This is a genomic window from Bradyrhizobium sp. DN3 (genome assembly GCF_041357655.1).
GTDB lineage: Bacteria > Pseudomonadota > Alphaproteobacteria > Rhizobiales > Xanthobacteraceae > Bradyrhizobium.
The window spans coordinates 85,001-140,901 of sequence record NZ_JAULLN010000022.1 but is presented as its reverse complement, the minus strand read 5'-3'; the positions used below and the strand labels follow the sequence as shown (position 1 = coordinate 140,901).

Here is a 55,901-nt window from a genome sequence, read left to right as displayed (position 1 = left end):
GGTATCCTCGCTCGCATCCTGCACCAGCTTGCGGTCCCGGTCGTCGCCCGCTGACCGCCGCAGCCATACCTCACAACCGGCGGGCGCACCGACGAGTTTGAGCGGATGCTCTTTTTCCAATCGAAAATCGATGAAAAAGGAACGATCAAAAATAGTCAGACGAACCGTCTTCGCCTTCACAGGCGTTTTCAGCGGCAGCGTGAAATGCAGAGTGAGGTGATCGTCCTTGTAATCGAAGAAGTAATCGACCGGCTCTGCAAACGGGAGCCTCTCGTTTACCCTCAAGAAGGTGAAGTAGGCGTTATCCTTCAGTGACTCGACTTGGGTCTGCGCCAACGGCGCCAGCTCTTCGCGAGTATAGGCGGCCTTAGACTTCCCCCGAAGCCCCTGCACAGCATTGGCCGAGAATGCGTCGTCAAAAGTCCAGGCGTGGCGGACGCCAGTGACGCTGCCGTCGGCGGCGTAAAGGATCTCGCTCGTCACGGCGACCCAGACATGCGGATGCGCACTCGCCGGCCCCGCGGCGAGCGACAGGGTGGCAACGAGCAGCCATCCCAACAGCCCGCGCATGCTCATCAGGCCGCCTTGGCGTCGTCGAGCAGGCCGCGGCGGCGCAGCAGCGCGTCCGGCTCGGGCGGGCGGCCGCGGAAGGCCTCATAGGCGGCTTCCGGATCGACCGATCCGCCCGAGGCGTAGATGTCGTCGTGCAGGCGCTTGGCCACCGCGGGATCGAAGATGTCGCCGGCCTCCTCGAACGCGCCGAAGGCATCGGCGTCCATCACCTCCGACCACATGTAGCTGTAGTAGCCGGCGGCATAATGATCGCCGGTGAAGATGTGGCCGAATTGCGTGGGACGGTGACGTAGCGAGATTTCCTCGGGCATGCCGATCTTCTCCAGCTCTTGTCTCTCGAAGGCGCGCACGTCGTGCGCGGCGGAAGCCGGCTGGGTGTGGAATTCGAGATCGATCAGCGCCGAGGAGACGAACTCGACCGTGGCAAAGCCCTGGTTGAATTTTCGCGCGGCAAGGAAGCGTTGCAGGAGGTCGTCCGGCAACGGCTCGCCGGTCTGGTGGTGGCGGGCGAACTTTTGCAGCACCTCGGGCCGCTCCTGCCAGTGCTCGTAGAGCTGGGACGGCAGCTCGACGAAGTCGGTGAACACTGAGGTACCCGACAGCGAGGGATAGGTGACGTTGGAGAGCATGCCGTGCAGGCCGTGGCCGAACTCGTGGAACAGGGTGCGGGCGTCGTCGGGCGACAGCAGTGAAGGCTCGCCGCCGGCTCCCTTGGCAAAATTGCAGATATTGAGAACCAGCGGCGCGACGTCGCCGTCGAGCTTTTGCTGGTCGCGCAGCGAGGTCATCCACGCGCCGGAGCGCTTCGAGGGCCGGGCGAAGTAGTCGCCATAGAACAGCGCCTTGTGCTTGCCGTCCCTGCCCTTCACCTCCCAGACCCGGACGTCCGGGTGCCAGACCGGAACATCCTTACGCTCCTCGAAGGTGATGCCGAACAGGCGCGTGGCGCAGTCGAAGGCGGCGGCGATCATGTGGTCGAGCGAAAGATAGGGCTTGATCGCGGCGTCGTCGAAATTGGCGCGCTGAAGGCGCAGCTTCTCGGCGTAGAAACGCCAGTCCCAGGGGGCGAGCTTGAAATTGCCGCCCTCTTCCGCGATCAGCGCCTGCATGTCGTCGCGGTCAGCGAGCGCGCGCGTCCTCGCCGGCTTCCAGACCCGCTCCAAAAGGCCCCGCACCGCTTCCGGCGTCTTGGCCATGGAATCTTCGAGCCGGTAGGCGGCGAAGGTCGGGTAGCCCAGGAGCTTGGCGCTCTCTTCGCGCAGCTTCAGGATCTCGACGATGGTTGCGTTGTTGTCGTTGGCGTTGCCGTTGTCGCCCCGCGCAGTGAAGGCCTTGTAGACCTTCTCGCGCAGGTCGCGCCGCGCCGAGCTCTTCAGGAACTGTTCGACCGACGAGCGCGACAGCGTGACGATGGCTTTGCCTTCCATGCCGCGCTCTTCTGCCGCAGCCTTGGCACCGGCGACAAAGCTCTCCGGCAGGCCCTGGCGGTCGGCCTCGCCGAGCTCCAGGACCCAGTCCTGCTCGTCGCCAAGCAGGTGATGGCTGAAGCTGGTGCCGAGCTGGGCGAGCCTCTCGTTGATCTCCGCCATCCGCGTCTTGGCCTCGTCGGAGAGGCCGGCGCCGGAACGGTGGAAGCGGGTGTAGGTGCGCTCCAACAGGCGCAGCTGCTCGGGCGTGAGACCGAGATTGGCGCGGTTCTCGTGCAGCTGGGCGATGCGGCCAAACAGCACGGCGTTCATCATGATCGGATTCCAGTGCCGTGCCATCCGCAAGGAGACCTCCTTGTCGATCTCCAGGATGGCCGGGTTGGAATGCGCCGAGACGAGATCGTAGAAGACCGCCGCGACCTTGCTCAAGAGCTTGCCCGAGCGCTCCAGCGCCGTGATGGTGTTGGCGAAGTCGGGCGCGGCTGGATCGTTGGTGATCGCCGCGATCTCGGCGGAGTGATCGGCGAAGGCCTGCTCGTAGGCCGGGAGGAAGTGCTCCGGCTTGATCTCGTCGAAAGGCGGGGTCGCGAACGGCGTCACCCAGGCCCTCAGCAGCGGGTTGGTCTCGGCGTCCGTAGTTTGGCGCAGTTCTGACATCACAAGTCCCGATTTTTGAGCCAATTTGTTGCAGCCAGCTATAGCACGCGATGGGGCTTTTTTGGGCCGTTTGCCCTTGCTCCCGGCCGCCTTTTCGGGGAGATTGCGGCCCTCGAAGACACGGGATCCCTGAGCTCATGAACGCGCCTGCCTCCTCTTCCCGCCAGATCGCCTGGCCGAGCGTCATCACCGTCATCAGCGCCGCCATCCTGATTGGCGCGGAGGTGTTCGGCGCGGCGTTTGCCGGCGGCTGGGCGCTCGCGATCCTGTTCGGGCTCGGCGACCAGGGCGCGCACATCCTTCAGGCCGTGCTGTTCACACTCGGCGTGCTGGTGATGACCGCGTTCATCCGCGGAGCTCAGCGCGTCGAGCCGTTCACGAAGCGCCGCTGACGCTTCGTCGCGCGCGAGACACGCGCGCTGCGCAGAAAACTTAACGCGCGTTCATCTTCCGCGTCGCTCGCGCAACGCTGCGCAAGCAGGTGTTAGGCAATTCTGTTCTCAGCCTAAAAAAATTCTTGCGAAGCAGAGTCAAAACGCTTATGTGCGGATTTGCCCAATTTCGCACGTGCCTGTGGTCGTGTGTCAGTCGGTAGGTATCCGGACAAGAGGCCGGACAGCCGCCAAGGGGTGAAGAAGCCGAGGGGCTCTTCGGAAGTGCGGAAGTCAAAGGACCGAAGGTCGCAAGACCTGAAGGTCCAAAGATGAAGCAGACCCGGAGCGTCCAGCATCTCTCTCAAGAGATGCCATGTCGAAGGTGACTTCACTTTTTGCAACCGTGACTGGCAGCCGGAGGCGAACCGGCGCACCCCGCTCTCAACGGGGGACGCGACTTAAAGCAACGACGGATCGGGCTTTTTTGGTCTCTACCGGCAGTCCAACGCCGGCGCGGGCTACTGAAAAGGCTTGTCCTTCATTGCCAGGTGTGCGGGCGGGAAAATTCCCAACCAATCCACGGCAGCACAATTCGGTCCAGGGGTCTTGCCCTGTCGCGTCTCCATCGTGCGGCAGCGGCGTAGCACCCTCGTCCGAGAACCACTTTGAACGAGCTCCGTCGCTGGGGCCGCTTTGGAGAGTGCTATGACCGAACGTATCCAGGAATTCCTGCGCAATCGCCGCAAGGATGGCCTCGACACCGAGCCGTGCCTCGTCGTCGACCTCGAGGTCGTGCGCGACAATTACCAGAGCTTCGCCAAGGCGCTGCCCGACAGCCGCGTGTTCTACGCCGTCAAGGCGAACCCGGCGCCGGAAGTGCTGGCCCTGCTCGCCTCCATGGGCTCCTGCTTCGATACCGCGACGGTCGCCGAGATCGAGATGGCGCTGGCCGCGGGTGCGACGCCCGACCGCATCTCCTTCGGCAACACGATCAAGAAGGAGCGCGACATCGCGCGCGCCTTCGCGCTCGGCATCCGGCTGTTCGCCGTGGACTGCGCCGCCGAGGTCGAGAAGGTCGCCCGTGCCGCCCCCGGCGCGAAGGTGTTCTGCCGCATCCTCTATGACTGCGCCGGCGCCGAATGGCCGCTGTCGCGCAAGTTCGGCTGCGATCCGGAAATGGCGGTCGAGGTGCTCGACCTCGCCAAGCGCCTCCGCTTGGAGCCGTACGGCATCTCCTTCCATGTCGGCTCGCAGCAGCGCAAGGTGAAGGCATGGGACCGTGCGCTGGCGATGGCCTCGCAGGTGTTCCGCGACTGCGCCGAGCGCGGCATCAACCTGTCCATGGTCAACATGGGCGGCGGCTTCCCGACCAAGTACCTGAAGGACGTGCCACCGGTCGTGACCTACGGCCGGTCGATCTTCCGCGCGCTGCGCAAGCACTTCGGCAACCAGATCCCGGAGACCATCATCGAGCCGGGCCGCGGCATGGTGGGCAACGCCGGCATCATCGAATCCGAGGTCGTGCTCATCTCGAAGAAGAGCGACGAGGACGAGGTGCGCTGGGTGTACCTGGACATCGGCAAGTTCGGCGGCCTCGCCGAGACCATGGACGAGTCGATCCGGTACGCCATCCGCACCCGTCACGACAGCGCGGACATGACGCCGTGCGTGCTCGCGGGGCCGACCTGCGACAGCGCCGACGTGCTGTACGAGAAGACCCCATATCCGCTTCCCGTGACGCTTGAGATCGGCGACAAGGTGCTGATCGAAGGCACCGGAGCCTATACGTCGACCTACTCGTCGGTGGCGTTCAACGGCATCCCGCCGCTGAAGACCTACCACATCTGATCCGCCTCTCTTTCGAGGCCTGACGAACCCGGGAGCCGGCCCTGCCGGCTCCTCCCTCACATTTCGATTTCTGACGACGTCTTGGACCGGCGTGCTCGCTCACGTCGGTTCAAGCGGGGACTGACGCGCCATGACTGCTCCTCGGAAGCCACAGATCGCCCTCACCTCGAAAGCCGCTCCGTTTGCGATCCGCAGCGAGCGTGCTGGCGACGTCGCGATGCGTGAAGCGCTGCTAGATGCCTGCTTTGGCGAGAACCGCCATGGCCGCACCTGCCAGCGCCTGCGCGACGGACGCGCGCCTGCCGCAGGCCTTGCCCTGTCGGCCGTGCGCGAGGGACAACTCGTGGGAACCGTGCGGCTGTGGCACGTCAGCGCCGGAGGCAGGCCCGCTCTGGTCCTCGGACCGCTGGCGGTCGACCCTGCCTGCCGCGAGCTCGGGATCGGCGCCGCGCTGATGCATCAAGCGCTGGCCGCCGCCCGGGCGCGCGGGCATGCTGCGGTGATCCTGCTCGGCGATGCCCCCTACTACGCGCGCTTCGGCTTCTCGGCCGACAAGACCGGCGCGCTGTCGCTGCCCGGCCCGTTCGAGCGCGACCGGCTGCTGGCGATCGAGTTCGCGGAAGGCGCGCTCGATGGCGCCGAAGGGATGATCGTTCCGACCGGAGCGGCCCTGCCCAAACGGAGGGCGGTTCGCGCTCTCCAGGCGCACGCGGCCTAAGGGATTGCCATGATGGCAACGACCGAAGCCGCATCCAGCGGCCGTCCCCGGCTGCGCCTGACTTGATGCCTGTTCCTTTGGGGTTGCGCGGGCCCGAGAAACGCCCTTTAACCCCGCGAAACATCCCCCTTCAGTCGAGGTCCGAGAGCATGTCCCGTCGCCTGATTTCCACCGGCTCCCCGTTCGAGAAGACCGCCGGCTACAGCCGCGCCGTGATCGATGGCGAATTCGCCTTCGTCGCAGGAACCACCGGCTATGACTACACGACCATGACAATGCCGGTCGATGTCACGAGCCAGTCACGCAACTGCTTCAAGACCATCGAAGCTGCCCTGAAGGAGGGCGGATTCGAGATGGCCGATATCGTCCGCGTGACCTATTACCTCACCGACATCAAAGATGCAGACGCGCATTTCGCCGTCTGCGGCGAAGTCCTCGGAGACATCCGCCCGGCTGCAACGCTGATCGCCGTCTCAGCGCTCTACAAGCCCGAGATGAAGGTCGAGATCGAAGTCACCGCCAAGCGGCGTAGCGCCTGATCCACCCCTCACCCATTGTCTGCCAGCACGTTCCGGAGAAACCATCCCATGAGTCCCGCCTCGCAGATCTACGCGAAGATCACCGGTCCCATCGTCATGGTCGGCTTCGGCTCCATCGGCAAAGGCACGTTGCCGCTGATCGAGCGGCATCTCGATTACGACAAGTCGCGCGTCACCGTGATCGATCCCAAGGATGAGGGCCGCAAGGCGCATTGCGAGAAGCACAATGTCCGCTTCATCCAGAAGGGCGTGACCAAGGACAATTATCGGGAGTTGCTGACCCCGCTGCTCACCGAAGGCGGCGGCCAGGGCTTTTGCGTCAATCTCTCAGTCGACACCGGCTCCACCGACATCATGGAGCTCTGCAACGAACTTGGCGCGCTCTACATCGACACGGTCAACGAGCCCTGGCTCGGCTTCTATTTCGACGCTTCGAAGGGCCCGGAAGCGCGCTCCAACTACGCCCTTCGCGAAGTGACGCTGGCCGCCAAGAAAGCGCGGCCTAAGGGCTCGACGACGGCCGTCTCCTGCTGTGGCGCCAATCCCGGCATGGTCTCCTTTTTCGTCAAGCAGGCGCTGCTCAATGTCGCCGCGGATCTGAAGCTCAATGCCCCCAAGCCGAAGACCAAAGCCGAATGGGCGGACCTGATGCGGCAAGCCGGCGTCAAGGGCATCCACATCGCCGAACGCGACACCCAGCGCTCCAGGAAGCCGAAGGAGCCTGACGTCTTCGTCAACACCTGGTCGGTGGAAGGCTTCCTGTCGGAAGGCGTGCAGCCCTCAGAACTCGGTTGGGGCACCCACGAAAAGTGGATGCCCGAGAATGCCCGCACCCACGAAACCGGCTGCGGCGCCGCCATCTATCTGATGCAGCCCGGCGCCAACACGCGCGTGCGCACCTGGTGCCCGACCCGCGGCGCGCAGTACGGCTTCCTCGTCACCCATAACGAGTCGATCTCGATCTCCGACTACTTCACGGTGCGCGACGCATCGGGCACGGCGATCTATCGGCCGACCTGTCACTATGCCTACCATCCGGCCGACGATGCCGTGCTATCGCTGCATGAAATGTTCGGCCGCGCGGCGAAGATGCAGGAAAAGCACCACATCCTCGATGAGAACGAAATCGTCGATGGCATCGACGAGCTCGGCGTGCTGCTGTTCGGCCACGACAACAATGCCTACTGGTACGGCTCGCAGCTCTCCATCGAAGAGACCCGCAAGCTCGCGCCCTACCAGAACGCCACCGGCCTGCAAGTGACCTCCGCCGTGCTCGGCGGCATGGTGTGGGCGCTGGAGAACCCGAACGAAGGCATCGTCGAAGCCGACGAGATGGATTTCGATCGTCTCTTGGAAATCCAGCTGCCCTATCTCGGCCCGGTGAGGGGTTTCTACACCGACTGGACGCCGCTGACGGATCGCCCGGGACTGTTCCCGGAAGATATCGATACGAGCGATCCCTGGCAGTTCCGGAATATTCTGGTGCGGTGAGGGCGGCTGTTTCCGGTCGTCATTCCAGGGGCGCGCTACTTGGCGCGAGCCCGAAATCCAGCTCCGCACACTGCTGTCATGCCCCGCGCAGGCGGGGCATCCAGTACGCCGCGGCTTCTCGGCTCGATCACTACAGGCTCTGGAATACTGGATTGCCCGCTTTCGTGGGTGATGACACCGAGTGCGTGGCTGGGAGCGCGGCCGCCAGCTACTTCTTCTCAATCGGCGGCGCGACCTTCTCGGCTGGAGCGGGCGGCAGCGTGGGCTTGGTCGCCGCGCCCTGCGTCTGAGGATCGGGCCGTGCGGGCTCGGGGGCCGGCGTGGTCGGGCGATCACCGCCGGGCTTGGACTCGGCGGGCGTCTTGCTCTGATCGTCGGACGGGGTGCCCTGGAGCGGTGGCGTTGCCTGCGCCATCTGCAGCCGGCTCTCGGCGCGAATCTGCGCCAGCGACAGGCCCGACACCACGACGCCTGCTGCGAACAGCGAGCAGGCGATCATCAGGTCGAGCTTCAGTCTGCGCTTGTCATTGCCTGTCATGTCGATCACCGCATTTGTCCGTGGGATCAACGAAATGGCCGCGCGCGGGTTCCGAGCCGGCAAGGTGGGAACCGCACACCGGCGCGCCAGAACGCCGCGCTCAATCCGTGGTGCTGACTTCCCAGGTGGCGTGGCGCACGCCTGGAAGATGCTGGAGATCCGTCGCCACCGCATTAAGCTCGTTCGGATCGACCGCGGTCGCAACCAGCTTTGCGACGATCTCCAGGATGTCGTCGCCGATCTCGGCCACATCGATATCAGCGACCGAATATTTCGCGGCTTCCAACCTCTCGACGAGGCGGTCGCGCATGTCAGGCAGAGCGTCGGCCGCGACCGCCAGCTTGAAGTAGTAGGTCGCCTCCAGTGCACGCTCATTCAGCGGAATGCGGTTGATGGCATTGACCAGCGGGCGCAGCAGCGTGTTGCCGGCGATGACGAACACGGTCAGCACCGCGGCTTGCGCGACCATGTCGGCGCCGGCACAGGAGCCGACCGCGGCGGAGGCCCACAGCGTCGCGGCCGTATTGAGCCCGCGCACGTCCATGCCCTGCTTCATGATGACACCGGCGCCGAGGAAGCCGATGCCGGATACGACATAGGAGATCACTCGCACCGCGCCGTCTGCGCCATCCAGATGCATGGCGAGATCGACGAAGGCGGCGGCGCCGACCGCGACCAGCACGTTGGTGCGCAGGCCCGCCGTGCGCTGGCGATACTGTCGCTCGGCGCCGATCAGCGTCCCCAGCACAAAGGCCGTAAACAGGCTGATCAGCGTGTCCGCAAAGTCGGCAATCTGGAATGTCGTCAGAAACCGCATGGCCCCCTATACGGCGGGAACCATGACAGATTAAAGCTCCAACAGGCCGCCGTCCCCATTTTCATCCGCGAACGCCAGCAGCGTGCCCTTGGCGTTCCAGGCAAGTCCGGCGACCGGCGGGGTGCCGTTGCGGCGGACCAGGATTTCCGCGCCGTCCTCCAGCCGCACCATCAGCACGGTGCCGTCGCTGTAGCCGGCGGCGAGGATGTCGTTCTTGGGGTGGCAGGCCACCACCGCCACGCGCGCTTGCAACGGCGCGAGCATCGCGGGCTCCTTGCCCATCGGACCGTCCTTGCCGGCGAACGGCCACAGGATCACAGTGTCGGCGCCCGAGGTCGCCAGCGCCTTGCCGCCCGCGCTCCAGGACATCGAGCGGACGCGGCCGGGATAGCCGGTCATGCGCATGTGCCTGTTGTCGGCGAGCCGCCAGCCGTGCAGCGCCGCCTCGTGCATCGCAGTGACCAGGAACTTGTTGTCCGGGCTGAAGGTGACGCCGAGATGCGAGCCGGCCCAGGGCAGGAATTCGGCCGTAGCAGCCATGTTGGGAAACCACAGCGTCGCGCCGTTGTAATGCGCGATCGCGAGCCGCAGGCCTTTCGGCGCGAACGCAAGCCCGCCGACGGTCGAGGGCACCTCGATCGACTTCTCCTCGTTCTTGCCGCTCTTGACGGTCGCCGTCTTGCCGGCCGACCAGGCGAAGGCGCCATCTGGATGCAGCGCCACCGCGTCGATCCAGCGCCGCTTCGGATCAGTGGCGAGCAGTGTCACCTCGCCCTTGGCGTCGAGCGACACGACCTTGCCGTCGTCGCCGCCCATGACGAGGCGCTTGCCGTCGGAGGCGGTCGAGAGGATGCCGCCGCTATGCACGGCGACCTTGCTGATCTCGCCCTTGGCATCGACCAGCGCGACATTCTCCTCGCCGCCGACGAAGGCGGCCCGATCGGCGAGGAAATGCACTGACGTCACGGCCATGCCGAGCGCGACCGGCTTGACGCGGTCGGTGACGGAAACGATCGAGGCGGAGTCGGGAGCCGGCGTAAACTCTTTCATCACGAGACGATGCAGCTCTCGAAGCCTTTACGGATGGCTTCTTCCGGCAGTTCGCGGCCGATGAAGATGAGGCGGCTCTCGCGCGACTCGCCCTCCTTCCACTTCCGCTGGTGGTTGCCCTCCAGCATCATGTGGACGCCCTGGAAGACGTAGCGGTCGTCATCGTCGTGGAAGGCGAGGATGCCCTTGGAGCGCAGGATCTTGCCGCCCTCGATCTGCACCAGGTTCTGAAGCCAGGGCATGAACACGTTGGGATCGAGCGGCTTGTCGGTCTTCAGCGCTAGCGATTGCATGTCCTCGTCGTGATAGTGCTTCAGGCCATGGCCGTGATCATGGTGATGGTGATGGTCGTGGCCATGGTGATCATGGTCATGGTCATGATCGTCGGCCTCCAGGAAATCGGGCTCGATGTCGAGGATGCGGTCGAGGTCGAACGCGCCGCGATCGAGCACGTCGGCCAGCGCCACCGAGCAGCGCTCGGTGCGATGCAGCTTCGCATAGGGGTTGATGCCGCGGATGCGGGCCTCGACCTCGGCGAGTTCGCCCTTGTTGACCAGATCGGTCTTGTTCAGCACGATCACGTCGGCAAAGGCGATCTGGTTCTTGGCCTCGGGCGCGTCCTTGAGCCGGTCGGACAACCACTTGGCATCGGCAACCGTGACCACCGCATCGAGGCGGGCGTTCTTCTGCACGTCCTCGTCGACGAAGAAGGTCTGGGCGACCGGCGCCGGATCGGCAAGGCCGGTGGTCTCGACGATGATGGCGTCGAACTTGCCCTTGCGCTTCATCAAGCCGTCCATGATGCGCACGAGGTCGCCGCGCACGGTGCAGCAGATGCAGCCGTTGTTCATCTCGAACACTTCCTCATCGGCGCCGATGATGAGGTCGTTGTCGATGCCGATCTCGCCGAATTCGTTGACGATGACGGCGTATTTCTTGCCGTGGTTTTCCGACAGGATGCGGTTCAAAAGCGTGGTCTTGCCGGCGCCGAGATAGCCGGTCAGTACGGTCACGGGAATTTTTGGGGCAGTCGCTTCAGACATAACAACTCCGGACTTTAAGGCTTTTCGCGCGACGCGAGGCGGGGTGGCCCCTGCCCTAGTGGTCAAGCGCGCTGGTCAGGGCCTTTATATTGTGCCTGACCATGTCAATGTAAGTGGGTGCAGGCCCCTTTTCGCCGGTCAAACCGTCGGAAATCAAGGTCCCGCCGACCTTTGCCCCGGTCTCGGCCGCGATCCGCCGGATCAGCCGGTCGTCGCTGATATTTTCCAGGAACACGGCCGGGATTTTTTGGACCTTGATCTGGCCGATGATCGCGGCGATGTCGCGCGCGCTGGGTTCGGTCTCCGTGGAGACACCCAAGGGGGCGATGAACTGGATACCATATTCGGCGGAAAAATAGCCGAAGGCTTCGTGGGTGGAGATCACCTTGCGCCGCTCCACGGGGATTTTGGCTACGGCCTCGCGGACCTCACGGTCGAGGGTTTCGAGCTTTTCCAAATAGGCTTTGGCCTGGGCGCGGAAGACATCTGCGTCATCCGGGGCGGCCGCGGCGAGCGCATCAGCGATGTCGGTGACATAGACCTTGGCGTTGGGGATGGACTGCCAGGCGTGGGGATCGGCGGCCGAACCTAATTTCAGAGGCGTGATACCGGCGCTCGCAGTCACGACCGTCGCCTTGCTGCCCGAGGACTGCACGAGCCGCGGCAGCCACCCTTCCAGGCCGAGCCCGTTGACGATGACGAGATTTGCATCCGCGATCCGCTTCGCATCGCTCGGTGCGGGCGTGTAGATATGGACATCGCTGTCGGCGCCGACCAGCGTGGTCAGATTGATCCGCTCACCCCCGACATTGTGGACGAAATCGGCGAGGATCGAGAAGCTCGCGACCACGTTGAGCCGCTCGGCGGCGTGCAGCGGCGAGGCGATCAGCAACAGCGCACAAAGCAGGATGAGCCGCATCGTCACGCTTCCAGATGCCGGCCGGGAAACAATTGCCGGACGATACCGCCGACGCGGCCGAACAGGACAGAGACCACGTAGAGCACCGTCGCTACGAGAATGATCGCGGGGCCCGACGGCACGCGGGTCTGGAACGAGAGCACGAGGCCGGCATAGCCCGAGGCGGCGGCAGCGACGACCGCGATGCAGATCATGGCCGTGAGATCGCGCGACCAGAACCGCGCAATGCCGGCCGGCAGGATCATGAGGCCGACCGCAAGCAGCGTGCCGAGTGCCTGAAAGCCGTTGACGAGGTTGATCACGACGAGCGCGAGGAAGGCGAGATGCGCAGGTCCCCCGGCGCGGCTGACGGTGCGCAGGAACAAGGGATCGACGCTCTCGATCACCAGCGGGCGGAAGATCACGGCGAGCACGAGCAGCGTCACCGTGGCGTTGAAGGCCACCACCAGCAGCGTCTGGTCGTCCATCGCGAGGATGTTGCCGAACAGCACATGCAGCAGGTCGATATTAGTACCCTTGATCGAAACGATGGTGACGCCGAGCGCGAGCGAGGCCAGATAGAAGGTGGCCAGCGAGGCATCTTCCTTCAGCCCGGTCGAGCGTGCGACCACACCGGCGAGGATCGCGACCGCAAAACCGGCGATCAGGCCGCCGGCGGTCATCGCGAATAGGTTGAGCCCGGAGAGCAGGAAGCCGACAGCCGCGCCCGGCAGGATCGCATGCGCCATGGCATCGCCGACGAGGCTCATCCGCCGCAGCATCAGGAACACGCCGATCGGCGCACCGGCCAGCGACAGCGCGATCACGGCGGCGAGCGCCCGCCGCATGAACTCGAATTCGGTGAACGGACCGATCAGCGCGTCATAGGCCATTTGCGATCACGCCGCCTGCGAACGCCCGTCGTCGGCCGCGCAGGCCGCCGCACTGTCGTCGAAGGCCTCGCACATCCGCATCGCGACCATCAAATTTTCCGGCGTCAGCACCTCGGCCGTCGGCCCCCAGGCCACGGGGCCGCGCGCCAGCACCAGCGTCTCGCTGAAATGGGTACGCACCATCTCCATGTCATGCAACGCGGCCAGCACGGTGCGGCCCTCGGTGTGCCACTCCTTCACCAGCGCGAGCAGATCGGCCGTGGTCTTGCTGTCGATGGCGTTGAAGGGCTCGTCGAGCACGATCAAGCTCGCGTCCTGGAGCAGCACCCGCGCGAACAGCACGCGCTGCATCTGGCCGCCGGAGAGCGTGCCGATCGGGCGGTTCTCGAAACCGTTAAGGCCAACGGCGGCGATCGCGCGCAGGATTTTTTGCCGCGCGGCCTTGCCGATGCCGCCGAACAGGCCCGTCCCGCGCCACAGCCCGGTGCCGACGAAATCGAACACCGAGATCGGAAAGCTGCGGTCAATCTCCGCGCTTTGCGGCAGGTACGCGATGTCCCTGCTGTCGCGTCCGCCGAGATGGATGCTGCCGTCGAGCGGCTTGAGGATGCCGACGATGCCACGGAGCAACGTCGACTTGCCGGCGCCGTTCGGGCCGATCACGGCGACCAGCGCACCGGGTGCGACCTCGCCATTGAGATGGTGCACGGCCGGATGCCGGTCATAGCCGAGCGTGACGTTGTGGAAGGCTAGCTGTGCCATGGTCACCTCATCGCCAGGAAGACCATGCCCCAGAGCGCGGCGCAGACGGTGAGCGCGGCCGCGAGGCGCCCCGCCATGGTCATGCGCAGGATCGACCACGGCGCCGCCTGGGCCGGATGCGGCGAAGCCGCATCATGGACATGGGCATGGGTGTGATCGTGCCCGTGCGAATGGGCGTGGTCGTGGGAATGGTCGTGATGATGGGCGTGGGAGGCGGCGGGAACCATGCCAAGACGTTATATTATAACATTGCGCCTGTCCACGCCGGGCTCAGGGCCGGCCGATCAGCATGGCGATGGCGGCCGCTACGAACGGGAACGGCACCGACACCGCGCAACGGAACCAGACGAACCGGGCCGGCATGAATGGGATCTCCCACAGGATCACCCGCTGGAAGGCGAACAGGGCCCAGGCGACGACATAGGCAACCACCTGGGGCACCCCGCCGCCGGACTTCAGCGCCACCGTGCCGATGGAGAAGCCGATCACAGGTCCGCCCGGCGTGGCGGCACCGGCGACCACGGCAGACGCGACCCCAAGCCAGCCGCTGTCCGGCCCGAGCCAGCCGGTGATCACCTCCTGCGGGATGATGGCGGCGATGTAGCCGGAGCCGATCACCCCCAGTGCAATCCGCGGCACGATGTTGATGAAGTCCATCGAGCCTTCGCGCAGCGAAGCCTTGAACACGGCAGGACCGCGGCGGAAGGCGATCAGGCCGACGCCGAACACCGAGCCCCACAACAGGATGTCGATCAGGAGCGCGGCGCTCACGTCTCGTCGCCCTTCGGGATCGGCTTCGGATAGAGCCGGACATAGACGAAGCGCCCGAGCGCGCCGGCGAGCACCGGCAGCGGCAGCGAGATCACGATCCGCCACAGCGTGAAATCGGTGCCCATGATCGGGATTTCCCAGGCCACCGCCCGGCCGTAGCCGATCAGGGTCCAGCTCACGACCATGGCGATGGTGGCGCCGAAATCGGCGCCGACCGCGAGCAGCGCGCTCGCCACCGGATAGGCGGTGAAGGGACCGCCGGGCAGGATCGCGCCGAAGGCGGTGCCGATCAGAAGCCCCATCAGGCCGGATTTCGGCCCGAGCGAGCGCGAGACTTTTTCGTGCGGCAGGATCTCGGAGATGAACGCACCAAGCAGGCAACCGGCGAGCACGCGCGGCAGGATGCCGCCGAACAGCGAGAGGTCGTGGGTGAGAATGTCGAGAACACCATCGGTGCCGTCACGCCGCCAGACCAGACCCGCGCTCACCGCTACCAGAGCCGCGATGATGATGGTCGACCAGCCGATCGGCTTGCGCGCACGCCCCGGCCGCGGCTCGGAGTCCGCGTCCTCGGCAGACGCCGGGTCTTTCAGGGAAGGTTCTGACAACGGGCTCGGGTCGGATCGAGGGGATGCCCGTCCTGCTTAAGGGGGCCGCCCATGCGATGCAAACGGAACGATCACAGGCCGATACGCGCACCGCGCAGGGCAATTCCGCACAGCAAAAAGGCGGCCGCGCACGCGACCGCCCTCTCTGTCATTCCGGGCGGCGCGTCAGCGCCGAACCCGGAATCCATCGGGCCTCAGCCCGAGTGGACAAATGGATTCTCAGATGCGCAATTGCGCATCATAGCTCGCGCTTGGCGCGCCCCGGAATGACTCCAAATGCCTACGCCTTCTCGAACAGAGACTCGACGTATTCCCAGTTCACGAGGTTCTCGACGAACGCCTTGAGATAGTCCGGACGGCGGTTGCGATAGTCGATGTAGTAGGAGTGCTCCCAGACGTCGCAGCCGAGGATCGGGGTGGCGCCGTGCACCAGCGGATTCTCGCCGTTCGGGGTCTTGGAGATCTCGAGCTTGCCGTTCTTGACCTGGAGCCAGCACCAGCCGGAGCCGAACTGGCCAACGCCGGCCGCCTGGAAGTCGGTCTTGAATTTATCGAAGCCGCCGAGGTCCTCGTTGATCTTCTTCTCGAGCTTGCCGGGCAGCTTGGTGCCGCCGCCATTGGGCTTCATCCAGCTCCAGAAGTGGATGTGGTTGTAGTGCTGGCCGGCATTGTTGAACACCGCGGGGTTCTTGCCGAACGAGCCCTTGACGATCTCTTCAAGGGATTTGCCTTCCCATTCGGTCCCCTTGAGCGCGTTGTTGCCGTTGGTGACGTAGGCCTGATGATGCTTGTCGTGATGATATTCCAGCGTCTCCTTCGACATATACTGGCCGAGGGCGTCATAGGCGTAAGGGAGTGGGGGCAGCGTAAAGGTCATGGCTTCTTGTCCGCAACTGGTGGGGAACGAGTTCTAACGGTCACCCCTTATAGAAGGTTCCTGCGTCGTTAAATACCGCCAATTTGCGAAAATGCGTGATGCCAACGCTTGGCACGATTGCATAAAATCGTCGCAGCACGCGGACATTCGCGCGGCCTTGGTGGCGTGATGCAAAATATCATTGCCTTTGAGGTGCTTATCGAAGAACGAATGCACCACGGACCGACGTTGCGAAAGACAGAGCCATGAGCATCGAGATCGACATTTTGAACGGCGACGCCTCGTGGCCGATCGCAGAGCCGCTGCACCAGGCAGTCTGGGGCCCGCACATGGTTGCAGACAAGCCCTGGGCTCACGTCAAATGGGATAACGCTCATCTTCGCGTGCTGCTCGACACGCCCGAGGATGGCCTCGTCTGCCATGTCGGTGTCTACTTCCGGACCGTCACCTGGAACGGGCAGAAGGTCCATGTCGGCGGCATCGGAGGCGTCTGTACCCGCGAGGACCGGCGCGGTCGCGGCTATGCAACCATGGCGATCGACGCGGCGGTGCACACCATGCGCGCCAACGATGCGGTGCGCTTCGCGCTGTTGTTCTGCGAGCCGCACAATTTCGCGTTCTACGAGGCGCGCCGATGGCAGCCCTTCAAGGGCGAGGTCTATTGCCAGCAGCCGGAGGGACGAATCCGTTTCGACTACATGGCACCCTACGTCTTCGACATCGTCCGCGCGCCGACGCTGGGCACCATCGACCTATGCGGCCTGCCGTGGTGAGCCCTGCGTGAGCGGAGGGCTGCGCCGGCCGCTTCACGCCTTATAATATGTCGATCATCATTTAATATTCCGCCCGGTGAACATGACGATCGACGCCCCTGCAGACGCCGTCCCGCCGCTTGCGCCGGTCGCCTCCCCCATCGCCAGCCTGCTGACGGCGCCGATCCTGCCGACATTGCTGCGGCTCGCGATCCCAAACATGATCGCGATGGTCGGCAGCACGCTGGTTGCGATCGCCGAGACTTCCTATATCGGCCGGCTCGGCACCATCCCGCTCGCCGCGATCGCGCTGGTCTTTCCGTTCGCGATGCTGACGCAGATGATGAGCGCGGGCGCGATGGGCGGCGGCGTCTCCTCCGCGATCAGCCGCGCGCTCGGGGCGGGGAATCGCGACCGCGCCGCGACGCTGGCGCTGCATGCCGCCATCATCGGCCTCTGCGGCGGCCTGTTCTTCACGGTGATGATGCTCGTGTTCGGCCGCTCGTTCTTCGCGCTGCTCGGCGGCCGCGAGCGCGTGCTCGAGGAGGCCAGCGGCTATTCGCAGGTGCTGTTCTCCGGCGCGGTCGCGATCTGGCTCGTCAACACGCTGGCTTCGGTGATCCGCGGCACCGGCGACATGCGGCTGCCTTCGACGACGTTGATCGGGGCGAGCCTGCTCCAGGTCGCACTCGGCGGCACGCTGGGACTCGGCCTGTTCGGCGTGAAACAATTCGGCATGCCCGGCGTCGCGAGCGGCCAGCTGATCGCGTTCAGCTGCGCCGCGGTTTTCCTGCTCTGGTATCTCTTGTCCGGCCGCAGCCGGCTGCCGCTCGACTTCCACGCCTTCCATTTCGAGCGCGCGATGTTCCTGGACATCCTCAAAGTGGGCGCGGTGGCCTGCCTGTCGCCGCTCCAGACCGTGCTCACCATTCTGATCTTCACGAAAATCCTGGCGAGCTTCGGCACCGAGATGCTGGCCGGCTACGGCATCGGCTCGCGGCTGGAATTCTTGCTGATCCCGATCACCTTCGCCTTCGGTATCGCATCGGTGCCGATGGTCGGCATGGCGATCGGCGCGGGACATCTGAAGCGCGCGCGGCGCGTGGCCTGGACCGCGGCCGCCGCCTCCGGACTCACGGTCGGCCTGATCGGCCTTGGGATCGCGCTCGATCCGTCGCTGTGGGTCGCGCTGTTCACGCGGGATCCCGGCGTCACCGCCGCCGCCCACAGCTATTTCCACTGGGCAGGTCCGGCCTTCGTGTTCTTCGGCATGGGCGTGTCGTTGTACTTCTCCTCACAAGGCGCGGCGCGCGTCGGCGGGCCAGTGCTTGCCTCCACAGTGCGGCTCCTGATCGTCGCGATCGGCGGCGTCGGCCTCATGACGATGCAGGCGCCGGCCTGGACGTTGTTCGCTCTGGTCGGCGGCGCCATGGTCATGTTCGGGCTCTCGACCGCCGTCTCGGTCGCCTTCGTGCAGTGGGGCAAATGAGCGCAGGCGAATAAGCGCAGACAGTAAGCGCAGGAATGTGATTCCATCCAGCGTTGCACTATTTTGCCGGACTGCTATGGAGGCGCCGTCATTTTCCGGGGCTCTCTCCATGTTCAGCAGATTCGCGATTCCCTTCGTCGTCCTGGCTGCGCTGCTCGGCGCAACGAGCGCCCAGGCGCAGAGCGCCGACGGGACCTGGCTCACCCAGGCGGGTGATGCGCGCGTGAAGATCAGCAAATGCGGCGGCGGCATCTGCGGCCACATCGTCTGGCTGCGCGAACCCACGGATACCGCGACCGGCCAGCCCGCGACCGACAACAAGAATCCCAATCCCGCGCTCGCCAGGCGTCCGATGATCGGCCTGCCATTGTTCAGCGGCATGCAGCCGTCAGCTCCGAACAAATGGTCGGGCCAGATCTACAATGCCGACGACGGCAGCACCTATGCGAGCAGTATCAGCGTGACGGGCGCGGATTCGCTGCGCGTCGAAGGCTGCGTCGGCGCCCTCTGCGGCGGCGAGACCTGGACGCGCGCGGGACGCTGAGGTCAGTCTCGTGTACCGGGCGCAGCGCAGCACGTCGTGATGCGCTGCCGAGCCGGGCCCGGGGCCCATTGCGGCGCTCTGGGTTCCGGCTCTGCGCAGCGTCACTGCGTGCCGCAGCGCGTCCAGGACACGGGAGCCCTTACCCCACCATTGCCTTCAACGCCGTCGCAGCCGAGGCATAGCCGCCCCGCGCGCCGTCGATGAAATGGACGTGGTCACTGCGCAGCGCCGAGGGCGTGAAGCAGGTCATCATCGCAGCGTCCTGCTGATAGAGGCCGTAGCGCACGATGCCCTCGCGCGCGGCTGCAGCGAGACGATCGCTCAGCGCGCGCTCGAGCTCGCCGGTACAGTCGAGAATCATGCGCAAGCCGTCGTCATATTTCCTGAAGTCCGAGTTCTCGACCACCTGACGCTTGTAGACGTTTGGCACGAAGCCGCCGACCTTGATGTCGAAGCGCATGATCAGATAGGCGAACAACGTGTAGGCCAAGACGGCGGCCCGGCGGGCAAGCAGCGGGCCGCCGCGCCTGGTGCGGGCTTCATAGTCCAGCCCCTGCGGCGGCCATTTCAGCGGCGGTCCCTGCGCCGGCACCGGGCGGCCGCCATCCGGACTGCGCTCGACGAGATGGATGATATCCTCGATCACCTTGCGGAAAGCCAGCGGGTCAGCGCTACGCGCCGGCATCACCAGCACCGACAGGATCAATCCGCGTGACGCCGGCATCACCTCGAAGCGGCAGGACAGGCCGGAGAGATCGGGCTGCGTGCCGTCGGGCGCCTCGGTCACCGCGAACTCGCCGCGCTTCATCGCGGCGTCGGCCCAGGCGAGGCCGCCGCCGGAGAACATCGCATAGGACAGGTTCGCCGACGGACCGAAGCGTGCGACGCGTACGTCGAGGCCATGCGCTCGGATGGCACTGACCGGCACCAGGGCGACACGCATCTTCAGATCGAGATCCTCCCGCACCCAGGTCGCGGTTGCCGCCAGCGCGTCGCGGGTAAGCTCGAGATCGTGAGGCGCAACCGCAAAGCTGGCGCCGTCACCGCCGAACACGAAGGGGAATTCGCGCCCCTCCAACGCGTTCGTCACCGCCGCGATCACGGCGGCACCGGCCATGTTCACCGCCTTGTAGCGCTGCGCCGCGATGGCCTTGGTCGAATCGACGATGTCGGCAACGCCGATGCTCCAGTCGTCCGGCAGCGGCGCATACAGCACCGGATCCATCAGGCTGGTGAAGCCCCGGAAGACCGGAATGCCGCTATAGAAGGATTCGCCTGATGTCATCGGGTGATGCCGGATGGTTGGGATGGCGCCTGCGGAACAGATACGTGGCAGGATCGATCCGGGTTCGCCGGCCGGTCTCCGCGAGGTCCCGATCATTGGCCGAAATGGAGCCGGACAACAAGCTCGCACCGCGATGCAATGCCGCAGTTTGTCATTGATCGGCATCAATCAGCACACCGCAAAAGGCGTTTACTCTTGATTTATCGAAAATGAATGCCCGGGATCATCGAAGTGTCCGACTTCGGCAACAAGGATTCGACCTCACCCGTACGCTGGCGCACGGGTCTCGACGCAATCAGCGCGGTGAAGATGCCGGAACGGCTGACCGCCGCCGTCGATGCCTGGGCTGAAGCCCATCAGCTGACCCGCTCGGATGCAATCTGCAAACTCGTCGAATTGGGGCTGAAGATCTCGCCTGCCGAACCGATCTCGGCGCACGAGATCACATCGGATGCCATGCAGATCGAGGACATCGCCGTGCACGAGATCGACGCGCTGCTCGATCCCGCATTGCCGGCAGACGAACGCGAGCGCCGCATCCGCCGCCTCACCGAGGGACCGCCGGAGTTCTCACATGAACGAATTGACTTGCCGAAGCATCAGAGGTGAGTGGCTAGTGCAGCTTCTCGTCCTGACGCTTGCGCACCGCTGATGCGGGGACATCGTGACAGCCGACCAGCCGCACGAATTGCTGCGGATACATTTCGTGGCCGTGGTCACCGGAGTTCTGATGCGACATCGGCTGGCAATGGACATCGTCCGGCCTCGAGCAAGACTGCTCTGCTGACGCCCGGCCCAGATTCGAAGCGGTCATGGACTGCTCCCTGTCGATTAGGGCAGATCGATTGACGTAACCCAACCGATTGCGGGGCATCTTACGACCAAATCCGGTGAATTCAAATTGAGCCGGATCAACGCTATTGCGGCGGCAGAGTTCCGCTACGCCGTATTCCCTGCGTCGATCGTGAAGACGGTGCCGGTGACGTTGCGGCCGCCGTCGCCGAGCAGATATTCCACCATGCGCGCGACGTCCTCTGTCTCCGGCAGGCGGCGCAACGCGCTGCGGCCGGCGATGCGCTTACGTCCCTCGTCGGAGAGATTGTGCGTCAGCTCGGTGTCGATGAATCCCGGCGCGATCGCATTCACGGTGATGCCGAGCTTGCCGACCTCGCGCGCCAGCGAGCGGGTGAAGCCGGTGGCGGCCGCCTTGGTGGCGCCGTAGACGGAGAGTCCATTATAGCCGGTGGTCGCGATGATCGAGGAGATGTTGATGATGCGGCCGGCGCCATCGGCCATCATCTGCCGCGCGACGTATTTGGTGAGAATGATCGGCGACAGCACGTTGAGCTGCACCAGCGCCGCGATCTCGGAATTGTGCATGGTGGCGAGCAGGCCCTCGGTGCCGAGGCCGGCATTGTTGACGAGGCCGTAGATCGGGCCGAATTCGTCGCGGACAAGCTTTGCGAACGCCGGGATCGCATCGATCACGGCGAGATCGCAGGCGCGGAAATGCAGGCGTCCCTCAGACGCGGCGATCGCGGCCTTGAGCTCCTCGCTCTCGCGCCGTGCGGCCGCAATCACGTTGAAGCCGGCGCCGGCGAGGCGCCTTGCGATCGCAAGGCCAATGCCGCGGCTGCCGCCGGTGACGAGAACATTATGCATCGGTGCGCGCCAGTTTGCCGGCCGGAGTGACGTCGAGCGCCTCGACGAAGCGGATCACCGCCGGCACCTTGTGCGAAGCGAGCTGGGCGCGGCACTGATCCAGGATCTGGTCACGGATCTCCTTCGTGCGCGCGGGATCGGTACCGTCGGCGAGGATCACGTCGGCGACGACGATGCCGCCAGTGATCGGGCTGCGGCGGGATTTGGCCCGCGACATCCGCACGTCGGGATGGCGGTTGATCACCGCCTCGATCTCCTCGGGGTGAACCTTCAGTCCGCCGATATTGATGATGCCGCCGCGGCGGCCGACGAAATAATAGCGATCGCCACGCAGCTCGACGATGTCGCCGCTATCGACAAAGCCGTCCGCATCGGTGAGCGCAGCAGCGTTGCGGCCAATGTAAGCGTGCGCGGTGCGCGTCGAGCGGATGCGCAGCGAGCCGTCGACCACCTTCATCTCGACACCATTGCGGTTACCGAGATAGTCGGCCGGAAAACCCTCAAGCCCGTCATTGACAGCGAAGCCTACGCCGGCCTCGGTCGAGGCATAGGCATGACCGACGGAGGCATTGGGGAATGCCGCTTTCAAGCCGTCCAGCACCGCCTGATCGGCGATCTCGCCGGAGAGACGTACATAACCCGGCGCGAACTGTGCCGCCGAGCCGCTCATCAGGAGCTTGCGCCAGTGCGAGGGCGTGCCGGAGATATGCGAGACGCCGCGCGCATTCAGCCGCGCGACGTGATCGGCCAACGCCTCATGCGGGTCCGACAGCACCATCGAGCCGCCGGAGAGGATGGCGCGGAGGAAGATTTGCAGCCCGCCATACCGGCGGATGTCGTAGAACGTCGCCCACACCGGCGCAGGTCCGCGCGCGGGGCCTTCGGCGACGATTGCGCCGGTGAGTGCTTCCAGCGTGTGCCCGGCGATCTTGGGCACGCCCGACGTACCTGAGGTCAGCATCAGCCATTCCGTGGCACGTTCGGTCTTCGCCGACGCGGCCGCTTCGAGCGGCAAGTCTGCGGTGACAATGAGCGCGACGCCGGTGTTGGCCCAGCGATCCGGCTCGTCAGTAACGACGGCATCGATCCCGGCATCCGCGATCAACGCATCGAGATGCGCCGGGTTGAGATCGGGCGGGCACAGCAGCATGCGACGCGCGATGCCGTCGAGCTCGATCATGGCAAGGCCCGACCGGAGCTGGTCGGACAGCCTGAGCAGCACACAGCGGTCGGACAATTCGCGCAGGCGGCCGCCGAGGACCGTCTGCGACAGGATGTCCGTCAGCGACACGCTCGTCTCTGCATCCGACAGCGTGCGGCCTTTCAGCTCCACGCCGAGATGGTCTCGAAGCGCGAAGATCTCACGCGGGGACATTTTCGTAGGCCCGCACGAAATCGCCCACGGTGGCGGGGAACGCTGCGTCCTCGGAAATGGTGAAGGGGTCGACGCCGGTCTCGTCCTCGAGGCGCGCGACCAGGATCGCGAAGGCGAGCGAGTCGAAGCCCGTCTCGTGCAGGGACAGATCGTCCGAGAGTGCAGGAAGCGTGACGTGCTGTTCCTTGGCGATCTGCTGGATCGCTTCAATGACCTTAGACCTTACCGACATGGCTGGCTCGCTTGTTGTTATCGATCGTTCGCGTTGCGGCGGCTCTTGCTGACCGCCTCCCCATGGCCGCCTGTTTACCCGACAGAAGTAAATGGCTTCTTGGACAATTCAGATAAAATTGGACCTATCTGCGGATTTTCGCAGCGTTACAGCCTGATCGTGCCGTCGTTAATTTGGGCATAGGCCTCGGTATCCATCACGACATAGGCGCCGGATTTCGGGTCAAGCATGAACAGCGGATCCGCTATCGCGTTCGGATCGAAGCCTTCGCGCGCTAGGTCGCCCTTCTTCTGCTTGAAGGTCTCGGTCGCATCGATCTCGCAAGAGATGCGGATGAAGACGGGACGGGCATAGGCCGGCAGCCGCTGTGCCAGATGCGCAAGCAGTGCGGCGATATCAAAGCCTTCATTGACGACGAGCGCGCTCATGCCGGCGCGGCCGTCGGTGCCGGGGATGCTGACGCCGTAGGTGATGGCATCGATCACGCCGGTGAAATCCCGCACGGCATCGCTCACTTCCGACGTCGCGACGTTCTCGCCCTTCCAGCGGAAGGTGTCGCCGATGCGGTCGACGAAATGGAAGAAGCCCTTGTCGTCGACCCGCATCAGGTCGCCGGTGCGAAACCAGGCATCGTCCCTGGCAAAGACGTCGCGCAGGATCTTCTTCTCGGTCTCGCCCGCGTCGGTATAGCCCTCGAAACGGCCGCCGCCCTGGTCCGCGGTGCCGATGCGGCCGATCGCTTCCCCGGCCTCGCCACGGACGCAGGCGATGCAAAAGCCTTCTTCGTTGCGCAGCGGCGCGCCGCTGTCGGGATCGAGCTTGACGAGGCTTGCGGGAAAGCGATGCGCGAGCAGCGGTGGGATGCGGCCGATCGCGCCCGGCTGGCCCTCGACGTTGAACAGCGAGAAATTACCCTCGGTTGCAGCATAGAACTCGAGGATGCCCGGAATCGAAAAGCGCGCCTGAAAGTCTTCCCAGATGTCGCCACGCAGGCCGTTGCCGCAGACGAGCCGCAGACGATGCCGGTTCTCATATTCCGACGGCGGTGCCTTGAGCAGATAACGGCAGAGTTCGCCGATATACTGGAACAGCGTGCAATCATGCCGGACGATGTCGGACCAGAAATGCGAGGCCGAAAACTTCTCCGCAATCACCACCGAGCCGCCGGCAGCCAGCATGCTGCAGGGCGCGACGATGCCGCCGACCGAATGGAACAGCGGCAGGCAATCGTAGAGCCGGTCCTGCGGCGTCGCGCCGGTGAGGCCGGCGAACCAAAAGCCCCAATTGAGGATGCGGCGGTGGCTGATGCTGGCGGCCTTCGGCAAGCCCGTGGTGCCCGAGGTATAGATCAGCAGCGCGCGGTCATCGATGGTGACGTTGCCATGTTCGTCCGGCGAGAGCGCTCCATCGTCGAGCGCGGCCAGCGCCACGTCGATCGCACGTTCGCCGCGGGCATCGCCATGGGCCCAGACCTTTGCGTCCGTCTTCAGATACGGCGCTGCGCTGTCCCACATCTCCATCAGCTCATGCGCAACGATGACATGCGACGGCTTTGCGACGTCGACGCAATGTGCGAGCGATTGCCCAATGAGCTTGGTGTTGATCAGCGCAGCCACGCCGCCGATACGGCTGATGCCGAGCCAGGCCGCGACATAGTCGATGCCATTCGTCATGATCAGAGCAACGGCGTCGCCCTTGGCAACGCCAGCCGACCGAGCCCAGCGCGCATAGCGGTTGATCCTCTTCGACAGACCTTCGTAATCGAGAGTGGCATCGTCGGTCACGAGCGCTGCGCGATCGGGCTGGCGCTGCGCCCAATCGTCGACGACGTCCGCAAACAGACGTCCCGGCAGCGTCTCGATCCGCGCGGTGAGCTCGATCGCCTTCAGCCAGATTTTGGAAGCCGAGGGGGCGCGCGCGGCTTTCGGTTGCTCGAGGACACCGGTGGTCATGCCGTTCATTCTTTCGGGACGTGTCTGCCGATCCGGCAGCTTAGACCTGCGAGCCTGCCCAGATGTTAAGAGACAGGCTAAAACCCGGTTAGTGCGGGATTAACGCTAGCGATCCTTTACCAAGCGGGCGAGTTCGGCGGCATGCTGCCGGCGGAGACGATCACTGGCGCAAGGTGGAGTTGTCGGGGATCAGGAAGGGGTAGCGGCAAGCCTCAGGCGAGACCGAGCGGCAATCCGCCCGGCGCTAACCATTTCGCCTGTAACGCGGGCGCGAGGCCGGGACGTTGACGGGATAGTACGGATTGAGGTCGCAGGTCGCGGCGCGGCCCGACGCCGTGGCGCGGCACTGCGGTGCCGAGAGGAAGGAGCAGTCGTACCAGTCCCCGCCACCGCCGTTCGAGCCGGAATAGACGTGCATGCAGATGGGATAGCGGGGATCGAAGGTCTGCGCATGCGAAGGCGCGGCCAGCAGCAAGGCACCCAAAGTCACGATCAGGCCGAATGAGTGGCGCATGAAAACTGTCCTCGGAAGTCGCATCGCGGAAGCGCTAGTATACCTTCTTGTGGCGCCGGCGTGGCGGCGGCGGTTGATCGAAAGCGTAGTAGGGATTGACGTCGCAGCTGGCCGAGCGGCCCGAAGCCGTGGCGCGGCATTGCGGCAGCGAAGTGAAGGAGCAGTCGTAATAATCGCCGCCGCCACCGGCGAAGCCGCCGGGCGTATAGACATGCATGCACACCGGGTAGCGCGGATCGTAGGTCTGGGCGCTGGCATCTGCCGCCACCAAAAGCGTGGCAATGGCGGTAAGGGTCAGGATCGGCAGGCGCATCGGGCAGTCCTCGAATCGTGGCAACGGCACGCGTTATTCCATTTCGATATGGCACAACAGCGCGGAAGAAGCGATTGTTCCTGTTCATACCTCTCCCGCTTGTGACACGCACCGAAACGGATGAGGCACGGCGCTGCAACCACGCAAAAGCGGAAAAGAACTCCGCTTCCGGCCTGCATAGGACGCATATCTCACGGCAGCATTCCTTCGACAAAGGTCGCAAGCATCCGGAGCAGGAATCCGTTCGCAGGCTGCAGCGATCGGACTAGTCTTTCGATTACAACGCTGGCCCCGGACCAACGACGATCCAGGGCAATCAACAAACATACGGGCTGAAGGAAACGCACATTCGCGCTCGGGCTCTCGAGCGCGGCTCCGCTATGCGCGGGGGAAGATGCGCCGGCCGGTCTGCAGGCTCAGGGCATGCAAGAGAGCTTTTCGTCTCCCTTCATCCGCTATCCGATCGGCACCTCGCTGCTGATGGCGGGCATCCTGTTCGTAGGCCTCGTGGCCTATCCTCTGCTGCCGGTTGCACCGCTGCCCCAGGTCGACTTTCCGACCATCCAGGTTTCCGCGTCACTTCCGGGCGGCAGTCCCGAAACCATGGCCGCCTCGGTGGCACAGCCGCTCGAACGCCAGCTCGCGCAGATCCCCGGCATCACGCAGATGACCTCGACGAGTTCGCTGGGCTCGGCGTCGATCACCATCCAGTTCGATCTCAACCGCCTGATCGACGCCGCCGCCAATGACGTGCAGGCCGCGATCAACGCGGCGAGCGGACAATTGCCGAAGAATCTGCCTTCGCCGCCGACCTATCGCAAGGTCAACCCGGCAGACTCGCCGATCATGATCCTGTCGGCGACCTCCGACACGCTGCCGCTGACCACGGTCAGCGACCGCACCGACGCCCAGCTCGCCCAGCAGATCAGCCAGATCCCCGGCGTGGCGCAGGTGTTCGTCGGTGGGCAGCAAAAACCCTCGGTGCGCATCCAGATCGATCCGGCCAAGCTCGTCGCCAAGGGATTGTCGCTGGAGGACGTTCGCAGCCAGATCGCGACTGCCACCGCGGACAGCCCGAAGGGCAACATCGACGGCACGCGCCGTTCCTATACCATCTACGCCAACGACCAGCTGCTCGAGGCCTCGCACTGGAAGGACGTGATCGTCGCCTACCGCAACGGCGCGCCTTTACGGATCCGCGACATCGGCGAGGCCGTGTCCGGGCCGGAGGACATGAAGACCGCGGCCTGGGCCGACGGCAAGCGCGGCGTGTTCCTGGTCATCTTCAAGCAACCCGGCGCCAACGTCATCGAGACCGTCGACCGCATCAAGGAGAAACTGCCGCGGCTGATCGCGGCGATCCCGCCCGCGATCAAGATCAAGATCATCAGCGACCGCACCATCACCATTCGCGCTGCGGTCGACGACGTGCAGATCACGCTCATGATCACCATCGCGCTCGTGGTGATGGTGATCTTCATTTTCCTGCGCAGCTTCTGGGCCACGATCATCCCGAGCATCACGGTTCCGCTGGCTCTGCTCGGCGCCTGCTCGCTGATGTGGGTATTCGGCTATTCGCTGGACAATCTCTCGCTGATGGCGCTGACCATTGCGGTCGGCTTCGTGGTCGACGATGCGATCGTGATGCTGGAGAACATCACGCGCTATGTCGAGCGGGGCGAGAGCCCACTCGCCGCGGCGTACAAGGGCGCCGCCGAGATCGGCTTCACCATCGTTTCCATCAGCGTCTCGCTGGTCGCCGTGCTGATCCCGCTGCTGCTGATGGGCGGCATCATCGGCCGGCTGTTCCGCGAATTCGCGGTGACGCTATCGATGGCGATCTTCGTCTCGCTCGTGGTGTCGCTGACCCTGACGCCGATGATGGCCTCGCGCTTCCTGCGCGCCGACCATGAGGCGCGGCGCGGCCGCTTCTACCAGTGGAGCGAGCGGATGTTCGAGCGCCTGCTCGGCGCCTACGAGCGCGGGCTGGACCTCGCGCTGCGGCACAGCTTCGTCACGCTTCTCATCTTCTTCGGCACCGTCGCGCTCTCGGCACTGCTGTTCATCGTGATCCCGAAGGGCTTCTTCCCGCAGCAGGATAACGGCTTCCTCACCGCGGTGTCCGAGATGCCCCAGGACATCTCCTTCACCGAGATGAAGCGCCGGCAGGAGGAGCTCAATGCCATCGTGCAGGCCGACCCTGCCGTCGACTCCATTGCGATGTTCATCGGCGGCGGCGGCACGGCGCTGAATTCGGGGCGCATGTATATCACGCTGAAGCCGATCGGTGAGCGCGATGCCAGCGCACAGCAAATTATCGCGAGGTTGCGGCCAAAACTCGCCGAGGTCGAGGGCGCACGCCTCTATATGCAGGCCTCGCAGGACGTGCGGCTCGGAGGGCGCGCCACCCGCACCCAGTTCGAGTTCACGCTCCAGGACGCCAATCTCGCCGAGCTGAACGAATGGGCGCCAAAGATCCTGGCCGGCATGAGAGGCCTGCCGCAACTGCGCGACGTCGCCACCGACCAGCAGACGGAGGGCACGACGCTGCAGCTTAGGATCAATCGCGACACCGCCGCACGCTACGGCATCCAGCCGCAATTGATCGACGACACGCTCTACGACGCCTTCGGCCAGCGCCAGGTCGCGCAGTATTTCACCCAGACCAACAGCTATCACGTCGTGCTCGAGATCACACCGGCGCTGCAGGGGCAGCTCGAGACGCTCGAGAAGCTCTACATCAAATCGCCGCTCACCGGCGAGCAGGTGCCGCTCTCGGTGATCTGCAACTGGACCAACGTGCCGGTGCGGCCGCTCGCGATCGCGCATCAGGGCCAGTTTCCGGCGGTCACGATCAGCTTCAACCTTGCCGAAGGCGTGGCCCTGGGACAGGCGACCGATGCCGTGCTGCGCGCGGTCAGCACGATGGGCGCGCCGCCGACGCTATCGACGAGCTTCCAGGGCACCGCGCAGGCGTTCCAGCAATCGCTCGGCACCGTGCCGATGCTGATCCTCGCCGCGCTCGTCGTCGTGTATCTCGTGCTGGGCGTGCTCTACGAAAGCTACATCCACCCGCTGACCATCCTGTCCACGCTGCCGTCGGCCGGCGTCGGCGCGATCGCGATCCTGATGATGTTCGGCTTCGACTTCAGCCTCATCGCCCTGATCGGGGTCATTCTGCTGATCGGCATCGTCAAGAAGAACGGCATCATGATGGTGGACTTTGCCATCGTCGCCGAGCGCGAGCAGCATTTGACGCCGGAGCAGTCGATCCGCCAGGCAGCGCTGCTGCGCTTCCGCCCGATCATGATGACGACGATGGCGGCCCTGCTCGGCGGCGTGCCGCTGATGCTCGGCCACGGCACCGGCGCCGAGATCCGCCAGCCGCTCGGCTATGCCATGGTCGGCGGCCTTCTGGTGAGCCAGGCCCTGACGCTGTTCACGACCCCCATCGTCTATCTCTACCTCGACCGATTCTCCAACCTGCTTTCGCGCTGGATGGAGGGGAAGCCGGAGGCGGAGGCAGCTAGTGACAAGCACAAGGATGCGGCGGAGTGAGCCGAACCACGACCTCCGTCATTGCGAGCGCAGCGAAGCAATCCAGGACTGCCTCCGCGTGGACAGTCTGGATTGCTTCGTCGCCAGCGCAAAATTGCTTCGCAATTTTGTCGCAGGCTCCTCGCAATGACGACGTCGCCTATCAGCCCAGTCCCTGCAACACCAGCCGGTTCAGCCTCGCCGCAAAGGCCGCCGGATCTTCCGGCAATTCGCCGTCCAGGATCTGCGCCTGTTCGAGCAGCAGCAGGCTGAGATCGTCGACGTCGCTGGAGCCGGCCTGCGCCTTGGTGATCGCGCTCACCAGCGGATGGCGCAGATTGATCTCGAGGATCGGCTTGGTCTTCATGCCCCGGTTCTGCTGCGCCAGGATGCGCTCCAGCTCGCGGCTCGGCCCCTGGCTGTCGGCAACCAGGCAGGAGGCCGAGCTGGTGAGGCGCGTCGAGACCTTGACGTCGCTGACGCGCTCGCCGAGCGCGGCCTTGATCACCGCGATGGTGGCGGCTTCATCCGCCTCCGGCTCATCCTTCTTCGCCTCGTCCTTGTCGTCGACGCGCGGGATCAGGTCGAGGTTGAGATCGCCCTGGCTTAGCGATTTCAGCGGCTTGCCGTCGAATTCCGAGGGCATCGAGGTCCAGAAAGCGTCGACGGGATCGGACAGCAGCAGCACCTCGATGCCGCGCGCGGTCGCCGCCTCGAGCCGCGGATTGGACTTCAGCCGCTCGATGCTGTCGCCGACGAGATAATAGATCTCGGTCTGGTTCGGCTTGAAATCGGCGATAACCTGCCTCAGCGACCGCTTTTCACCCGAGGTCGTGGTGAAGCGCGACAGCGCCAGCAGCTTTTCGCGACGCTCGAAATCCTCGTAGATGCCTTCCTTCAGCACCGCGCCGAAGGCGTCCCAGATCTTGGCAAAATTCTCCGCGTCCTTCTCGGCGAGGCTTTCGAGCTCGGACACGACGCGGGTCGCCACGGCTTTACGGATCTGCGCGAGCTGCGGATTGTTCTGGAGCATCTCGCGGGAGATGTTGAGCGGGAGATCCTCGCTGTCGACGACGCCACGGATGAAGCGGAGGTAGCCCGGCAGCAGATCGGCATCATCGGTGATGAAGACCCGGCGGACATAGAGCTTGACCCGGCCCTTACGGTTCGGCTCGAACAGGTCGAACGGTTTCGTCGAGGGTGCGAACAGCAGCACGGCGTAGGAATAGCGGCCCTCGGCGCGGTAGTGCAGCGTCATCGCGGGATCGTCGAAGGCGGAGGCGATCTGCTGATAGGCCTTCTTGTAGTCGTCTGCCGTCAGCTCGGATTTCGAGCGTTGCCACAACGCGCTTGCCGAATTGATCTGGCGCGGCTCGCCCTCGCCAGGCACGAGCTCGATGGGAAACAGGATGTTGTCGGAATAGGCACCGACGATGCGCTCGATCTCATAGGTCTCGAGATATTTCTTGGCGTCGTCCTTCAGGTGCAGGACGATCTCGGTGCCGCGGGCCACGCGCGCCGTGTCCTCGTCGCTGGCGCGGGCGATCTCGAATCCGGAGCCGCCGGAGGACGTCCAGGTCCAGACGTCACTCTCACCGGCGCGGCGGCTGACCACGTCGATCTTCTCGGCGACCATGAAGGCGGAATAGAAGCCGACGCCGAACTGGCCGATCAGCCCGAGGCCGTCCTTGGCTTCCTTCAGCTTGGACACGAACGCCTTGGTGCCGGAGCGGGCGATGGTGCCGAGATGATCGATCAGCTCCTGCCGCTCCATGCCGATGCCGTTGTCGGCGATCGTAAGCGTTCCGGCCGACTTGTTCGGGATGATGCGGATCCTGAGCGCGTCGCCCTCGCCGAGCAGGTCCGGACTGGCGATCGCCTCGTAGCGCAGCTTGTCGCAGGCATCGGAGGCATTGGAGATGAGCTCGCGGAGGAAGATGTCGGTTTCCGAATAAACGGAGTGCACCATGAGGTGCAGCAGTTCGGAAACTTCGGCCTGGAAAGGCTGCGTGTGCACAGCCGTATCTGACGTCGTCATGCGCTTACCCGGTCAAATCAAAGGGGAGGAACCCGGATATAGCGCGATGAAACGGCGGATCAAGAGGATGTGAAGGCTCTGCCGCAAGTCGCGACAGAGCAGCCTTGGTCGGACCAATGGCGCGGATCAGGTCACACAGCGGCCGGGCTGGAGCAGCTTGGCGATCTCGGTCAGGGAGCTGACCATCGGCTCACAGGCGATCGTCGGCTTGCTGCGGCCCTGCTTCTGGTTCTTCTGGTTCTGGAGCAGCACCGGCGGCTTGGCATTGCCGGTTTCGATCACCGCGGGGACCCGCAACAGCACCGACGTGTCTGCAAGATCGTTGAGTCGCATCGACACGGTGCGGGTGGCGACCGGTGCCGGCTTGATCTCGCCGAGCCGGTCGGCCTTGCCGGCACGATTGACGTTGTGGCTCGGGGCGAAGTTTGAGCTTTGGCTGGAGATGTCGGCGACGGCCTGCCAGCGATCGGCCAAATCATGGCCGGAGGCCAGTTGCACGGCACCCAGCGTGGCGGCAATCGCGACGGCGCCCAAAAATACCTTTTGAATCTGTGACATGGCTATGGATCCCTCGCCCCATGGCGATCGCGGGAACAACGCGGGCGGAGGATCGGGGGTTCTTGGCCGTTACGATCACTTAACCGTGTGCGAAAAATGCCGGAGGCCCGCAAAATATTTCGCAAGGCCTGGAACGACTTTTGCGGACGGGAGTCGTCTCAGCAGCCGGCTATTCCCCCCTGCCCCATAAGCCGGCGACGTAGGGCGCGACTGTGGTGATGCCAGTCGCGCCTTACTTTTATCTGGGGCTCACTTCGTCTTCGTCTTCGCCGTCCCCGCCAGCCAGTCCCGCCCCTCGCCATAGAGCTTCTCGACCTCGGGTCCGATGAGGCCCGGCATGTCGCGCTTGACCTTGTAGCCGATCAGCTCCTGCATGTAGGCGAGATGGCGATAGCCCTCGGGGAGCGCGGCGAGTGCTTTCTGGTCGAGCTGAAGCGGCGCGGCGGGATCGACCGGGTCGATCCGGTCCTTCTCGTAGATCGGCTGGCGGCGAACGATGCCCCACCGGCCCTGCCGCTTCTCCAGGAAATCGTAGAAGCGGCCGGTACAGACGACGTCGCAGAGCACGTCGTGCACCAAAGCCCGCTGCGAGATCGTCATCTTGGTCTGTGCGATGGCCCGCTCACCGCTGAGGTCGATGCTGGTGCCGCCGAGGAAATGCAGGATGCGCACCCCCTTGGCGAAGCCCTCCTGGCTGACGCGCATGAAATCCCGCGCCGGCCCCTGAAACCAGGTGGCGGACATCCAGCCTTCTTCATGCCAGACCGTCGCAAAGCGCTCCCAGTCCCCGGCGTCGCGCCACACCGCCCAGTTCTCGACGAGGTCGCGGATGGCGAGGCGATCGAGGAGTTGTGGGTCCAACATGCGAAATCTCCTGGCGGATTGGAGCGGCGATAGATGTCATCGGCTCGAAATATCAACGAGGCAATTTAGCCGCCGTCAAGCAGCTCCGGGCTTCCCAGCCCCTCGAATTACCCACACCTGCGCGAACGCGATACGAGCAGCGAGCCTTGCAATCAACCAGACCGCGACTAGTATCCGCATCGATGCAGATGAAATTCCCCTTGCTGGCCGCCCTCCTCGGATTGCTGGGGGCCTTCTCCGCGCATGCGCAGGCTGAACCGCAGAGCGATAGCGTCAATGCCTGGAAGACGAGGCTGACGGCGCACATTGCCAGCAACAGGTTTTTTCCGGCTGAAGCATGGGGACAAACCGGAAAAGCCAAAGTCGCAATCATCATCGATCGGTCCGGCAGGTTGATCTCACGGACGCTGGCTGAGAGCGCCGGCTCGCGGCCACTCGACGAAGCTGCGCTGGCGATCATCGCCCGCGCTCAACCCTTTCCGGCGCCGCCTTCGGAGCTGACAGAAAGCTCGTTCTCGTTCACGGTGCCGATCGTCTTCGAGGGTCGTCAATTCCAGGTACCGCCGTTCGGGGTCGTGCTGAGCAGGCCGGGTCCGGCCGCCACGGAGTCCGATCCCATGGCTGCGTGGCGCAAGACGGTCACCGAACATGTCTGGCGCCATAGGGCGTTTCCGCCGGGGGCGATGGGTCAGAAAGGCGATGCCGGCGTCACATTCGTAGTCGATCGTTCGGGCAAATTGATCTCAAACGCTTTGGTGGAAAGCACAGGTTTTGCGCCGCTGGATGCCGCGGCGCTCGCCATGGTCGAGCGATCCATTCCATTCCCGAAACCGCCCGCGGAGGCGAAGGACGACCTGCAGAGAGTAACTGTCCTCATGACTTTTGATGGGACGCAGCCAAGCCTAGCGCCGTCGCCGGAACGAGAAAAATTGCTCCAATCCTGGATTGAGGACCAGGCCAAGCTGAATGCGAAATCCCCTGGGCCAGACGATAGCAAGCTAAATTCCATGCTTCGCAGCATCTGCCGCGGCTGCTGAGCAAAACAACTCTCCGCCACATACGAAAACGGCGCGCCTTGCGGCGCGCCGTCTTCTTTTTGAGGTCAACCTCCTTACGCCGCCGGCGCCTTCCTTACGCCGCCGGCGCCTTCGGCGTGCGGTTGCGCGAGTTGCGCTGGAAGAACAGCGCCTGACTTGCGACCGCCGACACCATCGCGGGCTGGAACGGCTTTGAGATCAGGAACGCCGGCTCGGGGCGCTCGCCGGTGAGGAAGCGCTCGGGATACGCGGTGATGAACACCACCGGGACCTCGAAGGTGCGGAGCAGCTCGTTGACGGCGTCCAGGCCCGACGAGCCGTCGGCGAGCTGGATGTCGGCGAGGATCAGGCCAGGCCGCCTGTTCTTGGCCAGCGCCACCGCATCGGCATGGGTGCGCGCGACGCCGACGACGTTGTGGCCGAGATTCTTCACCAGGCTCTCGAGGTCCATGGCAATGAAAGTCTCGTCCTCGATGATCAGCACGTCGGTGGCGATCTCGGCCGCCATCTCGCGTCCGGCAGCGTCCGCGAGCCGCCGCGTCTCGCCCACGTCGGTGCCGAGGATGAAGGCGACTTCCTCTTCCGAAAAGCCCTCGAGCGAGAGCAGCAGGAAGGCCTGCCGCGGCAGAGGCGTGATGTTCGACAACCGCCGCTCCGGCGGCATCGGCAAGGTCGTCACCTCGGCATCGTCGTTGACGGAGACGGAATTCCAGATCTGGGTGAACAGCCGGAACAGGCCGGCGCGCGGCCCATGGCTCTCGTCGAGCACCGATGGATCGCCAAGCATGGCCTCCAACATGGCTGCGACATAGGCGTCACCGGAGGCCTGGCTGCCCGTCAGGGCGCGTGCGTACCGGCGCAACAACGGCAAGTGTTCAGCAACAAGCTGTGAACGGGACATCCCCACTCCATTCATCGTCGGGCCAGACTTGAGGTTACCCTGAGGTCAGCGTTACGCGGGGGGCCCGGGTTCCCCTGCTGCGCTGATTACGCCTCAGCCTGAGAAAAGTTCCGTATTGGGCGGAACTTTTTCTCGCAACTCGCATTGAGCCTATCCAGGGAACGGCTCCCGGTTGAGAAAAATTCTCGATTTTACAGTCACTTAACTCGGGGAAACGTGGAACAGGTCATGAAAGATCTCAAGTCTCAAGCCAGCAAAAGCACGACCCCCGGCAAGGGAGGGCTCACTCCGGAGATCCAATCCCGGATCGGCCATCAGCTGCGCGCCATGTACGACGACGTGGTGCGGCAAGGGGTTCCGGATCGGTTCGCTGAACTGATCAAGAAGCTTGATGCACCGGGAGCGGCCCACCAAGTGGAAAATGAGGGTGGATCCAACGACAACAACAATGGGAGGGATTAATGCCTCTCACGGACTCCCTGCGTAACGACATCCTGGCGGCGGTGCCGAGCTTACGCGCATTCGCCATCTCGCTCAGCGGCAATGCGGACCGCGCCGACGATTTGGTGCAGGAGACGCTGCTCCGCGCGCTGGCCAACATCGACTCGTTCCAGCCCGGCTCCAACCTGCCGGCGTGGCTATTCACGATCCTGCGCAACCTGTTCCGCTCCGACTACCGCAAGCGGCGGCGGGAGGTCGAGGACGCCGAAGGCAACTACGCCAAGACGCTGAAGACGCAACCGTCGCAAAACGCGCATCTCGAATTCGAGGAGTTTCGTACGGCGCTCGACAAGCTTCCACAGGACCAGCGTGAAGCGCTGATCCTGGTCGGCGCCTCCGGCTTCTCCTACGAGGACGCGGCCTCGATCTGCGGCTGCGCGGTCGGCACGATCAAGAGCCGCGTCAACCGCGCCCGCTCGAAACTCGCCGCGCTGCTCTATGTCGAGGGCGCCGAGGACTTTGGGCCCGACGAGACCGTACGGGCCGTGATCGGCGGCAGCGGCGGCTGACGGCAGGCATCATCAGGATCGAGACGGCATGAAGGCGGCCGCTTCCGCGGCCGCCTTCGCGTGCGTGCGAAAACGTGAGGGCGCCAAGCTTGCAGCGCCGATCACTCGTCCACGAAGGTCACGGTGTCCGCGACATTGGCCCGCGAGGTGCGGTAGCTGTTGACCTTGTGCGCGTGGTCGGCATAGCCGAACGAGATGCCGCAGACGACGCGGCGATCGTCGGGCAGGTTGAAGTGACGACGGATCAAGCCGGAATGGCGCGCGAGCGCCGCCTGCGGAATGGTGCCGAGCCCGAGCGCCTGTGCGGTCAGCATGAAATTGGAGACATAGGCGCCGCAATCGATCGCACCATAGATGCCGAGCGGCTCGTTGGTGTGAATGATCGCGACATGCGGCGCGCCGAAGAAATTGTAGTTCTCCAGCGCCTGCTTGGCATAGGCCGCCTTGTCGCCGCGGACGATGCCGAGCGTGTTGTAGAGCTGAAAGCCGCTCTCGCGCCGGCGTTCGAGATAGACCCCGACATATTCTCGCGGCGGGATGAAATCGTAGTCGTCGCCGAGACCGCCCGAGGCTTCCTTGTAGATCGCCTGGCGAAAGCGCTCCTTGGCCGCGCCGCTGGCGATGATGACCTGCCAGGGCTGGCTGTTGCACCAGGACGCCGTGCGCTGCGCGGTGGTCAGCACATGCTCGATGATGGCACGGTCAACTTCCTTCGGGAGAAAGGCGCGGACGGAGTAGCGCTCGTTGAGGAGCTCTTCGAGCACGCCGATGCGGTCTTGTGTCTGGCTCACTTTTGCATCCATGTTTGGCTCGCGCTCTTCGTAGAGTGGGCAAAGGCGCATAGCGCCGGCCCACCGACAGACTTATCCCGGAGCATCTGCATATGGTGGGCACGCTTCGCTTTGCCCACCCTACAAGATACAGCGAGAGGTGAGATCAACGTCCCTTGGTCGGGATTTTGTTGTACGGCACGTCCTTGTCGACGCGGATGTCGCCCGGCAGACCCAGCACCCGCTCTGCTATGATATTGCGCAAAATCTCGTCAGTGCCGCCGGCGATGCGCATCGAAGGCGAGGACAGTAGCATCTGCTGGAATTGGCCCTGCACCGTCTCCTCGTCGCTGCCTGTGAGAACGCCGGCTGCGCCCTGCAGGTCCATGGCATAAGTGGCGATGTCCTGGAGCATCATGCCCGAGACCAGCTTGCCGATCGAATTCTCCGGGCCCGGCCGCTCGCCCTTCGACAGCGCCGAGATCGCGCGGTAGCTGGTGTATTTCAGCCCGCTCGACTTCACCGCCCAGCTCGCAAGCTTTGAGCGCACGGCCGGATCATCGATCGCAAGCCCATCCTCCAGCATCAGATTCGAGCAGAACTCGAACATTTCTGGCACGCCGGTTGCGAGCCGCGCGCCGATCGACATGCGCTCGTTCATCAGCGTGGTCAGCGACACGCTCCAGCCCTCGCCGACGGCGCCGAGGCGCTGGCTGTCGGGGATCACGACGTCGGTGAAATAGACCTCGTTGAACTCCTGCATGCCGTTGGCCTGCTTGATCGGACGCACCTCGACGCCCGGGCTCTTCATGTCCAGGAAGAACATGGTGAGGCCCTTGTGCTTGGGCACGTTTGGATCTGTGCGCGCGATCAGAAGCCCGTAGTCTGAATAATGCGCGCCCGAGGTCCAGATCTTCTGGCCGTTGACGATCCAGTTGTCGCCTTTCTTCTCCGCGCGGGTGCGCAGACCCGCGACGTCGGAGCCGGCCGACGGTTCGGAGAACAGCTGGCACCAGATCTCCTCGCCCGAGGCGAGCTTCGGCAGATACCGGCGCTTGGCATCCTCGCTGCCGAAAGCCATCACGGTCGGGCCGCACATGCCCTCGCCGATCTGGAACGGCTGCGTCAGCTTGCCGTAGACGCTCTCCTCCTGCTGCCAGATCACGCGCTCGATCGGCGTCGCGCCGCGGCCGCCATATTCCTTCGGCCAGTGCAGGCAGGCCCAGCCCGCTTCGAACTTCTTCTTCTGCCAGGCCTTGCCGACATCGACGATGTCCTGCTTGGCAAGCCGGATGCGGCCGAGCGAGGATTTTGACAGCTCGGCATGCAGCTCCTTCGGCGCGTTAGCCTCGACCCATTTGCGCGCGGTCTCGCGGAATGCGGCTTCTTGCGGGGTGTCGTCGAAATTCATGGCGGACCTCTAACCTCTTCCCTTCGTCGGGATCTTGTTGAACGGCACGTCCTTGTCGACACGGATATCGCCGGGCAGGCCCAGCACCCGCTCGGCGATGATGTTGCGCATGATCTCGTCGGTGCCGCCTTCGACGCGCGTACCCGGTGCGCGCAGCAGCATCGCCTGGAAGCGGCCAGCCATTTCGGCGTCTTCGGGGCCGCTGACGACGCCAGCCGCGCCTTGCAGATCCAGCGCGTAGGTCGCGACGTCCTGGATCATGGAGCCCGCCACCAGCTTGCCGATGGAATTTTCCGGCCCCGGCCGCTCGCCCTTCGACAGCGCCGAGATCGCGCGCATGCTGGTGTAGCGCAGGCCGCTCGCCTTCACCGCCCAGTTCGCGAGCTTCGCGCGCACCGCGCGATCCTCGATCGCAGGTCCATCGTCGAGCATCAGGCTGGAGCAATACTCGAACAGCTCCGGAAAACCGGTCGAGACGCCGGCGCCGATCGACATGCGCTCGTTCATCAGCGTGGTCAGCGAGACGTTCCAGCCGTCACCGACCTCGCCGAGGCGCTGATGGTCGGGGATACGGACATTGGTGAAATAGACCTCGTTGAAATCGGAGGCGCCGCTCGCCTGCTTGATCGGCCTGACCTCGACGCCCGGGCTCTTCATGTCCAGGAAGAACATGGTGAGGCCCTTGTGCTTGGGCACGGTCGGATCTGTGCGGGTCAAGAGGATGCCGTAGTCCGAATAATGCGCGCCCGAGGTCCAGATCTTCTGGCCGTTGATGACCCAGTCGTCACCGTCCTTCCCGGCCCGCGTGCGCAGGCCCGCGACGTCCGAGCCACCGGCCGGCTCCGAAAAAAGCTGGCACCACACCTTCTCGCCGGAGGCAAGCGGCGGCAGATAGGCCCGCTTATGCTCCTCGCGCGCGAATGCCATCATGGTCGGCCCGCACATGCCGTGGCCGATGATGAACATGTGGGAGAGCTTTCCGAACGGGCCCTCCTCCTGCTGCCAGATCACCCGCTCGATCGGCGAGGCGCCGCGGCCGCCATATTCCTTCGGCCAGTGCAGGCAGGCCCAGCCGGCATCGGCCTTCTTCTTCTGCCAGGCCTTTGCGACCTCGAGAATGTTCGCGTTCTTGAGCTGCGTGCGGCCGAGCGAGGATTTGCGCAGCTCGTCCTCGTATTGCTTGGGTGCGTTGGCACCGATCCAGGCGCGGGCGGTTGCGCGGAATTCGGCTTCCTGCGGGGTGTCGTCGAAGTTCATAACGTTGCCCCTCGCTTACGCCGCGTTCTTCTTCCGCATGCGGTCGATCAACTGGTCTTCCCAATAGGTGAGGCTGCCGAGCCCGAGCGCCATGGCGTTGGCGCGGCGGTAGTACATGTGGCAGTCGAACTCCCAGGTAAAACCCATGCCGCCGTGAACCTGGATGTTGTTCTTGGCACAGTGCTGGAAGGCCTGCGTCGCGCTGATGCGCGCGGCGGCCGCCGCCTCCGGCAATTCAGCTGCGTTGGTCGAGAGCGCCCAGGCACCGTAATAGCTGTTGGAGCGTGCCAGCGTCGCCGAGACATACATGTCGGCGAGCATGTGCTTGATGGCCTGGAACGAACCGATCTGACGGCCGAAGGCGATGCGGTCGAGCGCATAGTCGCGGCCCATCTCCAGGGCGCGGTCGGCGCCGCCGACCTGCTCGAAGGCGCAGAGCACCGCGGCGCGGTCGAGCACCTGGCTGAGGATGCTCCAGCCGTCGCCGGCAGCACCCAGCGGCTCGGCCTTGCAGTCTTTGAAGGTGATCTCGGCCTGCCCGCGGGTCGGATCGAGATTGGTGAGACTTTTCACCTCAACACCCGCGCCTTTGAGATTGACCAGGAACAGCGAGATATCATTCTCACGCCCACTCGATCCCGTGCGCGCGGCAACCACCGCGAAGTCGGCGATGGCGCCATCGGCCACCGGCTTCTTGACGCCGTTGAGCATGCCATTCGCAGCCGTCACCTTGACATTCTTCGGTGACGGATTGCCCTTGCCCTCGAACAGCGCCAGCGTGCCGATCGCTTCGCCCGAAGCAATCGCGGGCAGCCACTTCTTCTTTTGCCCGTCGCTGCCGGCGATCAGCAGCGCTTCGGCGGCAAGATACACGGTCGAGGAGAACGGCACCGGCGCATTGGCCCGGCCCATCTCCTCCGCGATCACGCAGAGCTCGAGATGACCGGCACCCGCACCGCCGAATTCTTCCGGGATCGCAACGCCGAGAAATCCCATTTCGGCAAGGCCTTTCCACAGCTCCTTGTCATAGGGCGCCTTGCCGTCGAGCACGATGCGCACCGCCTTGGGCGAGCACTTCTCGTTGAGGAATTTGCGCGCCTGATCGCGAAGCTGCTTCTGGTCGTCCGAAAAGTCGAAGTTCATGGCGGGCTACCTTTTTATTCGTTGTCATTCATTGATGCCGTCATTCCGGGGCGCGACGAAGTCGCGAGCCCGGAATCCATTCCACCGCGTCAATGCGGCCCGATGGATTCGCTGATGCGCAATTGCGCATCAAAGTTCGCGCTGCGCGCCCCGGAATGACGAGGTGGGAGAGTTGTGCACTCATCGCAGCACGATCACATCCTGATCCGGCTTGTCCGCATACAGCCGCTCCACCAGCGCTGCGCGGCGCTCCAAGCCGGCGCGCTGGTTGATGTAGCCCTTGTCGGTGAGCTCGTTGCCGTCGATCGAAGGCGGCTCGACCATCAACATGGCGCGCGCGATGATGCGGCTGCTGGCGCCTTCGCACTCCCGGTTGTGCGTCTCCAGCCCGCGCCTGAAGCAGGCGATGACCTCAGGGTGCTTCATCGCATCCGCAAAGCTCAGGTCAGGATTGCCGACGAGCTGGCGGCAGGCATGCAGGTTTGGCCAAGCAAGCAGGCCGATGAAGGCGCGATCCTGTCCCGCGACCAGCGCGTCATGCACGACGGGCGTCGTCGCCGCGATCGCATCGGTACGGAGCGAGCCGACATGCACGAACGTGCCCGTCGTGAGCTTGAAGTCTTCCACCACGCGCCCGGCAAAGATGATGCCCTGCACCGGATCGGCATCGTCGACGAAAATGCCGGCATCGCCGATGCAGTAGAAGCCTTCCTCGTCGAACATCTTCTTCGTCAGCTCCGGCTGGCCGAAATAGCCAGGCGTGACATTGACGCCGCGCAGGCGCAGCTCGTATTTCGAGCCGCACGGCACCATCTTCAATTCGACTCCGGGGAACGGCAGGCCGATCAGGCCGACTCGCTCGGTGTCCCAATAGGTGCCGGTCGAGGTCGGCGCGGTCTCGGTCGAGCCCCAGCCGGTGTAGAACACGATGCGCTCACCGGTCGTCTTCACCGCCAGCGCCTGCATGCGATCGTAGAGATCGTCCGGCAGCCGCGCGCCGCCATAGGCCATGATCGAGAGATTCTTGAAGAAGGAGCGACACAGCGCGTCGTCCTTCTCCATCGCCGCCGCCAGCGCGGCATAGCCGGCCGGCACGTTGGCGTAATAGGTCGGCGAGATCTCGTGCAAATTGCGCAACGTCTCCTCGAACTGGCCCGGCATCGGCCGGCCGTCATCGATATGGAGCGTACCGCCTTCGACCAGCACGGGGTGGAATGCCGCATTGCCGCCCATGGTGTGATTCCAGGGCATCCAGTCGAGCACGGTCGGCAGCGGGCCGCCCGGCGTACGTGGCCGCACCTGCATCATCATCGCCGCATTGGCGCACATCATCTCCTGGGTGTTTATGACGGCTTTGGGCATGCCGGTCGAGCCGGAGGTGAACAGCAGCTTGCCGATGGTCTGCGGCGTGATCTTCGCGATCGACGCCTCGACATCCCTCGTGACCGGCGTCGCCGCAAGCTCGGCAAAGCTGACGCTCTTGATGCCCTCGCAGGAGCGTGCGACGTGAACGACAGTGACGCCGGTGAGATCGATCGCCCTGAGCGCCTTCTCGAAGGTCGGGCCGTCCTGCACCATCACGACGGCCGGCTTGATCAGGTCGAACAGGTATTTCAGCTTGACGTGATCATGGCTCATCAGCGAGTAGGCCGGCGACACGGGAGCCGCCGGGACGCGCGCCTGCATCGCCGCCTGTGTCATCAGGGCATGCTCGATCGAATTGCCCGAGAGGATCGTGACGGGCCGTCCCTCGAGCTCGAGGTTCAGCAGCGCTTGCGTCAGCGCATCCACGGTGCGCTTGGCCTCGCCATAGGACACCTTGCGCCATTCGCGGTTGGGCCCGCCGCGCTGCGCGAGCCAGATGCGCTCCGGCGCTTCTTTCGCCCATTTCGCCAGCGATGCCGGGATGTGCTTCTCATAGAGCTGCAGCGGAATGCGCGACTTCAGCACTAGCGTGCCGTCGCCGCGGCGCTCGACGTCGATGTCGCGCGCGAGCCACTCGACCTTGCGAAAGGCGGGCTTCGTCATCACTGCCGCCGCGCTTCCACTCATTTTGCGTCTCCCGGAATTATTGTCCTTTGCGGATCATTCTCGTTCAGCGCTTGATATAGACAGGCTTTCGCTTCTCAAGGAAGGCCCTGATGCCTTCCGAAAATTCCTCGGAACGACTGCACAGGACCTGGTTGCGGTCCTCCATTGCGATCGCAGCTTCCAGCGATCCGGCATCCACGCTCATGTTGAGACATTCCTTCGACAGACGCAGCCCCACGGGCGAGGCGGTCATCATCGCGTCGACATAAGGCGCGGCCGCGTCGTCGAGCTTGTCCTCGTCAACGACCTCCGAGACGAGCCCGACCGCCAGCGCGCGCTCGGCGCCGATGAAGCGCCCGGTGAGGATCAGCTCGGATGCCACGGACACGCCGACGAGGCGCGGCAGGAAATAGCTGGTGCCGATGTCGCAGCCGCCAAGACCAAGCTTGATGAAGGCGCAATTCATCCGCGCCGATTTCGTCGCGATGCGGATGTCGGACGCCAGCGCCAGCGCAAAGCCGCCACCGGCCGCGGCGCCCTGCACCAGTGCCAGGATCGGCTGCGGGCAACGCCGCATCAGCATCACGATGTCGGCGATGCACCGCTGCGAGTCGAGCGACTCGGTTACACCGGGCGGCTCCTGCTGACCGGCGCGGCGCGCCATCGCGGCCTTGAGATCGAGGCCCGCGCAAAAATTCCGGCCTGCGCCTTTCAGCACGACGACGCGCGTGTCGCGGTTGCGCTGCAGGCTTTGGAAATAGACGTTGAGAGCATCGATCAGCGCGGGATCGAGCGCGTTGAGGTGCTCGGGGCGATTGAGCGTGACCCGGTCGACGCCGTCGTCATGCTCGATCAGCAGCGGTTGAGACATGGGGACCTCACACATCAATCATGAGCCGGACTGTCACCCTCCCCTGGAGGGGGAGGGTCGATCGCGCGGAGCGCGAGCGGGGTGGGGTGACGGTCTCTCCCCACTAAACAGTGCCCGAGCGGAGAGATCACCCCACCCCGGCGCTTCGCGCCGACCCTCCCCCTCCAGGGGAGGGTAAGAAGCGCCGCTTACCTTGGCGCCATGCGGATGGCACCGTCGAGGCGGATGGTCTCGCCGTTGAGCATCGGGTTCTCGACGATGTGGACCGCGAGCATGCCGTATTCGGCGGCATCGCCGAGACGCGAGGGATGCGGCACCTGCGCGCCGAGGCTCTTGCGGGCCTCTTCGTTGAGGCCCATCAGCAGCGGTGTGAAGAACAGGCCGGGCGCGATGGTGTTGACGCGGATTTTCTGGCTGGCGAGGTCGCGCGCCGCCGGCAGCGTCAGGCCAACGACGCCGCCCTTCGACGCCGAATAGGCGATCTGGCCGATCTGACCTTCGTAAGCGGCGACCGAGGCGGTGTTGACGATCACGCCGCGCTCCTCACCGACCGGCTCGATCGTGACGAGACGCTCTGCGAACAGCCGCAGGCAGTTGAAGGTGCCGATCAAATTGACGTTGATGATGCGCGCGAACTTTTCCAGCGGGTAGACGCCGTCGCGACCGACGATGCGCTGCGAGCCGCCGATGCCGGCGCAGTTCATCAGCACGCGGGCCACGCCATGCGCGGCTTCCGCCTTGGCGATCGCCGACTTGATCTGCTCCTCGCTGGTGACGTCGGCATGCAGCGCGATGCCCTTCACCTCGGCGGCGACCTTCTCGGCGTTTTCCTTGCTCTGGTCGATCACGCCGATCTTGGCGCCCTTGGCGGCCATGGCGCGGGCGGTCGCAGCACCCAGGCCCGAACCGCCGCCGGTGATGAGAACGGCTACGTCTTTCAACTGCATCGCTTGTACCTTTCCTTGGGCGTTTCTTCTCTGGACTTGAAGGTTCAGCCGGATCATCCGGCCGCGGCAGTTTCCTCGGCTTGCGTGAGGATGCCGCCGCAAATCAGCGTTTCCATGTGCTTGATGTATTGCCGGCAGACTTCGTCGGTGACCGGGCCGACGCCGGTCGCGCGAGACATCGCGTGTCGGCCGAAGAACAGGTGATCGCAAGCGCCGATCAGGCTGGTGTAGAATAGCACCGGATCGGTGGCGCGGAACTCGCCGCGGCTGACGCCGTCGGCCAGCAGGCGGCGGTGGAAGTCGAGCAGCGGCGCGACGAAGAACTTCGACACCTCATCTGCGCATTCCGGCTTGGTCTCGTGCAGGAGATAGTGGATCAGCCGGTTCATGTACGGGAACCGGTAATAGGCCCGGATGATACCGCCGATATGCAGCTTCAGCTTCGCGGTCGGCGTGATCGGCTGCGCCAGCAGATATTCGAGATTCGACAGCTCGGTCGCGGCGTTGCGCTCGAGCAGCGCCAGCAGCAGGCCGTCCTTGTTACCGAAATGGTATTTGACCAGCGCGGCATTGGCGCCGGACTTCTGGGCGATGTCGGAGAGCGAGATCTCGATCGAGGAGCGTTCGATCATCAGCTCGCTCGCGGCCACGAGCAATTTCTCTGCCGTGGAATTCTTCCCGCTGGGGAGCTTGGTCGGTACGCTGGTAGCCACAGAGATCCCTGAACATGCCTCGTGAGGCGCGCAGATAAGCCCAAGCAGCGCCCTATCACAAGAGTTAATTGATCGATTGACTAAATGATCTCGCGCCCCTTAAATCCGTCCCCGACAACTAACCCAATCAAGAATTCAGGGAGAAACCGAATGGCCGAGGCTTACATCGTCGCCGCTGCGCGCACCGCGGGCGGGCGCAAGGGGGGCCGCCTCGCCGGCTGGCATCCGGCCGATCTCGCCGCCAAGGTGCTGGACGAGCTGGTCGACCGCACCAAGGTCGATCCCGCAGAGGTCGAGGACGTGATCATGGGCTGCGTGATGCAGGTCGGCGAGCAGTCCAACAACATCGCACGCAATGCGGTGATGGCGTCAAAACTGCCGGAGAGCGTGCCGGGGACCTCGGTCGACCGCCAGTGCGGCTCCTCGCAGCAGGCGCTGCACTTCGCCGCGCAAGCTGTGATGTCCGGCGCGATGGACGTGGTGATCGCCGCCGGCGTGGAATCGATGACGCGGGTGCCGATGGGCCTGTCGTCACAGCTCCCGGCCAAGAACGGTTTTGGCAATTACAAGAGCCCGGGCATCGAGAAGAAATATCCGAACATCATGTTCAGCCAGTTCACCGGCGCGGAGATGATGGCCGAGAAGTACGGCCTCTCCAAGGATGAGCTCGACGAGTACTCCTACAACAGCCATCAGCGCGCGATCGCGGCGACGCAAGCGGGTCACTTCAAGAAGGAGATCGTGCCGCTCGAGATCACCCGTGCCGACGGCAGCAAGGACACTCACCACATCGACGAAGGCATTCGCTTCGACGCAACGATCGAAGGCATCAGAGGCGTCAAGCTGATCGCCGAGAACGGCAAGCTCACGGCGGCGAGCGCCAGCCAGATCTGCGACGGCGCCTCCGGCGTCATGGTGGTCAACGAGCGCGGCCTGAAGCAGCTCGGGGTCAAGCCGCTCGCGCGCATCCATCATATGACCATGACCGGGGGCGATCCCGTCATCATGCTCGACGCTCCGCTGCACGCGACCAAGCGCGCGCTGGAGAAGGCCGGCATGAAGATCGGCGACATCGATCTGTTCGAGGTCAACGAGGCCTTTGCCTCGGTGCCGACCGCCTGGCTCAAGACCACCGGCGCCGATCCGGAGCGTCTCAACGTCAACGGCGGCGCGATCGCGCTCGGCCACCCCCTCGGCGGCTCCGGCACCAAGCTGATGACCACGCTGGTCCACGCTCTGCATCAGCGCGGCAAGCGCTACGGCCTCCAGACCATGTGCGAGGGCGGCGGCATGGCCAACGTGACGATCGTGGAGCGGCTGTAAGCCTCATCCACATAGATGGTGTCGTCCCGGACAAGCGCGCCTCTAGCGCGCGCCGATCCGGGACCCATAACCACAGGACGCCGTGGTTATGCTACGCCGGAGCTCCATCTCGTTTCAACAACCACGCCCTGTGGTTATGGATCCCGGCTTTCGCCGGGATGACACCTTCTTTGTTGCGAGACCTTCGCCATGACCCATCCGTCCGTCTACGCCAAGACCACGCCGAGCAAGATCGCCTATCAGATGGCCGGCACCGGCAAGGCGATCACCTATCGCGAGCTCGACGAGCTCTCGAACCAGGGCGCGCATCTCTTCCGCTCGCTTGGCCTCAAGGCCGGCGACCACATCGCGCTGTTGATGGAGAACCGGCTCGCCTTCATGGAGATCTGCTGGGCCGCACAACGCAGCGGGCTCTATTACACCGCGATCAGCCGCTATCTGAAGCAAGACGAGATCGACTACATCGTCAAGGACTGCGGCGCCAAGGTTGTGATCACCACGCCGAAATGCGCCGACCAGATCAAGGGCTTGATCAAGGGCACGCCAGGCGAGCCGATCTTCTACATGATGGACGAGCCGCTACCGAGCTTCCGCTCCTACGACAAGGAAGCAGGCGCGCAGCCGACGACGCCGATCGCGGACGAGGTCGCCGGCTACGATATGCTGTATTCGTCCGGCACCACGGGCCGTCCGAAAGGCGTCAAGAAGGCGTTCGAGGGCAAGCCGATCGACGAGCCGAACGCATTCCTGCGCGTGCTCTGCGCCAACATGTGCGGCATGAACGCCGACACAATCTACCTTTCTCCGGCGCCGCTCTATCACGCGGCCCCATTGCGCTTCAACATGATGGCGGTCGTGCTCGGCGGCACCTCCATCATCATGGAGCATTTTGATGCCGAGGAATTTTTGAAGCTCGTCGAGAAATACAAGGTCACGCAGTCGCAGCTGGTGCCGACCATGTTCGTGCGCATGCTAAAGCTGCCGGACGAGGTGCGCACCAAATACAATGTCTCCACGCTGAAGGGCGCAATCCACGCCGCCGCGCCCTGCCCCGTCGACGTCAAAGCCAAGATGATCGAATGGTGGGGACCGATCCTGATCGAGTATTACGCCGGCTCGGAAGGCAACGGCGTCACCGTCTGCAGTTCGAAAGATTGGCTGGCGCACCGCGGCAGTGTCGGCCGCGCCGTGGTCGGCAAGGTCAAGATTCTGGACGAGAACGACAAGGAGCAGCCGGTGGGCGAGATCGGCACGGTCTATTTCGCCGACGCGCCGGCCTTCACCTATCACAACGATCCCGAAAAGACGAAGAAGGCCTACAATGCAAAGGGCTGGTCGACGCTCGGCGACGTCGGTTATCTCGACAACGACGGCTTCCTCTATCTCACCGATCGCAAGTCCTACATGATCATCTCCGGCGGGGTGAACATCTACCCGCAGGAGACCGAGGACGTGCTCATCACCCATCCTGACGTCGCCGACGTCGCCGTGTTCGGCGTGCCGAATGAGGAGATGGGCGAAGAGGTGAAGGCGGTGGTGGAGCCGCACGACATGAGCCGTGCCGGCAAGGCGCTCGAGGCCGAGTTGATCGCCTATTGCAAGGGCCGCCTCTCCGCCATCAAATGTCCGCGCTCGATCGATTTCGAGGCCGAGCTGCCGCGCACGCCCACGGGCAAGCTGGTGAAACGCCATCTGCGCGACAAGTATTGGCCGAAGACGGCGACGAAGATTTAAGGCGCTCTCTCGTACCCTCCCCTGGAGGGGGAGGGTCGGCGCGAAGCGACGGAGTGGGGTGATCTCTCCGCATGGAACACTGCCCGAGTTGAGAGATCACCCCACCCCGCTCCCGCTGCGCGCGATCGACCCTCCCCCTCCAGGGGAGGGTCCTCAATCAAACAGGCTCGGCGTGTGGTTCACCAGCGCGCCTTCGATCTCGAGCATCTTCAGCTTCGTCACCACGCCGCCATTCGCCGAGAAGCCGCCGGGCTTGTTGCCGGCCGCCAGCACGCGATGGCAGGGCACGACGATCGGGCACGGGTTGCGACCGAGCGCCTGGCCGACGTCGCGCGACAGCTCGACGCCGCCGAGCCGCTTGGCGATGTCGCCATAGGTCATGGTCTTGCCCGGCGGGATGGTGCGGGCGATGTCGTAGACGCCGCGGTTGAACTCGGGCACACCGTCGAGGTCGAGCGGGATGTCGGTGAGATCATCCAGCTCGCCCGCGAGCAGTTTAACGATACGGTCGATCGCCTGTTGCACCTCGGCGGTGGGCTCGGCTTCGGTCGCCTCCGCATGGCGCTGATGGATACGGGTGCGGATCTTCTGCTCGCCGCCCATCGGCAATTGCGTGCCGTTGATGCCACGCGGGCCCCAGGCGATGGCGCAGAGGCCGATCCTGGTGTCGAACAGGGCAAAATGCTGGTCGGTCATGGCTTGGTTCCTGGCTTGCTTCCTCGTCGCAGGCCCCCTCTTTGATCTCCTGCGAAATCTAGGCTTGGAAATAGTTGCGATCCACCCGGTTTCCGGGAATCTTGCACAGGAGTTCCTGTTCCTTCGCGCGAGCCCAGAATGCAAAGCCTCCACGTCAACGGATACGACATGCCCTATCTCGACGTGGGCGAGGACAAAGGCGGCCCGCCGCTGGTCTGCGTGCACGGCTCGCTCTCGGACTTCCGCATCTGGGGTTGCGTGCTCGGACCGCTGACGCAGCGGCACCGGGTGATCGCTGTCAGCTTGAGGCACTTCTTCCCGGCGCGATGGGACGGCCTCGGTGACACCTATTCGATTGCTCAGCATGTCGACGACGTTATCGCCTTCATCGAGAAGCTCGACCTCGGCCCGGTCGACCTGATGGGCCATTCCCGCGGCGGGCACATCTGCTTCCGCGTGGCGCAAGCGCGCCCCGACCTGTTGCGGCGGCTGATCCTCGCCGAGCCCGGCGGCGAGCTCGATGCAAGCCTCGATCCCGATTTCGTCGGCGGCCCCTCGCCGCTGCTGGCGCGCTTTACGGCTTCCGCAGAGAAGATCGCGGTTGGCGACGTCGACGGCGGCCTCGCCGTCTTCGTCGACACGCTGGAGGGCCCCGGCACCTGGCCGCGACTGCCGGCGATGGTGAAGCAAAATCTGCGCGACAACGCCATGACACTGATCGGCCAGGTCCGCGACAATCGCCCGCCGTTCTCGAAGGCGGACGCGGAGTCCATCAAAATGCCGACGCTGTTCATCCTGGGCGCGCGGACCAAGGGCCTGCTGCCGAAGGTGCTGCACGCGCTCGCGGCGCATGTGCCTTATTCGAAGACGGCGATCATCCCGAACGCAACACATCCGATGTTCGAGCAGGCACCGCAAAAATACTCCGAAGTGGTGCTGGATTTTCTGGCGAGCTGACCCATGCAGACATTTCGCGTCAACGGTTACGACATGGCCTATCTCGAAGTCGGAGACGGCCCGCCCCTGGTCTGTGTGCACGGCACGTTAGGCGATTTCCGCACCTGGTATTCGGTGCTCGGCCCGCTGTCGAAGGCGCATCGGGTGATCTCGGTCAGCCTGCGGCACTTCTTTCCCGAGCATTGGGATGCCGTCGGCGACGACTACAAGATGGCCCAGCATGTCGCTGATACGATCGCCTGCATCGAGCAGGTCCAGCCTGGACCGGTCGATCTGATGGGACATTCGCGCGGCGGCCACATCGCCTTCCGCGTGGCGCAGGCTCGGCCGGATCTGTTGCGAAAACTGGTGCTGGCCGAACCGGGCGGCGATCTCGATGCCAGCCTGCCGGTCCCCGCCGGCACGCCCGCGCATCCGCCGCTGGCCGCGCGCACCGCGCGCTCGGTCGAGATGATCCGCGCCGGCGACATCGAGGGCGCGCTGCAGAATTTTTACGAAGGCATCGAAGGCGACGGCTCGTGGCGGCGTGTGCCGGCGGCGGCCAAGCAGCAACTACGCGACAACGCACTGACCTTCCTCGGCCAGATCAACGAGCAGCGCAAACCCTACACACTGGCGGATGCGCGGGCGATCAAGACGCCGACGCTGCTGATTGGTGGCGGCGCGACCACGGGAAGCCTGTCGGTGATGTGGCGCGTGCTGGTCGAGCACATCGCAGGCGCCAAGACGGCGGTGATCCCGAACGCCGGCCACTGGATGTTCGAACAGGCGCCGCTGGAGTTTGCTGAAGCAGTGAACAGGTTCTTGGCGGAGTAGGCTTCTTCCTTCTCCCCTTGTGGGAGAAGGTGGCGCGAAGCGCCGGATGAGGGGTTCTCTCCACACATGAGCTTGCGGAGACAGACCCCTCACCCGCCGAGCTTCGCTCGCACCCTCTCCCACAAGGGGAGAGGGTTAGAAAGGCCTCACACCTTCCAAACGCCGACCGGCATCTTGATCGTCGCGTTCAGCCGGTTCCAGACATTGATCGTTGCGATCGAGAGGATCAGCGTGGCGAGCTCGCGCTCGTCAAAATGCTTGGCGGCCGCGTTCCAGATCGCATCCGGCACGGGATCCTCGCGATCGGCAAGACGCGTGACCGCCTCGGTCAGCGCCAGCGCGGCGCGTTCGGCTTCGGTGAAATAGGGCGCCTCGCGCCAGGCGGACACGGCGAACAGGCGTTCATCGGTCTCGCCAAGCTTGCGCGCGACCTTCGGATGCATGTCGACGCAGACGCTGCAGCCATTGATCTGGCTGGCGCGCAGGTGCACCAGTTCCAGGAGCTTTTCCGGCAGACCCTGTTTGGTCAAATTGCCGAGGGACTGAAGGACATTCATGGCCTCCGGCAGGACCATGACCGGGTGATTCATACGTGCGTGCATCATCTTGCGTCTCCGTTCGAGAATTTCGAAGGTTCCGGTCACATCGACCGGATTGGCTTCGTCATAGGCATGACGGATCGCGATGAGGGAATGTGACCGATGACTGAAGAAAATCTTCTCACCCGCCAGTTCGAGGCCAGCCGGGACCATCTGCGCGCGGTCGCCTATCGGATGCTGGGCTCCCGCGCTGAGGTCGAGGATGCCGTGCAGGAGGCCTGGCTGCGGGTCAGCCGCTACGATATGTCCGACGTCGCGAACCTGCGCGGCTGGCTGACCACCGTGGTGGCGCGGATCTGCCTCGACATGCTGCGCGCACGGAAGTCGCGCAAGGAAGAGCCGATGGGTCCGCACGTGCCCGAGCCGGTCGACGAGACGCGGGAGCGCGAGGCGGAGATGGCCGATTCCGTCGGTGCGGCGCTGCTGGTCGTGCTGGAGACATTGCAGCCGGCGGAACGGCTTGCCTTCGTGCTGCACGACATGTTCGCCGTTCCCTTCGATGAGATCGCGCCAATCGTCGGCCGCTCCGTTGACGCCTCGCGGCAGCTGGCGAGCCGCGCGCGACGCCGTGTGCAAGGCGCGCCGGTGCCGGAGACGGATCTGCCGCGCCAGCGCGGAATCGTTGATGCCTTCCTCAAAGCTTCGCGCGAGGGCGATTTCGAGGGCCTGCTGGCCGTGCTCGATCCCGACGTCGTATTCCGCGCCGACCAGGCCGCGGTGCGGCTTGGCTCACTGCCCGAGATCCGCGGCGCGGACGCGGTCGCGCAAACCTTCAAGGGCCGTGCTCAGGCGGCACAGGCCGCGCTGGTCGATGGCGAAATGGGCGTCGCCGTCGTTCTCGGCGGCCAGTTGCGCATCGCGCTACGCGTCAGCTTCAGGGACGGCCGGATCGCCGGGATCGATGCTATGGCCGATGCCGAGCGAATTGCGACGCTCGATGTGGAGATGCTCGAGCGCTAGGTAGTAACAGGCCGACGGTGTCTTGCGCCGCTCGGTGGTGGCGCCGAGCGCCTTCAGGCGAGCTTCGGTGAAGCCGGCCATCTTCTGCCTCACCATCCCCAATGGCATCGCCCGGGCCATCATTTTTCTCGAAAAACAACCCCATGCACAGTAGACGGCCCTAGCAATATCAATAGCTTAGCTGCTCCGAAATGAGGGACCGGGCCATCCTCCGGTACCGCTTGACGCCGTCGATCCCGCAGCGTAGCGTCGAATACGGAATTCCGTATTCCCTCTTGCGCCTTTTCGGAGCTGCCGGCGTGATTCCTCTCGACCCGCTCCCGAACCTGATCGACCAGGTCTATGCGCGGATCCTGGAGGCGATCTCCGACCGCACCCTTCAACCCGGCCAGCGCATCCGGCAGAACGAGCTCGCCGACAAGCTCGGCGTCTCGCGCCAGCCGGTGTCGCACGCACTGCATCTGTTGCACCGGCAGGGCCTTGTCGCGGAGAGCGGCAAGCGCGGTTTTGAGGTGACCCAGCTCGACCCCTCACGCATCCGCCAGCTCTACGAGGTGCGCGGCGCCATCGATGCGCTGGCCGCCCGGCTTGCCGCCGAGCGTGCAGGCACTGACGCCGCGGCTCGCGCGCGGCTGGAGGCGGCGCTTGCCGCCGGACGCCGCATCGACCGCAACACGACGCTCGCCGAGCTCATCGTGCTCGACGTCGATTTTCACCGCGCCATCTATCAGCTCGCCGGCAATCCCGTGATCGAGGAGACGATGGCGCCGCAATGGCCGCATATGCGCCGCTCGATGGCGACGGTGCTGTCGGAGCTCGACTATCGCGGCAGCGCCTGGGCGGAGCATGCCGATATCGCCAAACACATTCTCGCGGGCGATGCGAACGCCGCCGAACGCGCGGCGCTGGCGCATGCGCAGATGGCGGGACGGATGACCGAGGAAAGATTGAGGGCGACTGAGGAGGCGGCGGCGTAGTCATTTGCACCTGCGCCGTCATGGCTTGACCCGGCCATCCATGCCTTTGCTCGACGCCGAAGAACGTGGATGCCCGGGACAAGCCCGGGCATGACAAGAGAGAAAACAAATAAACAAAATCAAGGAGGACGACCCATGAAACTGTCTCAGGAGCAATTGGAGTTCTTCCACCGCGAGGGCTGGCTGTTCCTCCCCGAATTGTTCAGTCAGGAGGAGGTCGATCTGCTCGCGCGCGAGGCGGTCGGCATCTATGACGCCAACCGGCCCGAAGTCTGGCGCGAGAAGAGCGGAGCGCCGCGCACCGCCTTTGCCGCGCATCTCTACAACGAGGCGTTCGGCATCCTGGGCGCACATCCGCGCATGATCGAGCCGGTCGAGCAGGTGTTCGGCGAGCCGGTCTACATGCACCAGTTCAAGATCAACGCGAAATCGGCCTTCACCGGCGACGTCTGGCAATGGCACCAGGATTACGGCACCTGGAAGCGCGACGACGGCATGCCGGAGCCGCGCGCGATGAACATCGCGATCTTCCTTGACGAAGTCATGCCGATCAACGGCCCGCTGATGCTGGTGCCGCGCAGCCAGAACGCCGGCGATCTCGAAGCCTCGCATGACCTCGCCACCACATCCTATCCGCTGTGGACGCTGGATGAGGACACCGTGACACGGCTCGTCAAGCAGGGCGGCATCGTGGCGCCCACGGGCAAGCCCGGCGGCATGCTGATGTTCCACGGCAATCTCGTGCACGGTTCGAGCGGCAACATCACGCCCTATCCGCGCAAGATCGTGTATCTGACGCTGAACGCGGTCTCGAACTACATCCGCACCCCGACGCGGCCGGAGTACATCGCGCATCGCGATTTCGCGCCGATCAAGCCGGTGGACGACGACGCCCTGCTGCGGCTTGCCCGTGCGCCGCGGCAGGCGGCGGAGTAAGGTCGTCGCCACGGGCGTGCTCACCTCTCCCATTGGGAGAGGTCGGCGCGGAGCGCCGGGTGAGGGGTTAGGCCCTCTCGTCGGAGCTGCGGCCCCTCACCCGGTTTGCTGCGCAAACCGACCTCTCCCCTTCGGGGAGAGGTGGACCGAGCGCAAGCCGCATCAGCAATGCTGAACTATCGGACACCCCCATGAACCTCTTCCGTCTCCTGCAAGCCCGCGCTAGCGCCGGCAAGCCCGTTCGTGTCGCGCTGATCGGCGCCGGGAAATTCGGCTCGATGTTTTTGTCGCAGGTGCCGCACACGCCGGGACTGGAGGTAGCTATCATCGTCGACATCGACCGCGACCGTGCACGCGAGGCCTGCCGCACCGTCGGCTGGGACGCGGAGCGCATCGCCGCGACCACCTTCACCGATGACGGTGTGCGCGCCATCGCCGGCGGCGCGATGGACGTGGTGGTGGAAGCGACCGGCAATCCCGCCGTCGGCATCAAGCATGCGCGCGCTGCGATTGCGGCCGGCAAGCATATCGTGATGGTCAATGTCGAGGCCGACGTGCTGGCGGGCCCCCTGCTCGCGGAGGAAGCGCGAAAAGCGGGCGTGGTCTATTCGCTCGCCTATGGCGACCAACCGGCGCTGACGGCGGAGATGGTGGATTGGGCGCGCGCGACAGGATTCCACGTCGTCGCTGCCGGCAAGGGCACAAAATATCTGCCGGCCTATCACGACGTGACGCCTGATGGCGTCTGGCAGCATTACGGCCTCACCGCGGGCGAAGCGCAGTCGGCCGGCATGAATCCGCAGATGTTCAACTCCTTCCTGGACGGCACCAAATCGGCGATCGAGATGGCCGCGATCGCCAATGCCTGCGGCCTCGACGTGCCCGCCGACGGCTTGCTGTTTCCTCCCTGCGGCGTCGACGATCTGCCGCACATCATGCGGCCGCGCTCGAGCGGCGGCGTGCTGGAGCGATCGGGCGTGGTGGAAGTGGTCTCTTCACTCGAGCGCGACGGCCGGCCGGTGTTTCGCGACCTGCGCTGGGGCGTCTATGTCGTGCTGGAGGCGCCGAACGACTATGCCGCCGACTGCTTCAGACAATACGGCCTGAAGACCGATGCGAGCGGTCGCTTCGCGGCGATGTACAAGCCCTACCATTTGATCGGGCTCGAGCTGAACATCTCGGTGCTGTCGGCGGCGCTGCGGGGTGAGCCGACCGGGCAGGCTAACGGCTTTCGCGGCGATGTCGCGGCTGTGGCAAAACGCAATTTGCGCGCCGGCGAGATGCTGGATGGCGAAGGCGGCTACACGGTGTGGGGCAAGCTGGTACCGGCGGCCGCGAGCCTGAAGGCCGGCGCGCTGCCGATCGGCCTCGCGCACGGCGTGAAGCTGAGGCATGACGTCGCGCATGGCGCAGTGGTGCGGTGGAGCGACGTCGAGTTCGATGCGGGAAACGAGACGGTGAAAGCACGCAAGGCCATGGAGGCCGCGTTCGCAGCGCAGCATTGAGGGCGTCGCCGGCAGCGCAACCAAATGTGCGCTTGCTTTGCTGCCGCCCTTTCGCCATCCTGACCGCGATCCGGGACACTTGAATTTCGGACACCAAGAAACGTCGGCCAGCGGCGAAGACAAAGCGGCGCCAAGATCGCGATACCCTCGTCGAGGACTCGACATCACAGGAGGGAATGCATGGAACGTCGTAAATTCCTGACGGCAGGCGGGCTGGGCCTTGCCGCAAGCGCAGTTGCTGCACCGGCTATCGCGCAATCGATGCCCGAGGTGAAATGGCGCCTGGCGGCGAGCTGGCCGAAATCTCT

General features: G+C 64.5%; 57 protein-coding genes (2 of these 57 running past the window's edge). 22 read left to right on the top strand and 35 right to left on the bottom strand.

Features of this window, described 5'->3' with window-relative positions:
- On the bottom strand, positions 1–576 hold the 5' portion of the coding sequence (locus tag AAE027_RS28945) for a DUF1007 family protein (protein ID WP_370986462.1). 72 nt of this gene lie to the left of the window's left edge; 576 of the gene's 648 nt are visible here — the first part of the coding sequence; its start codon is at positions 574–576; the stop codon falls past the left edge of the window.
- Positions 576–2,657 (bottom strand): M3 family metallopeptidase, encoded by a 2,082-nt coding sequence (locus AAE027_RS28940; RefSeq protein WP_370986463.1) that lies wholly within the window; start codon positions 2,655–2,657, stop codon positions 576–578. The genes AAE027_RS28945 and AAE027_RS28940 overlap by 1 nt, the downstream gene beginning before the upstream one ends.
- 137 nt (positions 2,658–2,794) lie before the next feature.
- Here AAE027_RS28940 and AAE027_RS28935 point away from each other — a divergent pair, with 137 nt between their 5' ends.
- The 5 genes from AAE027_RS28935 (at position 2,795) to AAE027_RS28915 (ending at position 7,627) form a co-directional block, all read left to right on the top strand.
- Positions 2,795–3,049, top strand: a complete 255-nt coding sequence (locus AAE027_RS28935) for a hypothetical protein (protein WP_091892120.1) — start codon at positions 2,795–2,797, stop codon at positions 3,047–3,049.
- A gap of 687 nt (positions 3,050–3,736) precedes the next feature.
- Positions 3,737–4,879 carry a type III PLP-dependent enzyme gene (locus AAE027_RS28930; protein WP_370986464.1) on the top strand — a complete coding sequence of 381 codons (1,143 nt, stop codon included), beginning with the start codon at positions 3,737–3,739 and terminating at the stop codon, positions 4,877–4,879.
- A gap of 130 nt (positions 4,880–5,009) precedes the next feature.
- Complete coding sequence (locus AAE027_RS28925; RefSeq protein WP_370986465.1) at positions 5,010–5,597, top strand: GNAT family N-acetyltransferase; 588 nt, start codon at positions 5,010–5,012, stop codon at positions 5,595–5,597.
- Positions 5,598–5,746: 149 nt separating this feature from the next.
- Positions 5,747–6,136 (top strand): RidA family protein, encoded by a 390-nt coding sequence (locus AAE027_RS28920; protein WP_370986466.1) that lies wholly within the window; start codon positions 5,747–5,749, stop codon positions 6,134–6,136.
- A gap of 48 nt (positions 6,137–6,184) precedes the next feature.
- Positions 6,185–7,627: a homospermidine synthase gene (locus tag AAE027_RS28915; RefSeq protein WP_370986467.1), complete on the top strand. Its 1,443-nt coding sequence runs from the start codon at positions 6,185–6,187 to the stop codon at positions 7,625–7,627.
- Positions 7,628–7,835: 208 nt separating this feature from the next.
- Here AAE027_RS28915 and AAE027_RS28910 read toward each other — a convergent pair whose 3' ends face one another.
- The 11 genes from AAE027_RS28910 to AAE027_RS28860 form a co-directional block, all read right to left on the bottom strand.
- Entirely contained in the window at positions 7,836–8,165 is a 330-nt protein-coding gene (locus tag AAE027_RS28910) for a hypothetical protein (protein WP_370986519.1), read from the bottom strand.
- Positions 8,166–8,265: 100 nt separating this feature from the next.
- The gene (locus AAE027_RS28905; protein WP_091892133.1) at positions 8,266–8,982 is read right to left on the bottom strand and encodes an MgtC/SapB family protein; all 717 of its coding nucleotides are present in this window, start codon (positions 8,980–8,982) and stop codon (positions 8,266–8,268) included.
- Between the two features lie 30 nt (positions 8,983–9,012).
- The gene (locus AAE027_RS28900) at positions 9,013–10,032 is read right to left on the bottom strand and encodes a WD40 repeat domain-containing protein (protein WP_370986520.1); all 1,020 of its coding nucleotides are present in this window, start codon (positions 10,030–10,032) and stop codon (positions 9,013–9,015) included.
- On the bottom strand, positions 10,032–11,075 hold the full coding sequence (locus AAE027_RS28895) for a CobW family GTP-binding protein (protein WP_370986468.1): 1,044 nt from the start codon (positions 11,073–11,075) through the stop codon (positions 10,032–10,034). Before AAE027_RS28895 ends, AAE027_RS28900 begins: the two co-directional genes overlap by 1 nt.
- A gap of 55 nt (positions 11,076–11,130) precedes the next feature.
- Positions 11,131–11,994 carry a metal ABC transporter solute-binding protein, Zn/Mn family gene (locus AAE027_RS28890; protein ID WP_370986469.1) on the bottom strand — a complete coding sequence of 288 codons (864 nt, stop codon included), beginning with the start codon at positions 11,992–11,994 and terminating at the stop codon, positions 11,131–11,133.
- Positions 11,995–11,996: 2 nt separating this feature from the next.
- A complete protein-coding gene (locus tag AAE027_RS28885) occupies positions 11,997–12,866 on the bottom strand; it encodes a metal ABC transporter permease (protein WP_370986470.1) in 870 nt (289 codons plus the stop codon).
- A 6-nt stretch (positions 12,867–12,872) separates the two neighbouring features.
- On the bottom strand, positions 12,873–13,628 hold the full coding sequence (locus AAE027_RS28880; protein ID WP_176945787.1) for a metal ABC transporter ATP-binding protein: 756 nt from the start codon (positions 13,626–13,628) through the stop codon (positions 12,873–12,875).
- Between the two features lie 2 nt (positions 13,629–13,630).
- Complete coding sequence (locus AAE027_RS28875; protein ID WP_370986471.1) at positions 13,631–13,855, bottom strand: hypothetical protein; 225 nt, start codon at positions 13,853–13,855, stop codon at positions 13,631–13,633.
- A 43-nt stretch (positions 13,856–13,898) separates the two neighbouring features.
- Entirely contained in the window at positions 13,899–14,399 is a 501-nt protein-coding gene (locus AAE027_RS28870; RefSeq protein ID WP_130214576.1) for a hypothetical protein, read from the bottom strand.
- Positions 14,396–15,007: a permease gene (locus AAE027_RS28865; protein ID WP_370986472.1), complete on the bottom strand. Its 612-nt coding sequence runs from the start codon at positions 15,005–15,007 to the stop codon at positions 14,396–14,398. The genes AAE027_RS28870 and AAE027_RS28865 overlap by 4 nt, the downstream gene beginning before the upstream one ends.
- Before the next feature lie 280 nt (positions 15,008–15,287).
- Complete coding sequence (locus AAE027_RS28860; protein WP_061846478.1) at positions 15,288–15,884, bottom strand: superoxide dismutase; 597 nt, start codon at positions 15,882–15,884, stop codon at positions 15,288–15,290.
- Positions 15,885–16,129: 245 nt separating this feature from the next.
- On the opposite strand from AAE027_RS28860, the gene AAE027_RS28855 reads away from it, so the two are divergent.
- From AAE027_RS28855 to AAE027_RS28845, 3 genes are all read left to right on the top strand, one after another.
- A complete protein-coding gene (locus AAE027_RS28855) occupies positions 16,130–16,657 on the top strand; it encodes a GNAT family N-acetyltransferase (protein WP_370986473.1) in 528 nt (175 codons plus the stop codon).
- Positions 16,658–16,739: 82 nt separating this feature from the next.
- Positions 16,740–18,125 carry an MATE family efflux transporter gene (locus AAE027_RS28850; RefSeq protein ID WP_370986474.1) on the top strand — a complete coding sequence of 462 codons (1,386 nt, stop codon included), beginning with the start codon at positions 16,740–16,742 and terminating at the stop codon, positions 18,123–18,125.
- A 109-nt stretch (positions 18,126–18,234) separates the two neighbouring features.
- Positions 18,235–18,669 (top strand): DUF2147 domain-containing protein, encoded by a 435-nt coding sequence (locus tag AAE027_RS28845; protein ID WP_370986475.1) that lies wholly within the window; start codon positions 18,235–18,237, stop codon positions 18,667–18,669.
- A gap of 139 nt (positions 18,670–18,808) precedes the next feature.
- Here the strand turns inward: AAE027_RS28845 and AAE027_RS28840 are convergent, their stop codons facing one another.
- Entirely contained in the window at positions 18,809–19,954 is a 1,146-nt protein-coding gene (locus AAE027_RS28840; protein ID WP_370986476.1) for a DUF3095 domain-containing protein, read from the bottom strand.
- Between the two features lie 222 nt (positions 19,955–20,176).
- Here AAE027_RS28840 and AAE027_RS28835 point away from each other — a divergent pair, with 222 nt between their 5' ends.
- On the top strand, positions 20,177–20,563 hold the full coding sequence (locus tag AAE027_RS28835) for a hypothetical protein (RefSeq protein WP_370986521.1): 387 nt from the start codon (positions 20,177–20,179) through the stop codon (positions 20,561–20,563).
- 4 nt (positions 20,564–20,567) lie between these two features.
- Here AAE027_RS28835 and AAE027_RS28830 read toward each other — a convergent pair whose 3' ends face one another.
- The 7 genes from AAE027_RS28830 to AAE027_RS28800 form a co-directional block, all read right to left on the bottom strand.
- Positions 20,568–20,768 carry a hypothetical protein gene (locus tag AAE027_RS28830; protein WP_091892161.1) on the bottom strand — a complete coding sequence of 67 codons (201 nt, stop codon included), beginning with the start codon at positions 20,766–20,768 and terminating at the stop codon, positions 20,568–20,570.
- Positions 20,769–20,893: 125 nt separating this feature from the next.
- Positions 20,894–21,616, bottom strand: a complete 723-nt coding sequence (locus AAE027_RS28825) for an SDR family NAD(P)-dependent oxidoreductase (protein ID WP_370986477.1) — start codon at positions 21,614–21,616, stop codon at positions 20,894–20,896.
- Positions 21,609–22,991, bottom strand: coding sequence for a class I adenylate-forming enzyme family protein (locus tag AAE027_RS28820; RefSeq protein ID WP_370986478.1), 1,383 nt, complete (start codon positions 22,989–22,991; stop codon positions 21,609–21,611). The genes AAE027_RS28825 and AAE027_RS28820 overlap by 8 nt, the downstream gene beginning before the upstream one ends.
- A complete protein-coding gene (locus AAE027_RS28815; protein WP_015688794.1) occupies positions 22,978–23,223 on the bottom strand; it encodes an acyl carrier protein in 246 nt (81 codons plus the stop codon). Before AAE027_RS28815 ends, AAE027_RS28820 begins: the two co-directional genes overlap by 14 nt.
- A 146-nt stretch (positions 23,224–23,369) precedes the next feature.
- Positions 23,370–25,184 carry a long-chain-acyl-CoA synthetase gene (locus AAE027_RS28810; RefSeq protein WP_370986479.1) on the bottom strand — a complete coding sequence of 605 codons (1,815 nt, stop codon included), beginning with the start codon at positions 25,182–25,184 and terminating at the stop codon, positions 23,370–23,372.
- Between the two features lie 235 nt (positions 25,185–25,419).
- On the bottom strand, positions 25,420–25,689 hold the full coding sequence (locus AAE027_RS28805) for a DUF3551 domain-containing protein (RefSeq protein WP_370986480.1): 270 nt from the start codon (positions 25,687–25,689) through the stop codon (positions 25,420–25,422).
- Between the two features lie 34 nt (positions 25,690–25,723).
- Positions 25,724–26,002, bottom strand: coding sequence for a DUF3551 domain-containing protein (locus AAE027_RS28800; protein ID WP_370986522.1), 279 nt, complete (start codon positions 26,000–26,002; stop codon positions 25,724–25,726).
- Positions 26,003–26,425: 423 nt separating this feature from the next.
- Here AAE027_RS28800 and AAE027_RS28795 point away from each other — a divergent pair, with 423 nt between their 5' ends.
- Entirely contained in the window at positions 26,426–29,560 is a 3,135-nt protein-coding gene (locus AAE027_RS28795; protein WP_370986481.1) for a multidrug efflux RND transporter permease subunit, read from the top strand.
- 142 nt (positions 29,561–29,702) lie between these two features.
- Here the strand turns inward: AAE027_RS28795 and htpG are convergent, their stop codons facing one another.
- The 3 genes from htpG to AAE027_RS28780 all read right to left on the bottom strand — a co-directional run bounded on the left by htpG (position 29,703) and on the right by AAE027_RS28780 (position 32,996).
- The gene (htpG, locus tag AAE027_RS28790; protein WP_370986482.1) at positions 29,703–31,577 is read right to left on the bottom strand and encodes a molecular chaperone HtpG; all 1,875 of its coding nucleotides are present in this window, start codon (positions 31,575–31,577) and stop codon (positions 29,703–29,705) included.
- Between the two features lie 126 nt (positions 31,578–31,703).
- Positions 31,704–32,135, bottom strand: a complete 432-nt coding sequence (locus AAE027_RS28785; RefSeq protein ID WP_128939958.1) for a hypothetical protein — start codon at positions 32,133–32,135, stop codon at positions 31,704–31,706.
- A gap of 249 nt (positions 32,136–32,384) precedes the next feature.
- The gene (locus AAE027_RS28780; RefSeq protein ID WP_370986523.1) at positions 32,385–32,996 is read right to left on the bottom strand and encodes a nuclear transport factor 2 family protein; all 612 of its coding nucleotides are present in this window, start codon (positions 32,994–32,996) and stop codon (positions 32,385–32,387) included.
- 185 nt (positions 32,997–33,181) lie between these two features.
- On the opposite strand from AAE027_RS28780, the gene AAE027_RS28775 reads away from it, so the two are divergent.
- Positions 33,182–34,036 (top strand): energy transducer TonB family protein, encoded by an 855-nt coding sequence (locus AAE027_RS28775; RefSeq protein ID WP_370986483.1) that lies wholly within the window; start codon positions 33,182–33,184, stop codon positions 34,034–34,036.
- Between the two features lie 94 nt (positions 34,037–34,130).
- Here the strand turns inward: AAE027_RS28775 and AAE027_RS28770 are convergent, their stop codons facing one another.
- Positions 34,131–34,937, bottom strand: a complete 807-nt coding sequence (locus tag AAE027_RS28770) for a response regulator (RefSeq protein WP_164934704.1) — start codon at positions 34,935–34,937, stop codon at positions 34,131–34,133.
- A 228-nt stretch (positions 34,938–35,165) separates the two neighbouring features.
- On the opposite strand from AAE027_RS28770, the gene AAE027_RS28765 reads away from it, so the two are divergent.
- Both AAE027_RS28765 and AAE027_RS28760 read left to right on the top strand, forming a co-directional pair.
- Positions 35,166–35,399 (top strand): NepR family anti-sigma factor, encoded by a 234-nt coding sequence (locus tag AAE027_RS28765; RefSeq protein WP_164934705.1) that lies wholly within the window; start codon positions 35,166–35,168, stop codon positions 35,397–35,399.
- Positions 35,399–35,947 carry a sigma-70 family RNA polymerase sigma factor gene (locus AAE027_RS28760; RefSeq protein ID WP_008543571.1) on the top strand — a complete coding sequence of 183 codons (549 nt, stop codon included), beginning with the start codon at positions 35,399–35,401 and terminating at the stop codon, positions 35,945–35,947. Before AAE027_RS28765 ends, AAE027_RS28760 begins: the two co-directional genes overlap by 1 nt.
- 101 nt (positions 35,948–36,048) lie before the next feature.
- On the opposite strand, the gene AAE027_RS28755 is transcribed toward AAE027_RS28760, so the two are convergent.
- The 8 genes from AAE027_RS28755 to AAE027_RS28720 all read right to left on the bottom strand — a co-directional run bounded on the left by AAE027_RS28755 (position 36,049) and on the right by AAE027_RS28720 (position 45,090).
- Entirely contained in the window at positions 36,049–36,750 is a 702-nt protein-coding gene (locus AAE027_RS28755; RefSeq protein ID WP_370986484.1) for a nitroreductase, read from the bottom strand.
- Between the two features lie 133 nt (positions 36,751–36,883).
- Positions 36,884–38,128, bottom strand: a complete 1,245-nt coding sequence (locus AAE027_RS28750; protein ID WP_370986485.1) for an acyl-CoA dehydrogenase — start codon at positions 38,126–38,128, stop codon at positions 36,884–36,886.
- A 9-nt stretch (positions 38,129–38,137) separates the two neighbouring features.
- Positions 38,138–39,385: an acyl-CoA dehydrogenase gene (locus tag AAE027_RS28745; RefSeq protein WP_370986486.1), complete on the bottom strand. Its 1,248-nt coding sequence runs from the start codon at positions 39,383–39,385 to the stop codon at positions 38,138–38,140.
- A 15-nt stretch (positions 39,386–39,400) separates the two neighbouring features.
- Positions 39,401–40,528, bottom strand: a complete 1,128-nt coding sequence (locus tag AAE027_RS28740) for an acyl-CoA dehydrogenase family protein (RefSeq protein ID WP_370986487.1) — start codon at positions 40,526–40,528, stop codon at positions 39,401–39,403.
- Positions 40,529–40,708: 180 nt separating this feature from the next.
- Positions 40,709–42,580, bottom strand: coding sequence for an AMP-binding protein (locus AAE027_RS28735; RefSeq protein WP_370986488.1), 1,872 nt, complete (start codon positions 42,578–42,580; stop codon positions 40,709–40,711).
- Positions 42,581–42,623: 43 nt separating this feature from the next.
- The gene (locus AAE027_RS28730) at positions 42,624–43,430 is read right to left on the bottom strand and encodes an enoyl-CoA hydratase/isomerase family protein (protein WP_370986489.1); all 807 of its coding nucleotides are present in this window, start codon (positions 43,428–43,430) and stop codon (positions 42,624–42,626) included.
- 188 nt (positions 43,431–43,618) lie between these two features.
- The gene (locus AAE027_RS28725; protein WP_370986490.1) at positions 43,619–44,377 is read right to left on the bottom strand and encodes an SDR family NAD(P)-dependent oxidoreductase; all 759 of its coding nucleotides are present in this window, start codon (positions 44,375–44,377) and stop codon (positions 43,619–43,621) included.
- 53 nt (positions 44,378–44,430) lie between these two features.
- Positions 44,431–45,090: a TetR family transcriptional regulator gene (locus AAE027_RS28720; RefSeq protein WP_176945743.1), complete on the bottom strand. Its 660-nt coding sequence runs from the start codon at positions 45,088–45,090 to the stop codon at positions 44,431–44,433.
- Between the two features lie 150 nt (positions 45,091–45,240).
- Between AAE027_RS28720 and AAE027_RS28715 the strand changes: the two genes are divergently transcribed.
- Both AAE027_RS28715 and AAE027_RS28710 read left to right on the top strand, forming a co-directional pair.
- Positions 45,241–46,413 carry an acetyl-CoA C-acetyltransferase gene (locus tag AAE027_RS28715; protein ID WP_370986491.1) on the top strand — a complete coding sequence of 391 codons (1,173 nt, stop codon included), beginning with the start codon at positions 45,241–45,243 and terminating at the stop codon, positions 46,411–46,413.
- Positions 46,414–46,602: 189 nt separating this feature from the next.
- Positions 46,603–48,147 (top strand): acyl-CoA synthetase, encoded by a 1,545-nt coding sequence (locus tag AAE027_RS28710; protein WP_370986492.1) that lies wholly within the window; start codon positions 46,603–46,605, stop codon positions 48,145–48,147.
- A 153-nt stretch (positions 48,148–48,300) separates the two neighbouring features.
- Here AAE027_RS28710 and AAE027_RS28705 read toward each other — a convergent pair whose 3' ends face one another.
- Positions 48,301–48,843, bottom strand: a complete 543-nt coding sequence (locus AAE027_RS28705; RefSeq protein ID WP_370986493.1) for a methylated-DNA--[protein]-cysteine S-methyltransferase — start codon at positions 48,841–48,843, stop codon at positions 48,301–48,303.
- A gap of 138 nt (positions 48,844–48,981) precedes the next feature.
- Here AAE027_RS28705 and AAE027_RS28700 point away from each other — a divergent pair, with 138 nt between their 5' ends.
- Complete coding sequence (locus AAE027_RS28700) at positions 48,982–49,800, top strand: alpha/beta fold hydrolase (protein ID WP_370986494.1); 819 nt, start codon at positions 48,982–48,984, stop codon at positions 49,798–49,800.
- Positions 49,801–49,803: 3 nt separating this feature from the next.
- On the top strand, positions 49,804–50,616 hold the full coding sequence (locus AAE027_RS28695; RefSeq protein ID WP_370986495.1) for an alpha/beta fold hydrolase: 813 nt from the start codon (positions 49,804–49,806) through the stop codon (positions 50,614–50,616).
- Between the two features lie 146 nt (positions 50,617–50,762).
- Here the strand turns inward: AAE027_RS28695 and AAE027_RS28690 are convergent, their stop codons facing one another.
- Entirely contained in the window at positions 50,763–51,218 is a 456-nt protein-coding gene (locus tag AAE027_RS28690; RefSeq protein WP_370986524.1) for a carboxymuconolactone decarboxylase family protein, read from the bottom strand.
- Between the two features lie 99 nt (positions 51,219–51,317).
- On the opposite strand from AAE027_RS28690, the gene AAE027_RS28685 reads away from it, so the two are divergent.
- From AAE027_RS28685 to AAE027_RS28665, 5 genes are all read left to right on the top strand, one after another.
- Positions 51,318–52,175 carry a sigma-70 family RNA polymerase sigma factor gene (locus tag AAE027_RS28685; RefSeq protein WP_370986496.1) on the top strand — a complete coding sequence of 286 codons (858 nt, stop codon included), beginning with the start codon at positions 51,318–51,320 and terminating at the stop codon, positions 52,173–52,175.
- Between the two features lie 299 nt (positions 52,176–52,474).
- Complete coding sequence (locus AAE027_RS28680; protein ID WP_091891164.1) at positions 52,475–53,152, top strand: GntR family transcriptional regulator; 678 nt, start codon at positions 52,475–52,477, stop codon at positions 53,150–53,152.
- Positions 53,153–53,287: 135 nt separating this feature from the next.
- Positions 53,288–54,088, top strand: coding sequence for a phytanoyl-CoA dioxygenase family protein (locus tag AAE027_RS28675; protein ID WP_370986497.1), 801 nt, complete (start codon positions 53,288–53,290; stop codon positions 54,086–54,088).
- Positions 54,089–54,279: 191 nt separating this feature from the next.
- Positions 54,280–55,593, top strand: coding sequence for an NAD(P)H-dependent oxidoreductase (locus tag AAE027_RS28670; protein WP_370986498.1), 1,314 nt, complete (start codon positions 54,280–54,282; stop codon positions 55,591–55,593).
- Between the two features lie 180 nt (positions 55,594–55,773).
- Positions 55,774–55,901: the 5' portion of a TRAP transporter substrate-binding protein gene (locus AAE027_RS28665; RefSeq protein ID WP_370986499.1), read on the top strand. Its footprint extends 961 nt past the window's final position; only the first 128 of its 1,089 coding nucleotides appear in the window; it begins with the start codon at positions 55,774–55,776; its stop codon lies off the right edge, out of view.

Coding starts and splice junctions, on each gene's coding strand:
- AAE027_RS28940 (WP_370986463.1), bottom strand. CDS start 2,657: ATGTCAGAACTGCGCCAAACTACGGACGCCGAGACCAACCCGCTGCTG.
- AAE027_RS28935 (WP_091892120.1), top strand. CDS start 2,795: ATGAACGCGCCTGCCTCCTCTTCCCGCCAGATCGCCTGGCCGAGCGTC.
- AAE027_RS28930 (WP_370986464.1), top strand. CDS start 3,737: ATGACCGAACGTATCCAGGAATTCCTGCGCAATCGCCGCAAGGATGGC.
- AAE027_RS28925 (WP_370986465.1), top strand. CDS start 5,010: ATGACTGCTCCTCGGAAGCCACAGATCGCCCTCACCTCGAAAGCCGCT.
- AAE027_RS28920 (WP_370986466.1), top strand. CDS start 5,747: ATGTCCCGTCGCCTGATTTCCACCGGCTCCCCGTTCGAGAAGACCGCC.
- AAE027_RS28915 (WP_370986467.1), top strand. CDS start 6,185: ATGAGTCCCGCCTCGCAGATCTACGCGAAGATCACCGGTCCCATCGTC.
- AAE027_RS28910 (WP_370986519.1), bottom strand. CDS start 8,165: ATGACAGGCAATGACAAGCGCAGACTGAAGCTCGACCTGATGATCGCC.
- AAE027_RS28905 (WP_091892133.1), bottom strand. CDS start 8,982: ATGCGGTTTCTGACGACATTCCAGATTGCCGACTTTGCGGACACGCTG.
- AAE027_RS28900 (WP_370986520.1), bottom strand. CDS start 10,032: ATGAAAGAGTTTACGCCGGCTCCCGACTCCGCCTCGATCGTTTCCGTC.
- AAE027_RS28895 (WP_370986468.1), bottom strand. CDS start 11,075: ATGTCTGAAGCGACTGCCCCAAAAATTCCCGTGACCGTACTGACCGGC.
- AAE027_RS28890 (WP_370986469.1), bottom strand. CDS start 11,994: ATGCGGCTCATCCTGCTTTGTGCGCTGTTGCTGATCGCCTCGCCGCTG.
- AAE027_RS28885 (WP_370986470.1), bottom strand. CDS start 12,866: ATGGCCTATGACGCGCTGATCGGTCCGTTCACCGAATTCGAGTTCATG.
- AAE027_RS28880 (WP_176945787.1), bottom strand. CDS start 13,628: ATGGCACAGCTAGCCTTCCACAACGTCACGCTCGGCTATGACCGGCAT.
- AAE027_RS28875 (WP_370986471.1), bottom strand. CDS start 13,855: ATGGTTCCCGCCGCCTCCCACGCCCATCATCACGACCATTCCCACGAC.
- AAE027_RS28860 (WP_061846478.1), bottom strand. CDS start 15,884: ATGACCTTTACGCTGCCCCCACTCCCTTACGCCTATGACGCCCTCGGC.
- AAE027_RS28855 (WP_370986473.1), top strand. CDS start 16,130: ATGAGCATCGAGATCGACATTTTGAACGGCGACGCCTCGTGGCCGATC.
- AAE027_RS28850 (WP_370986474.1), top strand. CDS start 16,740: ATGACGATCGACGCCCCTGCAGACGCCGTCCCGCCGCTTGCGCCGGTC.
- AAE027_RS28845 (WP_370986475.1), top strand. CDS start 18,235: ATGTTCAGCAGATTCGCGATTCCCTTCGTCGTCCTGGCTGCGCTGCTC.
- AAE027_RS28840 (WP_370986476.1), bottom strand. CDS start 19,954: ATGACATCAGGCGAATCCTTCTATAGCGGCATTCCGGTCTTCCGGGGC.
- AAE027_RS28830 (WP_091892161.1), bottom strand. CDS start 20,768: ATGACCGCTTCGAATCTGGGCCGGGCGTCAGCAGAGCAGTCTTGCTCG.
- AAE027_RS28825 (WP_370986477.1), bottom strand. CDS start 21,616: ATGCATAATGTTCTCGTCACCGGCGGCAGCCGCGGCATTGGCCTTGCG.
- AAE027_RS28820 (WP_370986478.1), bottom strand. CDS start 22,991: ATGTCCCCGCGTGAGATCTTCGCGCTTCGAGACCATCTCGGCGTGGAG.
- AAE027_RS28815 (WP_015688794.1), bottom strand. CDS start 23,223: ATGTCGGTAAGGTCTAAGGTCATTGAAGCGATCCAGCAGATCGCCAAG.
- AAE027_RS28810 (WP_370986479.1), bottom strand. CDS start 25,184: ATGAACGGCATGACCACCGGTGTCCTCGAGCAACCGAAAGCCGCGCGC.
- AAE027_RS28805 (WP_370986480.1), bottom strand. CDS start 25,689: ATGCGCCACTCATTCGGCCTGATCGTGACTTTGGGTGCCTTGCTGCTG.
- AAE027_RS28800 (WP_370986522.1), bottom strand. CDS start 26,002: ATGCGCCTGCCGATCCTGACCCTTACCGCCATTGCCACGCTTTTGGTG.
- AAE027_RS28795 (WP_370986481.1), top strand. CDS start 26,426: ATGCAAGAGAGCTTTTCGTCTCCCTTCATCCGCTATCCGATCGGCACC.
- htpG (WP_370986482.1), bottom strand. CDS start 31,577: ATGACGACGTCAGATACGGCTGTGCACACGCAGCCTTTCCAGGCCGAA.
- AAE027_RS28785 (WP_128939958.1), bottom strand. CDS start 32,135: ATGTCACAGATTCAAAAGGTATTTTTGGGCGCCGTCGCGATTGCCGCC.
- AAE027_RS28775 (WP_370986483.1), top strand. CDS start 33,182: ATGCAGATGAAATTCCCCTTGCTGGCCGCCCTCCTCGGATTGCTGGGG.
- AAE027_RS28770 (WP_164934704.1), bottom strand. CDS start 34,937: ATGTCCCGTTCACAGCTTGTTGCTGAACACTTGCCGTTGTTGCGCCGG.
- AAE027_RS28765 (WP_164934705.1), top strand. CDS start 35,166: ATGAAAGATCTCAAGTCTCAAGCCAGCAAAAGCACGACCCCCGGCAAG.
- AAE027_RS28760 (WP_008543571.1), top strand. CDS start 35,399: ATGCCTCTCACGGACTCCCTGCGTAACGACATCCTGGCGGCGGTGCCG.
- AAE027_RS28755 (WP_370986484.1), bottom strand. CDS start 36,750: ATGGATGCAAAAGTGAGCCAGACACAAGACCGCATCGGCGTGCTCGAA.
- AAE027_RS28750 (WP_370986485.1), bottom strand. CDS start 38,128: ATGAATTTCGACGACACCCCGCAAGAAGCCGCATTCCGCGAGACCGCG.
- AAE027_RS28745 (WP_370986486.1), bottom strand. CDS start 39,385: ATGAACTTCGACGACACCCCGCAGGAAGCCGAATTCCGCGCAACCGCC.
- AAE027_RS28740 (WP_370986487.1), bottom strand. CDS start 40,528: ATGAACTTCGACTTTTCGGACGACCAGAAGCAGCTTCGCGATCAGGCG.
- AAE027_RS28735 (WP_370986488.1), bottom strand. CDS start 42,580: ATGAGTGGAAGCGCGGCGGCAGTGATGACGAAGCCCGCCTTTCGCAAG.
- AAE027_RS28730 (WP_370986489.1), bottom strand. CDS start 43,430: ATGTCTCAACCGCTGCTGATCGAGCATGACGACGGCGTCGACCGGGTC.
- AAE027_RS28725 (WP_370986490.1), bottom strand. CDS start 44,377: ATGCAGTTGAAAGACGTAGCCGTTCTCATCACCGGCGGCGGTTCGGGC.
- AAE027_RS28715 (WP_370986491.1), top strand. CDS start 45,241: ATGGCCGAGGCTTACATCGTCGCCGCTGCGCGCACCGCGGGCGGGCGC.
- AAE027_RS28710 (WP_370986492.1), top strand. CDS start 46,603: ATGACCCATCCGTCCGTCTACGCCAAGACCACGCCGAGCAAGATCGCC.
- AAE027_RS28705 (WP_370986493.1), bottom strand. CDS start 48,843: ATGACCGACCAGCATTTTGCCCTGTTCGACACCAGGATCGGCCTCTGC.
- AAE027_RS28700 (WP_370986494.1), top strand. CDS start 48,982: ATGCAAAGCCTCCACGTCAACGGATACGACATGCCCTATCTCGACGTG.
- AAE027_RS28695 (WP_370986495.1), top strand. CDS start 49,804: ATGCAGACATTTCGCGTCAACGGTTACGACATGGCCTATCTCGAAGTC.
- AAE027_RS28690 (WP_370986524.1), bottom strand. CDS start 51,218: ATGCACGCACGTATGAATCACCCGGTCATGGTCCTGCCGGAGGCCATG.
- AAE027_RS28685 (WP_370986496.1), top strand. CDS start 51,318: ATGACTGAAGAAAATCTTCTCACCCGCCAGTTCGAGGCCAGCCGGGAC.
- AAE027_RS28675 (WP_370986497.1), top strand. CDS start 53,288: ATGAAACTGTCTCAGGAGCAATTGGAGTTCTTCCACCGCGAGGGCTGG.
- AAE027_RS28670 (WP_370986498.1), top strand. CDS start 54,280: ATGAACCTCTTCCGTCTCCTGCAAGCCCGCGCTAGCGCCGGCAAGCCC.